The sequence below is a fragment of the Alistipes sp. genome, assembly GCF_048465635.1.
In the GTDB taxonomy this organism is placed as follows: Bacteria; Bacteroidota; Bacteroidia; order Bacteroidales; family Rikenellaceae; genus Alistipes.
Map to the genome: position 1 here is coordinate 287,192 of NZ_DBFWLF010000028.1, position 57,671 is coordinate 344,862.

Sequence of the window (57,671 nt, forward strand, 5' to 3'; positions counted from 1 at the left end):
GCCGAGTACAAGTCGGGCAACTGGGACGCCAACTACCAGCTCAAGCAACTCTCGTTCCGGCTTCCGGCGGAGCTGAGCGGACAGAAGTCGGTGGTTATCCGTCACCGCGTGGCGGCCAACATCCGCTCGAACGATGCGGCCAACATCACCACGGGAGGTACGAACCGAATCGGCTACTGGGCCGTCTCGGAGGTAAAATAGCAGTCCGGGGTCGGTGCGCGCTTTCCACGCGCCGCACCGACCCGATAGGAAAAGAACGATAAAAAAACAGCGACATGAAATTCAACCATATCCTCAAATTCCTGCTTTGGAGCCTGCTGGCCGCACCGCTGCTGCTCGCGGCCTGCTCGGACGATGAACCCGACCCCGTGTTCCAGAGCCAGAAACTCGTGCGCGACGTGCTCGTTCCCGAATACCTGGAAATGTACGCGGGACAGGAGTTCGAAATCCAGGGCAAAGGCTATCTTACGGGCGACGTGATCCGCTTCGCCGACGGGCAGTCGACGATCGACATGCCGGTCGCGGAGGCCGGCCCCGCCTATGCGCGCTTCACGGTCCCGGAAGCCATCCGGGAGGCGGCTTACACGCTGACGCTCCATCGCGGCGAAGCGTCGCAGCTGCTCGGACGGACCATCGTTAGGATCGTCCGCAACACGGACGTGCCGGACAAGGAGGGCATGAACATCAAAGGCATGGTCTACTGCGGAACGGAGGGCCTCGCCGGCGTATGGGTCTCCGACGGCATTGCCTTCACGCAGACCGACCAGAACGGCTGCTACTGGCTCCGAAGCGACAAATACCACGGTTACGTCTTCGTCTGCCTGCCGTCGGGCTACCAGCCCGAGGTGACCAAGGCGCAGCCCGCATTCTGGGCCTCGCTCTACAAGGACGCGTCTCACTGCGAGCAGCACGACTTCCGCCTGATGCGGATCGACAACGACCGGCACACGCTGGTGGTGCTGACCGACGTGCACCTGGCCAACCGCAACTCGCCGCTCGACTACAAGCAGTTCGCCGACGGGTTCATGAAGGACGCCGCGGCCTTCGCGGCCGCCAACGCCTCGTCCCCGATCTACGGGCTGAATCTGGGTGACCTGTCGTGGGACGGCTACTGGTACAAGCAGTCGTGGGCGCTGCCCGAGTGCAAGGACGCCCTCGCCGCGCTGCCCTTCCCGCTCTTCTCGACGATGGGCAACCACGACAACGACCCGCGCGTGGCGGGCGACTTCCCGGCCGAGGCTCCCTACAAGCAGCAGATGGGTCCCTCCTACTACTCGATGAACATCGGCAAGGTGCACTACATCCTGCTCGACGACAACGTTTATCTCAATCCCGCCGCCAACGAAGACGACCGTTCCTATGACAAGTACGTCGTTCCGAGCCAGCTCGACTGGCTCCGCGAGGACCTTTCGCACGTGGACAAGCAAACCCCGATCGTGGTGGGCATGCACTGCCCGGTCTACACGATCGGCAACCTGCTGGGCGGCTTCGTCCTCTACCGCGCCTTCTCGGACGGCGGTTCGTCGGCGGGCTCATCGGAGCTGGCGGCCTGCTTCAAGGGGTTCAAGGAGGTGCACCTCGTCAGCGGCCACACGCACATCAACCGCACCATGCCCCTCTCGGCCAACGGCGTGACGGGCGCGGACTACATGATCGAGCACAACATCGCGGCCGTCTGCGGCACGTGGTGGTGGACGGCGCAGTATGCCGGCAACAACATCTGCCGCGACGGCAGCCCCGACGGCTACAAGGTCTTCGAGATCGACGGCGGGAAGCTGACGTGGTATTACAAAGGGGTCGGGCTGGAGAAGAACCGCCAGTTCCGCACCTACGACATGAACGCCGTGAAGAAATATTGGGCTTCCGACGCACAGATCGCGGCGATGGGCGCCAAATACCCCGCCCGCCTGAAAGACTACGACAAGGTCGGCGAAAACGAGGTGCTCATCAACCTCTGGAGCTACGAACCCTTCGGCAAGGAGGGGTGGACGGTGACCGTCACCGAGAACGGCCGGGAACTGGAGACCCGCTCGGTCTGGCTGCGCGATCCGCTGCACACCGTCTCCTACGACGCGCCCCGCACGGCCAAGAGCGGAGCCTACACCGATTCGTTCGCCTCCGTCGAAAGCTCGCACATGCTGCTGGTGACGGCTTCGTCGCCCAACTCGACGCTCGAGATCTCGGTCACCGACAAGTTCGGCAACACCTCGACCGAGACCATGACCCGGCCCAAGCCCTTTTCGAACAAGGCCATCCAATAACCCCCAAGCGATAAACGATCATGAAAAAACATAATCTTTTCCGACTGCTGGCCGCCCTGGCCGCCTCGACGGCGCTCGCGTGGGGCAGCGCGTGCACGGACGATCCCGACACGACGCCCGAAGCACGGCTCGACGTGAGCACGACGAGCGTCAGCGTCACCAAGCGCGGCGTGGACCGCAACGGCAACGACGCCTACATCCGCATCAACTCCAACGTCTACTGGACGGCCTCCTACCCCGAGGACGACCGCACGTGGCTTACGCTGTCGGCCCTCGCGGGCGATCCCGGCACGACGACCCTCACGCTGAGCTTCACCGCCAACGAAGAGGCCGCCGAACGCCGTTCGACCATCCGTCTGGAGACCTACGACGGGACCTCGCGCGACATCGCCGTCATTCAGCGCGGCACGGGCGAGGTGATCGTACTGATGAACGACGGTTTCGGCGGGCAGTACAACGAGGGAACGCCCATCGAGCGCTACATCCCCTCCTCGACCGAAGGCATCGACGCCGAGCGCATCGCCTACGACGGCACGCAGGCGTTCATCAGCATGGAGAACCCGTCGTACGGCTACGAAGGCGCTTCGGGCGGCAACAACATCCTGCTCAGGGGCGCGGACGCCGCGCTGGTGGTCATGGGCGTGGACGCCGTGCGCGATCAGCGTTTCGATGTGAGCTTCGGCCTCTATGCCGCCGAGGCGTTCTCGACCGAAGACTTCGCGCTGGAGATCAGCCGCGACAACGAGAAGTGGGCCGACGTGCCGTACACCCTCTCGCAGGCCGCCGATCAGGCAGCGGTCCGCGCCGAGGTCGCAGGCTGGCAGATGGCGCTGGCGTCGTTCCGCATCCAGGAGCCCGTCGAGGAGTTCTTCATCCGTCTGCGGGCCGTCGCCGACCGCGATTTCCGCATCGACGACCTCTCGGTCGAGGAGGGAACGGACGCCGGACAGGAGATAGAATTTCCGGGCGACGATCCGGGTCCCGGCCCGCAGCCCGGCAAGGTCTATCTGGAAGAGAATTTCGACTGGATCACCGCCGAGTGGGGCGGCAGCGACTACTTCGACGGCAACAAGTCGACCACCGAAATGGCCGTCACCGGCAAACTCGCTCCGGAGTATCAGGCCATCTGGGACAGCCACGGCTTCACCTCCGTATCGGGCAAAGCCTACTGCCGCATCGGCTACATCAAGATCGGCACGACCTCCGTCGCGGGCGACATCGTGACGCCCAAACTGTCGGAAGTGCCCGCCGGAAGCGACCTGACGCTGACGTTCAAGGCCGTCTCCTACAACGCGACAGAGACCGACAATACGCTGCGCATCAATGTGCTGGGCGCAGGCGAGGCCGACGTGAAGATTCTCACGATCGACAACGCCAGCTACCCCGCCGGTGCTTCGACCCGGGAGGAGCGCGCCAACTGGCGCGAGTACACCGTCCAAATCACGGGAGCCAGCGCCGAAACCCAGATCCAGCTGCAGGCCGCCACGGCCGCCAAGTGCCGCTTCTTCTTCGATGACATCAAGATCGCGGGTACGGGCGAACCCGAGCAGCAGGTCGAGGGGCTGCCCGTCGTGTGGTCGTTCTCCCCGACCGCTCCCGACGAGGGGCTTGTCCGGGTCAACGAGAAGTTCGAACTGGAGGAGTACGTCTACTACTCCGACGACAAGGCCGCCCGCCTCGAACCGGTGCTGGCCGTTGCGGCGCAGAAACCCGGCACGTATAAATGGGTGGAGAAAATCTCCGACGCGCTGGGTTACAACAACCGCTTCCTGATGTACAGCTTCGCCCAGGACGACTACTGGCTCTTCACCGTTCCTGTGAAGCACTTCAAGGCCGGAACCGAGATCCAGCTGCAAACCGAGCTTTCGGCTTCGGCCGCCGGTCCGAAGTTCTACGCGATCGAATACTCCGCGGACAAGACGACTTGGACGGCGGTCAACACGCGCAGCGGCGAATTCGGCTCCACGAGCGGCTCCGTAGCTCCGCATACGATCGACTATACGTTCATGCTCCCCTACGCCGCGGCGGCCAACGAAGCCTGCGCCGTTTCGGAGACGTTCGCCGTCAATGCGGAGATCGAGGAGGGTGAGTTGTACATCCGGCTGCGGGTCTGCGACGCCCTGTCGAACAAACTCGACAAGAATATCATAGCCGGCAACGGCGGCACGAGCCGCGTCCGCCGCTCGGTCGACGCCGACGGCAACTACCTCTCGCCCGCCACGAGCATTTCGCTCGCCTCGGAGACCCCCGCCCCGACGCCGACCCTCACGCTGGGCGGCCTGACGGGCAACGCGCTCGCATTCGAGGCCGAGGAGACCGCGGCCAAAGAGTTCACCGTCGCTTCGACCGTGGCGGACTGGACGCTCGTCTCGGGGATCGATGCGTGGGCCGACGTGACCCCACGCAGCGGCAAAGCCGGAGAGACCGTCACGGTGACGGTTACACCTAAAGCGGCCAACACCGGAGCTGCGCGGAGCGGCAAACTGACCTTCACGGCGGGTTCCGCTGTGCGGTCGATCGACGTGGAGCAGGCGGCATTCGTCGCCGCGCTGGTGTTCGACGATCTGACGGGCGATGCGCTCGCCTTCCAGGCCAACTCCACCCTGCCCCAGTCCTTCACCGTCACGGCGAACGTGGCGTGGAACGCCTCGACCACGGCCGACTGGTTCGAATTCTCGCCGGCGACGGGTCTGGCGGGCAAGACGATCGTCACGGTGACGCCCAAGAGCGTTTACGAGGGCGATACGTCCCGTTCGGGCGAGATCGTCTTCACGGGCGACGGACTTGAGAACAAGCAGGTGACCGTCACGCAGAGCGCCGTCGAGGAGGAGCACGCCGCCGGTTACGTCTTTTTCAGCGACGACTTCGACTACCTGACCGCCGAATGGGACGACGCCTACCCCAAATACGGCTGGCCGAGCGACAAGCAGGGAACGACCAAGTACAACGAGTACGCCGTCCCCGACCAGTCGCAGTTCTACACGGGCAAAATGTGGACGACCGCAGACCCCGACAAGCGCATCTACGCCCGCTACGAAGGGCACGTCAAGCTCGGCAACGGCTCCAACACGGGTTCCATGACCACCCCAGCGATGGAGGAGATCACCGCCGGAGCCACGGCGCTGCTCAAGGTGTCGTTCTACGGAGCCTGCTACGCCACGGCAACGGGTAAGCTCAACGACCGGAAGAGCATCACGCTGACCGTCGAGGGCGGCGGCACGATCGACGGGGCGACCGAAAAGGTCGTCGCGCTGGACAACTACTTCTGCTGGAAGAAATACTGGGTCTATGTAGCCGGCGTAACGGCCCAGACCAAGATCCGGTTCGGTACGGTCGAAAAGGTCGCAGGCCGCGTCTACGTCGATAATGTCGTCGTGGAAAAGGCCGACGGGACGACGACCGAAGCGGGTTCGGAAGCCGTCGAAACGGTGGCCGAACTGGCGATGGACACCGCTCCGCTCGAAGTCGCGGCCGGCGGGAAGGCGGAACTGACCGTCCGCTCGAACGTGGCCTACACCATCGCCAGCGACAAAGCATGGCTTACCCCTTCGCCCGCATCGGTCAACGCCAAGGGCCTTCCGGCCGCAATCACGCTGACCGCCGCGGCCGATGCTCCGGCGGGTGAGAGCGCCGTAGTGCGCGTCACGGCTGGCGATCGGACCGGCGAGGTGACCGTGACGGCAGCGGCCGCACAATAGCGTCCTGCATTTCTGCTCAACTCCCCTCCGGCTTATTCGCCGGAGGGGAGTTTTTCATGCCGCGGTCGCATCCGTCGCCGAAATCTCTGCGGTTTATTTTCCGATTTGGAAATAAAGCGTTATATTTGCACCGAAAAGTTGGGCGATATAGACCGTTTGGTATGTATCGGCAACGAAAAAGACAAACAGAGGCGCATATCAAAGAGCAAAATGCTCTTCGTATGCCCTTTTTTGTATACAGCGCGACCGAAAAGGATAATCACATACCCAACTGTCGTAAACGGCCGCACGGTATTTTTTCGTAACTTTGCAAAAATCGGAATCGCAGGTCCTATCGTAGGAATGCGTGTGTGAGTGGATAATCGAGTTCAAACGAATGTACGCCTTGGCAGTTTATGCGGAGGCGACCCCGGAATATGCACCTGAACGAAGAGGCGGAAAACAGGGAGGAGTGGTTCGCGCTGCGGGTCACCTACAGCCGCGAGCTGAAGGTCAAGGCGCAGCTGGATGCGATCGGCATCGAAAGTTACGTGCCGATGCATTTCGAAACGAGAACCCGCAACGGGCAGCCGCGCAAAGTGTGGGCGCCGCTGATTCACAACCTGCTCTTCGTGCGCGCCTCGGCCCTCAGGCTGCGCTCGCTCAAAAGTACGACCGACCTGCCGATCCGCTACATCATGGATCGGGCGAGCGGCTCGCCGGCCGTGATTCCCGAGCGGCAGATGCGCGATTTCATGGCCGTGGTGGCGACCTGCGACGCGCACGTGGAGATCGTTCCGCCGCAGAGCATCGAACTGAGCCGCGGCGACCGGGTTCGGGTGACCGGCGGTCCGTTCGCCGGCATCGAAGGCCGTTACATCCGCCACAAGGGTCACAGCAAGGTAGCCGTCGCCGTCCGTGATATCGCCACCGCACTGACGGCCTACGTACCCGCGAAATTCATCGAAAAACTCGATCCGGACACGCCGATAACCGAAAAAGCGTAAAAGCACCGACGCAAAAAAAGTCGCCCATGGAATACTTCGACTATTTCAAACTGATCGTTCTTCCATTCTTCATCTCGCTGGCCTCGGTGTGGATCATCCATCCGCACATCGTCAAGGTCGCCAAGGTCAAGGGCATCGTGGACAATCCCAACGCCCGAAAGTTGCAGAAAGAACCCGTCCCCGTCCTGGGCGGCGTAGCGGTCTTTTTCGGCATCTTCATGAGCTTCTCGTTCGCCAACATGCTGGCCGAGTGCTCGGAGTTGTTCGTGCTGATGACCTCCATGCTGCTGATGCTCTACCTGGGTTCGATCGACGACATTCTCGATCTGCGGGCAGTCAGCCGGCTCATCGTGCAGATCGGAGCCGTGCTGGTGCTGATCTACATGGGCGGCGACTATGAGATCGACCACATGTACGGGCTGGCGGGGATCCAGGCCCTGCCGCAGTGGATCGCCGTACCGCTGACAGTGTTCGCCGCCGTGGGCATCATCAACGCGACGAACCTGATAGACGGCGTGGACGGTCTCTCGTCGGGATTCGGGGTGATGGCCAGCATCGTCTTCTCCGTCGCCTTCTTCTATACGGGCGACTACCCGATGGTGATCCTCTGCGCCGCGACGGTCGGCTCGCTGACGCTCTTTTTCCTGCACAACGTCTTCGGCAAAAAATCCAAAATGTTCATCGGCGACGGCGGCACGCTGATGCTGGGGATTATCCTGGCGGCCTACGTGATCCGCCTGATCTGCTCGGCGCAGCCGCTCGACGGGGCCGCGCTGCCCAACGAGCGCGCCTCGGTCATCCCCTTTACGCTGGCCGTGCTCTCCATCCCCGTTTTCGATACGCTGCGCGTGATGAGCACCCGCATCCTGTCGGGACATTCGCCGTTCCATCCGGACAAAACCCACCTGCACCACATGTTCATCGACCTGGGCTTCTCGCACGTCATCACCACCGTTTCGATCCTTACGCTAAATTCGCTGGTGATCGCCGTCTGGGCCGCGACCTGCTTCGCAGGGTGCTCGGCCAACACGCAGACGCTCGTGGTATTTGCAACCAGCATCGCCTGCACGTTCGGACTTTACCGGGCCATCCTCACGTTCAAACAGCGCTACCCCGAACGATATGCCCGGCTTTCGGAATTCATCCGCGTCAGACAGCCCCGCCGCGACGGCTGGTTCCTCACGGTGCAGAAGATCGTGGACAGTATATAACGCAGGCATTCATCCTATTGTTTCTTGCATTCCGGCTGGTCAATCGATTCAATATCAAATATCGGTCAATTAACTCATGGCTCGGGTTTTAGTCGTTGCTACTTCGCGTAAGACAAGAGGTGGTATCACATCTGTTATTAAGGCTTACGAAAATACGCCCATGTGGCACACGTTTCATTGCAGATGGATCCAAACTCATCGTGATGGTCCCGTTTTCCGTAAGCTTTTATACCTCACGACTGCCTATATCGAATTTTTGTGCGTAATCTGGTTTTATACTATCGTTCATGTACATTTGACGGCTGAAACATCGTTGAAGCGCAAAACTGGATTTATCACGATTGCCCGATTGCTAAGAAAAAAAGTCATTATCCATTTCCATCCGAGCGGCCCCCAGATACTCGATAATCCCACCAACATTATCGACCTTAAAAGTAAGTTTTCAAAAGCAGACTTGGTGCTGGTCCTGTCCCCCGAATGGGCTCGCTTGATAAAAGCGAAATTAACTATTTCGGATAATGTAAGGGTCCTGTACAATCCCTGTCCCACAGTCACACGCAGTGTTCTTCGTGAGAGTTATATTCTGTTTGCCGGTACGTTGATACCGCGAAAAGGTTATGCCGACCTGATACGTGCATTTGCCATGATCGCCAAAGATTTTCCGAACTGGAAAGTCAAATTTGCCGGTAATGGGGAAACAGACAAAGCCATCTGTCTGGCAAAGGAATGTGGCGTAGATCATCAGATCGATTTTTTGGGTTGGATTGAAGGCGATAAAAAAAAGGAAGCATTTCAGCATGCGTCGATATATTGTCTTGCCAGTGAGGGAGAAGGCTTCCCGATGGGTTTGCTCGATGCCTGGGCGTATGGAATACCTGCGGTTGTAACCCCGGTAGGCGGCATTCCCGACATCGTCAAAGACGGTGAAAATGGTTTGGTATTTCCCATTAACGATACAGAGGTTCTGGCTCAAAAATTAAAACAGCTGATCGAAGATTCCCGATTGCGAAATAACTTGGTTCGTGAGGCAGACCGATACGTGGACGAGGTTTTCAATATATCACACCTGAGCAAGAAGTTAAGCGATCTGTACCAATCCTTAATTGAACGTTCTTAATCGCATGATGTATGCTTAACATACTGGTCAATGCCTACGCTGTCAATCCGGAATGGGGCAGTGAACCCGGGATGGGCTGGAACTGGGTATCCAATTTGGCAAAGTATTGCAATCTGCACATCATCACAGAGGGCGAGTGGAGGGAGGAGATCGAATGCGCAGTATCGAAGCATCCCTACAAGGATCACCTTCATTTCCATTACAACACATTACCCGACAAGATCAGGAAAATGTGCTGGAATCAAGGCGACTGGCGTTTTTACTGGTACTATCGCAAATGGCAGAAACGCACTTTGGAGATTGCACGCCGAATCTGTAATGAACATAGGATCGATATCATCCATCAACTTAACATGGTCGGTTTTCGTGAGCCCGGCTATCTATGGAAGATCAAGGAAATTCCCTTCGTTTGGGGGCCTGTAGGCGGCATGGAGTTGATGCCTGTTGCTTATTTCAAAGATGCACCGAATAGATTGCGTCTATTCTCATTACTCAAGAATGCAGTGAATGATTGGCAACGCAAGCATTCGGGCCGCGTACGCAAAACAATCGAACACGCTTTGTGCGTGATTGCCGCAACGGACAAAGTAGCGGACTTTATTCGCAGCTACCACGGCAAAGAGGTCGTCATGATTAACGAAACGGGTTGCTACCGGGTTGAAAACGGCAAGGAAAAAAGTCAGGACCGTAAAACTTTCGATGTCTTATGGGTAGGCCGGTTTATTTACAGCAAGCAACTGCCTTTGGCAATAAAGGCTATTATCGCCACCAAAAACACCAATATCCGTCTTCACATTTGCGGCGAAGGGTCGATGGAGACAGTCGATGCATGTCGCACCCTACTATCCCGAGCCGGCTGCCTGGATCGCTGCGAATGGCATGGCCGCGTCAAGCACGACGATGTACTGGCTTTGATGCATCAGATGGATATTATGTTGTTTACTTCGATTATGGAGGCAACATCCACGGTCGTGTTGGAGGCCATGCAGGCCGCACTTCCCGTCGTGTCGTTCGATACCTGCGGGTTTGGTCCGATCGTATCGGAATTCGGAGGCATTACCATTCCGCTCACCACCCCTGAACGCTCGGTAAAAGATTTTGGTCGTATTTTGAATGATCTGGAACAACACCGTGAAAAACTGGAAGTTCTACGAACCCGAATCATCCAACAGCGCGACTCCCTGACCTGGGAGGCAAAAGCGGCCAAGGTGATGAATATTTACAATCGAATTGCGGATAAGGGAAAACGGCAATCCCACGCTTCAATCCGGTAGTCCGATCCGTGATATTTTATCCAGAATAAGAATTAATCCAGCAAAAGTTACTTAATTTGTCTTTTCGAACGATAAAAATTGAAATAAATACCCTATGTCAAAAGTCGCTTTAATTACCGGCATCACGGGTCAGGACGGATCGTTCCTGGCGGAATTGTTACTCGATAAAGGATACGAAGTCCACGGCACGATCCGACGCTCGTCGGTGGATTACCGCGAGCGGATCGCTCACCTGGAGGGGCAGCCCCGCTTCCACCTCCACTATGCGGACCTAGGCGATTCGATGAGCCTGCTGCAGGTCATCGGCAAGACCCGTCCCAACGAAATCTACAACCTTGCGGCGCAAAGCCACGTGCAGGTATCGTTCGACGCGCCCGAATTTACGGCCGATATCGACGCGACGGGCGTACTGCGCATTCTGGAGGCCGTGCGCCAATGCGGGCTGACCGACACCTGCCGCATCTACCAGGCTTCGACCTCGGAGTTGTACGGCAAGGTCGAGGAGGTTCCGCAAAGCGAAAAGACACCTTTTCATCCATACAGCCCCTACGCCGTGGCGAAGTTGTACGGTTACTGGATCGTCAAGGAGTACCGCGAGGCGTACAACATGTTCTGCTGCTCGGGCATCCTCTTCAACCACGAGTCGGAGCGCCGCGGCGAGACGTTCGTGACGCGCAAGATCACGCTCGCCGCCGCCCGCATCAAGCAGGGCAAGCAGGAGAAGCTCTATCTGGGCAACCTCTCCTCCCTGCGCGACTGGGGGTATGCCAAGGACTACGTGGAGTGCATGTGGCTGATTCTCCAGCACCCCGCGCCGAAGGATTTCGTCATCGCAACGGGCGAGCAGCACTCCGTGCGCGAATTCTGCCAGCTGGCGTTCCGCTATGCCGGCATCGAACTGGAGTTCGTCGGCGAGGGACCGGATGAAAAGGGAATCGACAAGGCGACAGGCCGGGTGCTGGTCGAGGTGTCGCCCGACTTCTACCGCCCGACCGACGTGGTGAACCTCTGGGGCGACCCCTCCAAGGCAAAGGCCGAGCTGGGCTGGAATCCGACCAAGACCTCGTTCGAGGAGCTGGTCCGGATCATGGTCGAGGCCGATATGGCGAAAGTGGCCGTCGAGGCGGCGGGCGATCATATCCGCACCAACCTGGCGGAGTATCTGGAAAAGGGAATCGTAAAATAGGCGCTTTCAGATGGACAAACAGGCAAAAATCTATGTGGCCGGCCACCGCGGGCTGGTCGGGTCGGCGATCTGGAACAACCTGCTCGCAAAAGGGTACACCAACCTGGTGGGCCGCACGCACAAAGAGTTGGACCTGATGGACGGCTGCGCCGTCAAACGCTTCTTCGACCAGGAGCGTCCCGACTACGTCATTCTCGCCGCCGCGCATGTCGGCGGCATTCTGGCCAACAACACCTACCGCGCCGACTTCATCTACGAGAATCTGCAAATCCAGCAGAACATCATCGGAGAAGCGTTCCGCCATCAGGTCAAGAAATTGCTGGCGCTGGGTTCGACCTGCATCTATCCGCGCGACTGCCCGCAGCCGATCAAGGAGGAATATCTCCTGACTGGCGAACTGGAGTACACCAACGAGCCTTACGCCCTCTCGAAAATCGTGGGGCTGAAGATGTGCGAAAGCTTCAATCTCCAGTACGGCACGAACTACATCGCGGTGATGCCCACGAACCTGTACGGTCCCAACGACAACTTCCACCTGGAAAATTCGCACGTCATGCCGGCCATGATCCGCAAGGTCTTCCTGGCACACTGCCTGCGAACGGGCGACTGGGCGTCGGTAAGGGCCGACATGACCCTGCGCCCCGTGGAGGGCGTCGACGGCACGGCTTCGGAGCAGCGGATCGAACAGACGCTCGCCCGCTACGGCATCGCGGCCGATGCGGTGACGCTGTGGGGCTCGGGCAAGCCGCTGCGCGAATTTCTCTGGTCGGAGGAGATGGCCGACGCGAGCGTCTATGTCATGGAACATGTCGACTTCGACGACCTGAAAGGCAAGGGCCGTGAGGTCCGCAACTGCCATATCAACATCGGCACGGGCGAAGAGATCTCGATCGGCGACCTGGCACGGCTGATCGTCCGCACGGTCGGCTACGAGGGCGAGCTGCGTTTCGACGCCTCGAAGCCGGACGGCACGCCCCGCAAGCTGTGCGACGTCACGAAGCTGCACCGGCTGGGATGGCATCACCGCATCGGCATCGAAGAGGGCGTCGGGAAGCTCTTCGACTGGTATCGCAACAACCTGAACGCATAACACGCTGCATAAAATGAAAGGAATCGTTTTGGCCGGAGGATCGGGCACTCGCCTCTACCCCATTACTAAGGGCGTCAGCAAGCAACTGCTGCCCATCTACGACAAACCGATGGTCTACTACCCCATCTCGGTGCTGATGCTGGCCGGCATCCGCGAAATACTCATCATCTCCACCCCTGCCGATCTGCCGGGTTTCCGCCGCCTGCTGGGCGACGGCTCCGACTACGGTGTGCGGTTCGAATACGCCGAACAGCCGTCGCCCGACGGACTGGCGCAGGCATTCCTGATCGGAGAGCGGTTCATCGGCGACGATGCGGTTTGCCTGGTACTGGGCGACAACATCTTCCACGGCGCGGGCCTGACCGGGATGCTCGAAGAGGCCGTGCGCAACGCCGAGCAGCAGGCCAAAGCGACCGTCTTCGGCTACTGGGTCGACGACCCGGAGCGTTACGGCGTCGCCGAGTTCGATGCGGAGGGCAACTGCCTCTCCATCGAGGAGAAGCCCGAGCACCCCAAGTCCAACTATGCGGTGGTCGGTCTCTACTTCTACCCCAACAAGGTGGTCGACGTGGCCAAGCGCATCGAGCCTTCGGCCCGCGGCGAACTGGAGATCACCACGGTCAATCAGCACTTCCTCAGGGACGGCGAACTGAAGGTCCAGACCCTCACGCGCGGTTTCGCGTGGCTCGACACCGGCACGCACGATTCGTTGGCCGAGGCTTCGATCTTCGTGGAGGTGATCGAGAAGCGGCAGGGATTGAAGATCGCCTGTCTGGAGGGCATCGCCTACCGCCGCGGATGGATCGACGCCGAAAAGCTGCGCGCGCTGGCCGCTCCGATGATCAAAAACCAGTACGGCAAATACCTGCTCAAAATCATCGACGAACCGAATCCATAAAAATAAACGCCTCCCTTTAGGGAGGGGCTATACTTTACCTTACCAAACCGATGAATGTAATCCACACAACGATCGAGGGGGTGGTCATTCTCGAACCCGACCTGTTCGGGGACGAGCGGGGCTACTTCTTCGAGAGCTTTTCGCAAAAACGGTTCGACGAACTGGTGCGGCCCGTGCGGTTCGTGCAGGACAACGAATCCAAATCGCGCTTCGGCGTGCTGCGGGGTCTCCACTTCCAGAAAGGAACCCATGCCCAGTCAAAGCTGGTGCGGGTCGTCTCGGGCCGCGTGCTCGACGTGGCGGTCGACATCCGCCGCGGATCGCCCACCTTCGGACAGTACGTCGCCGTGGAACTCACGGGCGATAATCACCGCCAGTTCTTCGTGCCGCGCGGTTTCGCGCACGGTTTCTCGGTGCTGAGCGAGGAGGCCGTCTTCCAGTACAAATGCGACAATTATTATGCGCCGGAGGCCGAAGGGGCCGTCGCCTGGAACGACCCTGCGATCGGCATCGACTGGCGGCTCGCTCCGAAAGACGTGCTCCTCTCCCCGAAAGACAGCGCGCATCCGCTGCTGAGCGAAGCGCCGGAACTGTTCGACTATAATACGGATTACTATGCTTAACATACTCGTTACGGGAGCCAACGGCCAGCTGGGCAACGAAATGCGGCTGCGCAGCGCGACCTCGCGGCACAACTGGCTCTTCACCGACGTGGCCGAACTGGACATCACCGACCCGCAGGCCGTAAACCGCTGCGTGGCGGCAAACCGGATCGACGTGATCGTCAACTGCGCGGCCTACACCAATGTGGACAGGGCCGAGGAGGACGAGGCCGCCGCCGATAGGATCAACCATTTGGCCCCCTCCCACCTGGCCGCCGCGGCCCGGACGGCCGGGGCCACGCTGATCCACGTCTCCACGGACTACGTTTTCCCGGGCGACGCCCACCGCCCCTACGACGAGCAGCAACCGACCGCTCCGCTCGGGGCGTACGGCCGCACGAAGCTCGCCGGGGAGCGCGCCGTCGAGCAGTCGGGGTGCAGCAGCCTGATTTTCCGCACGGCCTGGCTCTACTCCCCGTTCGGCAACAACTTCGTCAAGACGATGCTGCGGCTGACCGCCGAGCGCGACACGCTCAACGTCGTCTTCGATCAGGTCGGTACGCCCACCTACGCCGGCGATCTGGCCGAGGCGATCTGCAACATCGTCGAAACGGAGCGTTACAAGGGCCGCGAGGGCATCTATCACTTCTCGAACGAGGGGGTCTGCTCGTGGTACGACTTCGCCGTGGAGATCGCCCGGTTGGCAGGGCATACGGGCTGCGACATCCGTCCCTGCCACTCGTCGGAGTTCCCCTCGAAAACGCAGCGTCCGGCCTACTCGGTGCTGGACAAGACCAAGGTCAAGGAGGCCTTCGGCCTGCGCATCCCCCACTGGCGGGAATCGCTTGCAAACTGCATCGCAAAACTTCAATAACATGAAACGAAACATTCTGATCACCGGAGGCGCCGGATTCATCGGATCGCACGTCGTGCGGCTCTTCGTCACCAAATACCCCGATTACCGCATCGTCAACCTGGACAAGCTGACCTACGCGGGCAACCTGGCCAATCTGGCCGACATCGAAAAAAGTCCCAACTACACCTTCGTTCGGGCCGACATCTGCGATTTCGACGCCATGTGCGACATCTTCCGGAAGTACGCTATCGACGGGGTGATCCACCTGGCCGCTGAAAGCCATGTCGACCGCTCGATCCGCGACCCGTTCACCTTCGCGCGGACCAACGTGTTGGGAACGCTGTCGCTGTTGCAGGCGGCCCGGCAGTATTGGGACGGCGACTGGGCGGGCAAACTCTTCTACCACATCTCCACCGACGAGGTGTACGGCGCGCTGGAGATGGGCGGCGGATTCTTCACGGAGGAGACCAAATACAACCCCCACTCGCCCTATTCGGCCTCGAAAGCGTCGTCCGACCACTTCGTGCGGGCTTTCCACGACACCTACGGCATGCCAACGCTGGTCACGAACTGCTCGAACAACTACGGGCCTTACCAGTTCCCCGAAAAGCTGATTCCGCTCTTTATCAATAACATCCGCCACCGAAAGCCGCTGCCCGTCTACGGCAAGGGCGAGAACGTCCGCGACTGGCTCTACGTAGAGGACCACGCGCGGGCCATAGACGTGATCTTCCACAAGGGGAAGATCGCCGACACCTATAATATCGGGGGCTTCAACGAGTGGCGGAACATCGACCTCATACGGGTCATCATCCGGACCGTCGACCGCCTGCTGGGCAACCCGGAGGGGACGTCCGAAGAGCTGATTACCTACGTCACCGACCGCGCAGGACACGACCTGCGCTACGCCATCGACTCGAACAAACTCAAGAGCGAACTGGGCTGGGAACCCTCGCTCCAGTTCGAGGAGGGGATCGAAAAGACCGTGCGCTGGTATCTCGACAACCAAGCGTGGATGGACAACATCACCTCCGGCGAGTACGAGAAGTACTACGAGGAGATGTACAGCGGGCGATAGTCCTCCCTAATGCATGGCAGAAGAGAAGAAACGTATCCTCTGGATCTACGAAAAACCGCTCCGTAAAGAAGACGGCGGCACGGAACGACTCTCCGCGACGATCATGGAAGGTCTTCGCTCCCGCGGGTATGAGTGCATGGGATTCCTGGTGCTAAAGAGGCTGAACGATGAAATCACCTATCTCAACGAACGGGTAGACGATCTGTATTCGTTTCTTAAAGTGCATCGGATCGACATAGTAATCAACCAGATGGGGTACGCAGAGTGGCTGCTGAAAAAATTTTATGCAGCGGGCGGCGAACGTTGGCGTCTGGAAGGGGGCCGGGTTATCACCTGTCTGCATTTCGATCCGCATTTTCCAACGATACACCGCTATGCGCTCAGCCGTCACGACGGAATGAGGCAGACAATCCGAAAACTCTTTCGGTTGGCGCTGCTCCCCTACCTCCGATACCGGGAACGAAAAAACTACGCTGACCTGTTCCGTTATCTCTACCAGGCTTCCGATCGGTTCGGGCTGCTCTCCGCCACGCACTATCCCTTTTTCAAGAAACTGACGCGATTGGAGAGCTACGACCGATTGTTTTCGATATTCAACCCGCTTACGTTTGACGAAATATCCGATCCGTCGATTATCCGGCAAAAGGATAAAATCGTTCTGGTTGTCGCACGACTTTCCGAGTACCACAAACGAATCTCCCTTATCCTGGAAACTTGGAAACGAATCCACCGAGAGTCTGTGTTGAATGGATGGACCCTCGCGATCGTGGGCGACGGTCCCGATGCCGCGGACTACAAACGATACGTCGCGGAAAACAGACTGGACGATGTTACGTTTTACGGACAGTGCGACCCGGAACCATTCTACACGAAAGCGGCTCTTTTTCTCCTGACCTCCCCGGCCGAAGGGTGGGGCCTGACCCTGACCGAATCGTTGCAACGAGGGGTAGTTCCTATTGTGATGGAAAGTTCACCGGTATTCCGGGAAATCCTCAGCGACAAAGAGACCGGTTACCTGGTTAAAAACGGCGATACAAAGGAATTCGGTCGAAAGATCGTCACGCTGGCGGGGAACTGTCGATTGCGGGAGCGGATGGCAGAAGCATGTCTGCACCGGGCCACCCGCTTCACACTCGACCGGGCACTGGATGAATGGGAGGCCGAACTCAACCGAGAAACTGATGGAAGAAAGCAATAAACGCATCGCCAAAAATACGGCGTATCTCTATATCCGAATGCTTGCATCGATGCTCGTGAGTCTCTATACCACGAGGGTTGTTTTGCAAGCATTGGGCGTCTCCGATTATGGCATTTACAACGTGGTAGGCGGCTTCGTTGCCATGTTCGGATTCTTCAATAGTGTTCTGCAATCCGGGACAAGACGTTTCATTACGCTGCATCTTGGCAAAGGGGATCTCAAACTGCTGCGGGAAACATTCACCACCTCGATGTACACGCATACGGTCATTTCGATCGTTGTACTGATTCTGGCGGAAACGATCGGACTGTGGTTCCTCAACTACAAACTGGTGATTCCGGTCGACCGGCTCGCAGCCGCCAATATCGTCTATCAGTTTTCGATTGCTTCGACGGTGCTGACTATCATGCAGACACCCTACATCGCTGTCGTCACGGCCCATGAGAAATTCGACATTTACGCCTATATGTCGATTTTCGACGTAGTGATGAAACTCGTGATCGTCTTCCTGCTGATCTACCTGCCTGGCGATAAGTTGGTTCTCTACGCAGCCCTTACGATGGGTATCAATCTGGCGGGTATCCTTATCTACCGAATCTATTGCCACCGAAAATATTCAGAATGCGTCTTTTCGCTCAAGCGCAACAAGGGCGTATTCCGATCCATGCTCCACTTCTCGGCATGGACCGCACTGGGCCATCTGTCATCCATCCTGAGCAACCACGGACAAAACATCGTGCTGAACCTGTTTTTCGGCACGCTGCTCAACGCAGCGAGGGGATTGTCAGATACAATTACCTGGCTGGTCAAACAATTTATTTTCAGTTTCATGACTGCCGCAAATCCACAGTTGGTGAAGTTTCATGGAGCAGGCAACCGGGAAGGATTCACCAACCTGATATTCAACATTTCACAATATACCCTTTTCCTGTTCAGCGTAATAGCCATCCCGGTATTTCTGGAGATCGATTTCGTGCTGAGAATCTGGCTGGAAACCGTTCCGCAGTACACAGCGCTCTTTATCAAAGCCGTGCTGCTCATCAGTCTGATCTCGTTTTCCAACAATATGATCGATCAGGGGATCGTCGCAATCGGGCGCGTGAAGGAATCGTGCATCTACGTAACGCCGATCTATCTGACGGTGCTCCCTCTGTCGTATCTGTTGTTCAGACTGGGGTTACATCCGGCGTCATGTTACGCTGCTACTGCTCTGGCGTCATTGCTGGGCTTCTTCGCCAACCTTTACCTGCTTTCCAAGCACAACGCATTCCCTGCAATGAAGTACCTGCGAAATATTTTCTTGAAGAATACGCTACTTTCATTGGTGGCGTTCATTCCGCCCTTTGTTGTTCAGCGCTTCATGGAAGAGTCTTGGCTCCGTTTATTCATCGTTTGCGGCCTTTCATTGCTTTCTACGATCGCGATCATGTACAACTTCTCGCTTTCGCAAAGTGCCAAAACGCTGGTTAAAAACAAACTCAAATCGATCCTGGCCCGATGAACACATATCGTGAGCATGGTGTTAGTAAACTGGCAACTAAAACCGTCAATCTCATACGAGAGATTCTCGGCGATCCGATCATTGTTAACGCCTTTGTGTACCAGCATTTTGGACGGGTCGTGCACCGAAACTGGGGGGATGACATCAACTATTTTTTCCTTCGCACCATAACGGGCCGGAAGATCGTCGTCTACGACTATTCGAGCTTAGCGCACCGGCTGCACAAAGTTAATTACATGGCGATCGGTTCATCTCTGACGCTGCTTTGCAACGACAGGACGGTAGTTTGGGGAGCGGGGGTTATCGATCCCCGACAGGAATTGCCAGCCAAGCCGTTGCGCGTCGAAGCCGTACGTGGTCCTCTCACCCGGCAATACCTGCTCGACCGAAGAATCGATTGTCCTGAAGTTTACGGAGACCCCGCCTTGCTGCTTCCGAGCTACTATCGGCCTAAAACCGTGAAACGTTACAAACTTGGCGTCATCCCCCACTATGCAGATTATGGCAGTCCGCTGTTGGAACGGCTGAAAAACGATCCGGAAGTACTTGTGATCCGCACGGAACAGTACGACCACTGGCACGATTTTCCGGATCAGATCTGTTCCTGCGAAGCGATCGCTTCATCCTCCCTGCACGGACTGATCGTGGCGGAGGCATATGGGATTCCCAACTTGTGGATCGAAGTGTCAGACGCTATATTGGGGGGACACTTCAAATATCATGATTTTTTCCTTTCAATCGGCCGCGACCGAAATATTCCGTATAAAATTTCAGGCAAGCCACAAAAAGAGGAACTGCTGATCGAATTGCAACGATGGCAAGCGGGGAGTATCGATACGCGGCAACTCAAGGAACATTGCCCGTTCCGCCTCTTAAAATCGGAATAATCATGCCCGGAAACCCTGTCATAACTGTCATCATGGCCATCTACAACAAGGCCCCATACCTCGACGCGAGCATCCCCAGCGTACTCGATCAGACTTTCGGTGACTTCGAACTATTGCTCATAGATGACGGAAGTACGGACGATTCCCCCTCTCTATGCGACGGATACGCGCGGAAGGACTGCCGCATCCGCGTTATCCATCAGAAGAACGCAGGGGTCAGCGCGGCTCGACAGCGTGGGATCGAAGAGGCTGCCGGCCGGTACAGCATCCATATCGACCCGGACGACCGGATCGATAATGGCTACTTCGAAGCGATCTATCGCAAAGCCATCGAGACTGACGCCGATATGGTAATTTCCGACTTTTTGGTTGATACCGACTCGGGCGTAACTTACCGTGATCAGAAGCCGCGGAGCACCGAACGGGAACAGGTACTCGAGGACCTGTTTTCCTCGTTACACGGAAGCGTCTGCAACAAACTGATCCGGCAGGCATGTTACGAACGCTACGGAGTAAGGTTTCCAGAGAAACTCAACTATTGCGAGGATTTCCTGGTATGTGTCGCTTTACTCCTTCATCCTGTCCGGGTCGCCCATCTCAACCAGGCATTCTATCATTATAATTGCCTTACTGAGAATGATTCGCTGACCAAGGGGTTCACAAAATTCCACTTCGCATCGAGTCTGCGCGTGGTAGTGGAGTTGCAAAAGTTGCTATCCACAACCGAACACGGCCATGAGCTGCTAAATTCCTATAAAGTGCGCGTGAAATTCCTGGCATTTGAAAACCAACTCCTGAGCGCAAAGGAGTTCGCCGGCCTCTTTCCCGAAGCGACACCGTATGCGGGCCGTATCCGAACTTCGAGGATCAATCGAATGCTATTCACTGCAGCCTGCCACGGATTCTATTTCCCGTGCGTTTGGTTGCTGCATGCGAAAAACCGCCTACGGAAGAATAATCTAAGATAATCCCATGGAACATCGCATAGTATTCCTACTCCCTTATTTCGGGAAATGGCCGGAGTGGATCGATCTGTTCTTTCATTCCTGCTCGCATACCCGTTTCATCGACTTCTACCTGTTTACGGACTGCCCCTTGCCCCATAAACAGTACGATAATATTTTTTTCCACACAATCTCCTTTCCGGATTATTGCCAACTGGTTTCTCAACGACTGGGCATTCGTTTCGAGCATGAGAAGCCTTATAAACTATGCGATCTGAAACCTTTTTACGGGATTATCCACGAAGATATCGCAGCGCGATACGATTATTGGGCGTTCGGCGACTGCGACCTGGTATTCGGGGATATGAGTCCGGTGAAACGGCTGCTCGACAAGAGATACGCTTTGATCACTACGCATTCATTCCGGATCGCCGGACACTTCACCTGCATCAAACGCGACTCCCGCTACCACAAGCTCTGTTTCAACATCCGCGACTGGCGCAAAAAACTGGAACATACACGCAATTACAGCTTGGACGAGCTGGATTGGAGCGAAAGAATCTATCCCGAGCTCAAAGCAATTAAACTCTTTCATAAAGTGGTAAGGCGTGTTTACCGAAAGGGCTATCTGCACTTTCTGAATCGTATAAATCCGCTGTTTTGCAATTCACTGACCCGGAGGCATTTTTTCGAGTACGATACCACTCCGGAACCGACAGACTACACCCGACAGTGGCGGTACGATCCGGCACTGGGAAAAGTGTACGATCCAGCCGGGAAGAGCCTTATCTATTTACATTTTCTTTTTTTCAAAAAAACACCTTACCTTGCCACGGAAAATTATTGGAGACCCGGATTCTACCAAATTCCGAGCGGCACTGATTTCGATGCGTTAAGGGGATGGGCGGTAGTGTTCGACAACCAAACAGTTAAACTGGAGAAAAAATGATACATCCAATCGATATTACGCGGAACCTGATCGACTTGTACCGCCGGACGAACCGTTCGCTCGCATGCAGCAAGCCGTACCATACAAAACTTTATAACTGGCCAGCTCATATCTACGACCAGGACTTGTGGCTCTCCCGCTTTATCGAGCTGAGCGAAGTGCTGAAGAAAAAACCGAAAGCCAAAATCGGACTCTATAGCGTTTTCGGTCCGAGGTGGATCATCGACTATACGAAAGCCGATATCAAACTTTTTCTGTCACGGGAAAACCTGCATCGGATCAATTGGAGGCATTACGCGGATCAATGCATCGGATACCCCGGCATCGATCTGACAATCGGGTTCGACTATCCGGAAAACCAATCGGGGACAGTTCATCCGAACTATATCCGTGTCCCGCTTTGGATCATGTGGGTTTTCTCCCCGGACGATAATTTCCGAACGGTCCGCCAGAAAATCGCCGCCATTGAAGCGCCGGAAAACAAATCCTTCGACGACCGTAAATTCTGTTCGTTTCTCTCCAGCCATTTCGATATCGGACGGGACAAGATCGTCGAACAAATATCCTCAATCGAACGAATCGACTGCGACGGGAAACTGTTTCACAACAACGACGATCTGAAAACGCTTTACAACGACGATAAACTGGAATACCTCCGTCATTATCGCTTCAACCTATGTCCGGAAAATTCGAATTATGCGGGATACTGTACGGAGAAAATATTCGAAGCGATTAGTTCAGGCTGCATCCCCATTTACAACGGGTCAGACAATCGGCCCGAACCAGACGTGCTCAACCCGGAAGCAATCTGTTTTTTCGACTTCGAAAATGCCAACGAGCGCACACTATCACTGGTTGCCGATCTGAATTCGAATAGAAACCAATATCTCGAATTTGCGAACCAACCCCGCTTCGTCCCGGGCGCTGAAGAGATTATCTGGGGATATTTCGAGTTGTTAAGAGCGCGGACGGACGAACTGCTCAAAAATATCTGATATTCCTATGGCTGAAATCACGATTCCACAGGTGATCCACTACTGCTGGTTCGGAGGAAAACCTCTGCCGCGCAACGCAGAAAAGTGCATCGCCTCTTGGCGGAAATACTATCCGGATTTCGAAATACGGCGGTGGGACGAAAGCAATTTCGACGTGAATATCATCCCGTTCACTGCCGAAGCATATAGCGCGAAGAAATTTGCCTATGTAAGCGACTACGCCAGGCTTCGGATTCTCTATCGCCTTGGAGGTTACTACTTCGACACCGACGTAGAAGCAGTGAAAAGATTGCCTGATGCAATTCGGGAAGAGCCTTTCATGGGAATCGAAAAATCCACCCTGCCCAACCACCGTTTCAAGGTCAATCCCGGATTGGGCTTCTCCTCCAGACCGGGCAGCCCCCTGCTCGCGGAGATCATGGGCCATTACGAAAACATGCACTATCTAACCCCAGCGGGGATCAACCAGATCACCATCGTTCCGATCACGACCGCCGTGCTGGAAAAATACGGTTTCGACGGAACGAACCGGTTGCAGGATGCAGGCGATTTCCGCATTTATCCCTACGATTACTTTTGTCCGATCGAATATCCGTTGGGGAAGATCGAGATAACACCCAACACCTGCACGATCCACCACTACACCGAATCGTGGATGTCCCCTACGGACAAGTTGCGGATGCGTCTTTATGCATGGTTAGACACCCCCATGGGGAGCAAATTCAAAACAGTCATTAAATCCATCACCCGATGAAAATCCTGGTATTCGACAACGAAAAAATCTACCGGCTTTATCATCAGGGGGCTGTCCCTTCACACTGGTTGTACGGAGTGGCTGAATTCGAACAGGCAGGCCATACGATCGTCAACCATGAACGTAACGGAAACGCGATAACGCGTCTGCTGGACGACGTGCGCGCCGTCAGGAAACATAAACCGGACGCGATCTTCTTTCCGTTCTTTAACATCCGCTGCCATCCGTTGCTACTCCTTTTAGCCGCGTTGCGCATTGTCCGTAAACCCGTATACGGGGTTGTCCACCGCACCCCGCCCAAGTCTCAGGTCACCCGACTGCTTCTGCGTGGAATCACGCAGGCGTTTTTCCTTTCGCCCCGCAACAGGCAACAGTCCGTAGCGTTGGGCCTCCTGCCTGACCGCAAGACCCAGGATGCGTCATGGGGTCCCGATCTGGCTTTTTACGATCGGCACATCCGGAAGCGGGAGCAAAAAGGATATTTCATCGCAACCGGCAAGGAAAATCGTGATTACGATCTGTTAATTAACGTCTTCGCTTCTCGCACAGAACCGTTACTGATCCATACTTGTCACGCCCATGCAGGCAACCATTATGACTATCTTGAAGGTGCGGCAGCGGACCATGCCAACATCCGGACGATCATCAGCGAGAACTCCGGAGCGAACTTCCTCACCATGCTCCACGAAATGGCTGATGCCAAAGCTCTTTTGTGTCCGTTACAAATGGCTAAAATCCGTTATTGCGTTGGATTGTCTACGATTGCGGATGCCATGGCCCTCGGGCTGCCCGTCGTTCTGACGGAGAATCCCTATCACCCGATCGACGTGAACCGCGAAGGGATCGGTTTCGCCGTGAAGACTTCCGAAGAGTGGTCCCGGGCAATCGACAAACTTTCCGACAATCAGACGGCAGAAGATATCGGGCGTCGGAGCCGGAAGCTGGCGGAAGAGAGGTACAACATCGACCTGTTCGCCCGGCAAATCATGAATTGTTTTGAAAAATGAGACAAGTCGCAGATCCGAAGATATCGGTTGTCATTCCGGTCTACAAGGTCGAAGCGTATCTGATGCAATGCGTCGAATCGGTGTTGAGTCAGACGCTCGATGGGATCGAAATCATCCTGGTGGACGATGAATCGCCGGACGCGTGTCCGCGCATGTGCGATGCGCTGGCCGAACGCCATGCAAACGTTCACGTCATACACAAGAAAAACGGAGGGCTTGGATTCGCGCGCAACACTGGAATCGACGCTGCCAGAGGTGAATACATTGCCTTTGTGGACAGCGATGATTACATCGATCCCGAGACATACCGTTCATTGTTCGATCCTTCAGCCGACGCCGTTTATTTCGCCTACGACCGTTTCGATGGTCAACGTATCGTGGGGTCTAACAGCGAATTGGGGTCCAAAACCATCGAAGGGCGGCGCAGCATCGACAATTTTATGTTCGACATGATCGCCAATCCGCCCCGCATTCGGGCAGACCAATGCATACCGGTATCCTCCTGTTGCGCACTGTACCGAATGTCGATCATCCGGGAATATGGATTGCGATTCCGAAGCGAACGGGAGATCATCAGCGAAGACCTCTTCTTCAATATCGAATTTCTGATACATGCTAACCGGATCAGGACGACACGATACACCTACTATCACTATCGGATCAATGCGGATTCACTAACCCAGCGCGTCCGTCTCGACAGGATCGACCGCAACCTTTACCTGTTCGAAGAGTTGAAAAAGCTGCTTGCCTCCTACGGAGCAGATCCTAATACGGCATTGCAACGCGCTACGCGGCTGACGATCGGCTATTGCCGCGCAGCAATTCGACAGGTTTGTAAATCCTGTCTGGATTATTCGGAAAAGATTGCATGGCTTCGCAATATTTCTCGTAAGGCAGAGTGGAAAGGTATGGCAGCTTCCTATCCCTGGCAGCAAATGCCGTTCGTACACCGGATTCATTTCCAGCTGCTCGTACACCGGAAAATACACTTACTCTATCTTTTGTCCAGATTATGATCATCAGCCTAATAGCATACGGTTTTATCACGCTTCTGATGGTCCTTTTAGGCCGGAATCTGGCTATCCGGGAGCGTATTACACTTAACACGGGCGGGAAAGTGCGGTTCCTCAATGCTGAAATGGTGCTTATTCTATTGCTCTTCAGCGTCTTTTCCGGAATCCGGTATGGTGTTGGCACGGATTACTTCTCCTACCTATTTCATTACAACCGGTATGCTGAGAGCGGAATACAGCCCGGTTGGTTCGGAAACGGCGAATATTTGTTCGAATACTTGACCTCCTTTTTCGCAACAATCAATCTACCCGCTTCATTTTTCTTCGGAACGATCGCATTCATTCAGATCATCTGCGTTTACTACCTGCTACGCAAGCACCAGTACCTATATATCTTCATCCCTTTCATCCTATTCTGGAACCATTTTTATCTCGATTGGATGAATGGCATACGACAATGCATCGCCGTTTGTATCTTTACGGCTTCGATCGGATATGCCATCGAAAGAAAATACCTGAAATACGCCATCGCAATCGGTGTCTGTACGCTCTTTCATAAATCGGCGTTGCCGCTGCTGGCAGTCATTTTGCTACCAGACAGGGATTTGTTCAAAAACCGTCTTATCACAACGGGGATCGTATTGGCAGCGTTAGCGATTGGACAAACCTCGTTCATCGGCGATTATTTCGACCAAATCCTCGGGACGGCTCAGTTGTTCGGGTACGAACGATACGAATACCGCTTGACGGAGATCACGGCAGGAAATGTCGAAGCGCTCGCTTTCGGTCCGCGAAATATTGCCTTTCTCCTCAATTACCTCATGATCATATATTTTTCGGTTGAAATGAAAAAATTTCACCGAAACGATAAACTTTTCACATGGAGTTACAACCTTACCATCATCAACGCCATCCTGTTCTTTCTTTCGATGAACATTAGCCATATCTTCATCCGGCTGGCAATGTATTTCGAGAATTTCAACCTCATCACAAGCGCTTTCCTGCTGCATTATCTTTGGTATAGCTATCGGCATACACCCCGCAAAAGCTACTACCTAACTATGTTCTCACTCTTCGCATTCATCAACATGATTTACCTGGTCGTTGCGACGTATTTCGCTCCGCATCAACTCTCCTACGACGTCCTTTTCAACCATTGACCCATGCTTGAAATCCAGTCCATTTTACTTACTGAACCAAACCAGATCGTCGCTACGGTCCACATCGACGGTAAAGAGGAAACGATCCAGACGGAGATCGATGCCGCCATGCAGCCTTACGCCTGCTGTGACCGATGCGATGCCTATGTGATGGGATTCCTCTATACCGCCATGCAACTTGGCTGGGACATACACTCGCAAATCCCTATCTCGGAAGACCTTTACTACAACCTGGAGTACCACTTCATCGACGCCATGCACGAAGCGGACAAGCGTTTGCACCGCATCCGGCTCGAAATGCCCATCGCCAAAGAACGTCCTGAAGGCGCCACGGCCGACATCGTCGCAACGGGAATATCCTGCGGGATCGATTCACTCTTCACCGTGGCCACCCATACGGATACGAAGCTGCCGAACTACAACCTGACCCACTTGGCGTTCTTCGACGTCGGGGCGTCGTATCACGGCGAGGGAACGGCACGGTCGCTGTTCGAAGGACGGTTCGAAAATGCCCGCAAATTTGCAGAGACATACGGCTACGGGTTTATTTTCGTCCGGTCGAACATCCATCGGATCATCAATAAATACATACCTTATTCGCACGTCTGCAACAATACATATATGATGCTTTTCTGCATTCTCTCCCTGCAGAACGCTTTTCGGAAATACTATTACTCCTCGGGATACTCTTACAATGAATTCCGGTTGTACGATCCCAAAGAACTCGACAGTGAACACTACGATCTGTTGCTGCTGGGCGTGGCATCGGTCAACGGGGTGCGATTCTACTCGACCGGAGCATCGTTCACCCGCATGGAAAAAACCCGCGTCATCAATTCCTATGAACGGGCTTACGACTTTCTGAACGTCTGTGTAGCAGAGCCTGTGAACGATAATAAGTGTTTCAAATGCGTTCGGACACTGCTTTCGCTGGATGCATGGGGGGGGGTGGAGCGCTTCCGCAAAGCGTTCGATGTGGATTTTTATAAAAGGAACAGGCCCTTGTACCTGCGTCGCATGTGGATCGACGGCGTACTCAAACGCAACTCCTTTTACCGGGAGATTCTGCCCTATTTCTCCGACGAACTTACGCTGCTCTTCAAGGTTAGATGCGTGCTCTCAATCTTCACCAATAGCTTCAAACGTATCCTACATCTGCCCGTACACGAACTATGACCTTTACAAGAAGACAGCCCCTCGCCCCCGATACGTACGATCTGCTGAAAACGTTCGCCATCCTATTGGTCGTATTGGGACATGTGACGATCATCTATTCGCCGCTGAGCAGTTTCCCCCAGACGGACGGGAACAAGTGGATCAACCTCTTTACCGATGGCATCTACGCATTCCATATGCCGCTGTTCTTTTTCATCAGCGGCTGCATTTATGTACTCGGACGGCAACGGCAAAAATACGCCACCTGGCCGGAACTCCTTGGAAAGAAGTTCCGGCGACTGATGGTTCCCTACTTTCTGGTTGGCATCTTCCTGCTCATTCCTACGCTCATGCTGCTGGAGATAACTTCGCTCTCTTTCGCTCAGTCTGTGGGGCATTTATTGTATGGGCATCAAGTCAAACACTTGTGGTTCCTGATCGCTCTGTTTATTCAGTTCCTTTTCATCCGGGCGGCTGAACCGCTCTTGGTCAAGATCCCGGCTTTGGTCGGCATCTTGACCAGCATCGCGCTGGCAATTCTGCTACCTTTGAGCAAACTCGATTTCTTTCAGCTTCCGATGGCGATCCGCTATCTGCCATACTTCCTGCTGGGTTATTATGCGCAAAGAGAGGCATGGACCCAGATTCGACTGAGGGGGGGGGAGATCGCATCGACGATCGCAGTCGCAGCAGCGATCTTCCTGCTAAGACCTCGCCTTCATCTGCCCATATCGATCTATCTGTTGCTGGATTATCTGCTGGCTTTCCTGTGTATTTGCCTTGCGCTGCAAATCGTCTCCCGCATGAGGATGGACACCAAAAAATATTGGTATAGGACGGTGGCACAGAGCAGTTTCGGAATCTATCTGCTTCACCCGATGATTATTTATTCGCTCTTTTTCCTCAAAGCGGACCGTTCAATCCATCCTGCGATCATGATACCAGCCGTCTTCATCATCGCATTGATCGTATCGATCCTCGGGACCCGCTGTTTGCGGAAACTGAATCTGCCCATAGTATTGGGAGAAACACAAAAAAAGATAGTCGTTCTTTCGGCAAATGAGTAAGAAAAACGCGGTACTACTCATCGCAACCGTAAGAAAATACCAGGGTGATGTTTCTGCATAGGAAGCTGTATGCAGCATGTTGTGAAAGGGACAAAAGAAATTCGAATTTGGCCGCGGAATTGACTTGCAATGGACGGCAGACTGTCGAAACGCATTTCTCCCTGTAAAAAGTAGCGCAAAGTAGGGCCGAAATTTACGAAAATACTCTGTTAGCGCACACTTGATAATAGCCCCTGATACGCTAATATGCGAATCGGACGATCATACGATACAAACTGCATGGAAACCTTCTTCAACATCCGTTACGAATTTGACCGCGAAAAGGTCCGGGAGCGCATCGACCGGACCGTCGCCGAGGGCGGCAAAGGGTACGTCTGCGTCTCGGACGGCGTGATTCTCTCGCTCGTCCAGCAGGACGAGGAGTATCGGCAGGTGATCGACGGCGCGTTGTTCTCGATCTGCGACAGCGGCTGGGTTCCCATGTATGTCCGCTGGATCTACGGGCTGGACCGCAGGCAGTATTGCGGCAGCCAGATTTTCGAGGACCTGATCCGCGCCCGGCGTTACCGCATGCTCTTTCTCGGGACCAGCGAGCGGGTGCTCGGACCGCTGAAAGAGAATTTGCAGCGGATCGACCCGCGCATCGCCGAAATGCCGTTCGTCGAACTTCCGTTCTGCACGGTCGAGGAGTTCGACTACCCGGCCATCGGCAGAATGGTCGATGACTATGCGCCGGACATCATCTGGGTCGCGCTCGGTGCGCCCAAACAGGAGCGCTTCATGCACCGGCTGCTGCCCCATATCGACCGGGGCGTGATGATCGCCGTCGGGGCCGCGTTCAACTTCTTCAGCGGGCTGGAGATCCGGCGCGCACCGCGCTGGATGGTGCGCTGCAAGCTGGAATTCGTCCACCGCATCTTCAGCGAGCCGAAGAAGCAGCTGCGCCGCTGCCGCAACATCCTCGTCACGCTGCCGCCCATGCTCTACCGGGAGGTAAAAGCCAAGAAAAAAACATGCGCGCGTTCGTCCCGGACCTGAACGAGTTCTATTTCGGACTGCTCCGCAGCGGCCTGCATCCCCTGAGACCGTTCGTGCCGCAGGGACCGATCGACGCGGAGGGCTGGCAGACGGTCTGCCGTCTGGCTGCCCGGCAGGGAACGACGGGCATCGTGCTGGACGGGATCGGGACGCTTCCCGAAGCACTGCGTCCCGGACGCGAGATGCGTATCCGCTGGGCCGTGCAGGCCGACGCGATCGCCAAAAGACACCGCAAACAGGTGGAAGTGGCCCGGCAGGCGGCGCGGCTGCTGGCCAGCCACGGCATCCGGATGCTCGTGCTCAAAGGCATCGGACTGAGTGCGCACTACCCCGTCCCGGAGCACCGCGAATGCGGCGACGTGGACCTCTACCTGTTCGGCGCGCAGGCCGCGGGCGATCGGTTGCTGTGCGCCGCAGGCGCACGGCTGATCGACGAAGTGCCCAAGCATACGGGGCTGGTCTGGCACGGCGTGCACTTGGAAAACCACCGGAATTTTCTCAATGTCAGCCGTAACCGGGAAGAACGCGAGCTGGATGCGCTGCTGTCGGAGATTCTGCAACGGGAAGACGCCGTCCCCTCGGCGGACGGGTTTTTCACCCCTTCCGCCACCTTCAACGCCATTTACCTCGTTCGGCATGCGGCGCTGCATTTTCTCAAGGAGGGCATCTCCGCCCGCCACCTCTGCGACTGGAGCTGTTTTCTCGAACGGGAAGGCTCCCGGATCGACCGCGACCTGCTGGCCGCAACGCTGAAGCGCTACCGGATGGAACGATTCGAACGCCTGCTGACCGGGGCGGCGATCCGCTGCTGCGGGCTGCCGGAGGCGATGCCCGACCTCGATCCACGCATTCTGGACCGCTTCATCGGCGAGGTGCTCGTCTACCGGCCGGCTCCGAAGGACGAAAGCCACGCCGCCCGCTTCTGGCGCAAGCTCCGCACACCCGGTGCGAACTGCTGGCGTTTCCGGCTGCTGGAACAGTCGCTCGCAGCCTATTACCGCGATACGCTGCTCGCCCAGCGGCGCGAACGGTTTACCCTGTTCCGCTGACCGGACCGCTACCCTTTCCGGCTGATCTCGGCCACGATCGCTCCGACGAACTCCACGAGTTCCGCCGGGGCGATTTTCAGTTGCAGGCCGCGCACGCCGGCGCTGACGTAGACGAACGGATGGTCGCTGACGGTGGCGTGGAAGTAGGTCGGAAAGCGCTTCTTCATCCCGATCGGCGAACAGCCGCCCCGGATATACCCCGTCACGGGCAGCAACTCCTTCATCGGAATCAAGTCGACCTTCTTGTTGCCCGACACGCGCGCCGCGGCCTTGAGATCGACCTCGTGGTCGCCTGGGACGACGCAGACGAAATACCCCGTTGGTCGCCCTTGAGCACGAGCGTCTTGAAGACGCACGCGACGGGTTCGCCGAGCTGGGCGGCCACGTCGGCCGCCGAAAGGTGCTCCTCGTCGACCCGGAAAGGGATCAGTTCGTAGGCGATGCCCGCCCGGTCGAGCAGCCGCGCCGCATTGGTTTTATCTATCTTTGCATGAGCCATATCTGTCTGAATTTCCGTTTTTCAGTCCAATTCGTACAAAGGTAAGGCATTTCGGACAACTTGCCGTTTTTTTGGTTAAATTTGATGTCCTGAAATGAACCCTTGCAAAACCATACTCCTACTGCTCACCCTGCTCGGGTGCGTGGAAGCCGCGGGGCAGAGCACCCGTGTGCGCGGCCGCGTCACCGACGCCGCCAACGGGAATCCGCTCTCGTTCGTCAGCGTGGTCTTCCCCGGAACCACGACCGGCATCACCACCGACGAGGAGGGTATCTACACGCTCGAAACGCGCGACACCTCGTCGCTGGTCGCCGCCTCGATGGTCGGCTACGCCACGCTGACCAAGCCCGTCAAGCGCAACACCTTCAACCAGGTGGATTTCGCGTTGCAATCTGTCGAATTCAACATCGGCGACGTGGTGATCACCCCCGGCGCGAACCCGGCGCACCCGATCCTCGACGGCATCCTGCGCAACAAGCCCCGCAACAACCCCGCGGAATACGAGCGTTACCGCTGCGCCACCTACACCAAGATGGAGCTGGACCTGACCAACATCAAGCCGCAGTTCCGCAGTAAACGGCTCCAGCGCAACTTCGGGTTCATCTTCAATTACGTCGACACCTCGGCGCTGACCGGACAGGCCTACCTGCCGGCGATGATCTCCGAGACTTCGGCCGACTACTACCACAGCCGCCGCCCGGACCTTTCGCGCGAGGTGATCCGCGCCAGCCGCGTATCGGGGGTCGACGACACCTTCTCGATCGCCCAGTTCACGGGCAACCTCCAGAACGAGATCAACTTCTACGAAAACTTCATCGACCTGTTCAACGTCCGCTTCGCCAGCCCGCTCGCCGACGCGGGACGGTCGTTCTACGACTACTTTCTCGTCGACAGTCTGACGGTCGAGGGGCGCAAGACCTACAAAATCCGCTTCCACCCCAAGCGGCTGACTACGCCCGTGCTCGACGGCGAGATCAACGTCGACTCGGCCTCCTATGCCCTGCAATCGGCCTCGGCGCGCATGCCCAAAGGGGTTAATGTCAACTGGATCAAGCACCTGCGCATCGAAAACGAGAATTGTATGGTCAACGACACCTGCTGGTTCCGCAGCCGCGACCGCATCTCGGCCGAGTTCTCGATCGTCGTGCGCGACTCCTCGAAGCTCACCTCGTTCATCGGCACGCGCGAGGTCGCCTACTCCGACGTGCGCATCGGCGAACCGATACCCGACGAAATCCTGCACATGGACAACGACGTGGTGGTGGGCAGCGAGCAGATCACGCGCAAGGAGGAGACCTATTGGGAGGGGGTGCGCCCCTACCGGCTCAGCGACCGTGAGAAGGACATCTACGCGATGGTCGACTCCGTGCAGCAGGTTCCCCTCTACCGGAACATCTACACGCTCATCAACACGATTATCGGCGGCTACTGGAACACGAAATACATCGGCATCGGTCCCTACTACAAGATGGCGAGCTTCAACAAGCTCGAAGGGTTCCGCATGCAGGCGGGAGCGCGCACGACGACGGCCGTGAGCCGCCGCATACGCCTCTCGGGCTACGTGGCCTACGGTACGCGCGACGAGGACGTGAAGGGCGGCGGAAGCGTCGAGCTGGCGTTCAGCCGGCGGCTGTCGCGCAAGCTGACCCTTTCGGGCAGCCACGACGTGATCCAGCTGGGCGCGGGTCAGAACGCCCTCACCGAGAACAACATCCTCAGTTCGATCTTCTCGCGCGGCGGCCGTCAGCGCATGTCGATGGTCAACCGGGCCGACGCCTTCTACGAACACGAGTGGTCGCACGGCATCAGCAACCTCATCGGCATGCGGCTGCAACGCGTCTACGGCAACGAATACGTGCCGCTCGTCCGGCCCGGCGGGGAGGTGCTGAACTCGCTCTCCAGCTCCGAGGTGCACGTGGGCATGCGCATCTCCCACCACGAGAAAATCTACCGCACGGCTTTCGACAAGCGCTACCTGGGTTCGAAATACCCGGTGCTGACGCTCGAACTGACCGCAGGACTGCGCGGCCTGATGCGCAACGACTACGAATATTACCGGCTGGAGGGCGGCCTGCACTACAAGCCCAAATTGCCGCCGATCGGTTATTCGGACATCACGCTCCAGGGCGGCCGGATTTTCGGCAAGGTCCCCTACCTGCTGCTCAAACTGCACGAAGGCAACGGAACCTATTTCTACGACCCCTACGCCTTTTCGTGCATGAACTTCTACGAGTTCGCCTCCGACACGTGGGCGGCGATCTTCTTCGAACACCACTTCAACGGCTGGCTGCTGGGGCGTATTCCGCTCATGAAGCGGCTCAAATGGCGCGAGGTGCTGGTCTGCAAGGCAGTATGGGGCACGCTTTCCGACCGCAACAACGGCAGTCTGCCCAACACCGAGGCCGAACTGCTCTTCCCCGAGGGCATGTCCTCGGTCGAGAAGCCCTACGTGGAGATGGGCTTCGGGGTGGAGAACATCTTCCGACTGCTGCGCGTCGACTGCATCTGGCGGCTCACGCACCGCAAATCCGTTCCGGGGCAGGACGTGCAGAATTTCGCCGTCAACCTGAGCCTGCGGCTCAAGTTCTAAGGGGATTTCTTGTGCGGTGATTTTCCATCAGCCGGGAAAAACGGGTTGCAGCCTGCCTGAGATGTTTGCGGCTTTTGGAGTTATGCGGAAGTCCTAATGATTTGCGGCTTGGAGCCGCGCGGGCCGCAGCCTCCGGCGGCGGAGGCCCGCTCAATCGCGTCCCTCCGCAGGCTGCAGCCCGAGCATATACGCTTATCTCTGCCCTTTTCTTGCACACTTTGCCGAAATACCCCTCCCCGCTTAGATAGGCGGCGCATCGGCAAAATTCAAGCCTGCAGCTTGCAGCACCCCGAGCGATAACACGGCAAATATCCTTATACGTTTGTTTCTGCACTTGGCTTGCATTATCTTTGCGTCCGAATCCGGCGGCTCGTCGCTGCCACGACCCTATGAACGATGATTAAAGCAGCGCTCTTCGACATGGACGGCACGCTGGTGGACAACACTCCGGCCCACCTCCGCGCTTTCGAAATATTCTGTGCCCGCTACGGCGTAATGGACTGGCAGCAAAAGCTGGCCAACGCCTACGGCATGGGCAACGACGACATCATGCGGCTGATCCTGCCCGAAGCCGTCATCCGCCGGAAAGGGCTACAAGCCCTCTCCGAGGAGAAAGAGGCTATCTACCGGGAGCTGTACGCACCCGAAATCCATCCGGTGAAGGGGCTGATCGGCCTGCTCGAACGCCTCCGCGCCGCGGGCATCCGCTGCGCCGTCGGCTCGTCGGGCTGCAAGGCCAACGTCGATTTCGTGCTGGAAAAGTGCGGTCTGAAACCCTACTTCGAAGCCCGGATCAGCGGCGACCGGGTGACGCGCTGCAAACCGGACCCGGAGATCTACCTCACGGCCGCCGCCGCGCTGGGCGTCCGGCCCGCGGAGTGCGTCGTCTTCGAAGACGCCAAAGCGGGCATCGAATCGGCCCGCCGGGCAGGCGCGGGCCGCATCGTGGCGCTGGCGACGACCCTCGACCGCGCAACGCTCGAAACCGAGACGGACGCCGATCCGGTCGTGGACGATTTCGACGGCATCGGCGACCTCGGCTCGCTTCTTCGCTGAGTTCCCGGACGATTTTATGCACCGGAAAGGACACCGACACGAATAAATTCCTATTTTTGCGCTCGCAAAAACGCAAAAGATCATGTTCCGGGGAATCGCTACCGTCGCTCTGCTCATTGTTTCGAACGCTTTCATGACGCTCGCCTGGTACGGGCATATCGCTTTCAAGTCGCGGCTGGAGCGCTTCGGCCTTATGGCCATCGTCCTGTTGAGCTGGGGCATCGCGCTGTTCGAATACTGCTTCCAGGTTCCGGCGAACCGCCTGGGAAGCGCCGAGTTCGGAGGTCCGTTCTCCATCTGGGAACTGAAGGTCATCCAGGAGGTCGTGTCGCTCTCGGTCTTCACGCTCTTCGCGCTGGTCTTCATGCGCTCCGACACGCTGCGCTGGAACCACCTCGCCGGATTCGCCTGTCTGATTCTGGCCGTCTGGTTCATCTTCCGCAAATAGTTCCCCGACACATCTGTCACCTCCGCCTGCCGAAATCCGACAGGCGGTTTTTTCACGGGCAGCGCTTTACCCCGATTACGGAATTTCGCCGAAGATTTACCCCGAATACGGATTCGGTGCGGACAGCCGCATCCGCTTCCGGAAAAATGGTTAAATTTGTCGAAAGAAGCAGCAACACCATGGAAGAGATTCTCAAAATCGACACCGTCGAGCAGTACAACCGCCTCTACGGATTCGAGACGCGCCATCCGCTGGTGGGTTTCGTCCAGTTCGATTCGGACGAAAGCCAAAGAACCTACCGCATGACCACGGGGTTCTACGCGGTTTTTCTCAAAGAGACCAAAGGCTGCACGATCGACTACGGTAAAACGCGCTACGACTTCGACGACCAGACGGTCGTCAGCATCGCACCGGGCCAGACCGTCGGTTTCAACGTGGTCGAAGGCACACCGGCCCGGGGCCGGGGCGTGCTGTTCCACCCCGATTTCATCCGGGGAACCTCGCTGGGGCAGAAGATCCGGCACTACTCGTTCTTCTCCTACGAGTCGAACGAGGCGCTGCACCTCTCGGAGGAGGAGCGGCGGATCGTCGCCGACTGCATGTCGAACATCCGTTCGGAGTTGCAGCACCCCATCGACAGACACACCAAAGGGCTTGTCTGCACCAATATCGAGCTGCTGCTGGATTATTGCATGCGCTTCTACGAGCGGCAGTTCATCACACGGCAGGACCTGAACATCGACACGCTCGCCCGCTTCGAAAAGTTGCTGGACAACTACCTTGCGGACGGTCTGGCCGCCGAGCAGGGCATCCCGTCGGTGAAGTATTTCGCGGACAAGATCTGCCTGTCGCCCAACTACTTCGGCGATCTGGTCAAGAAGCAGACCGGAAAATCGGCCAAGGAGTATATCCAGCTCAAGATGCTCGATGCGGCCAAAGAGCACCTGCACGACCCGCTGAAGTCGATCTCGGAGGTCGCCTACGCGCTGGGGTTCCAATACCCGCAGCACTTCGTGCGCTTCTTCAAACGCTATGCGGGAGTGACCCCGAGCCAGTACCGAAAGAGTAACTGAACCACCCTACCCTATGAATAAGATGCTTGCCTTACTTTGCGCCGGTCTGCTGGCAGCGACCGTTCCGGCCGACGCCCAAAACGACACCGCCATGAACCGAACGGATCACAAAACGCTGGTCGTCTATTTCTCGGCGACCGGAACCACCCGGGCCGCCGCCGAACGGCTCGCCGGAGTGATGCAGGCAGACCTCTTCGAGATCGTCCCGCAACAGCCTTACACCGCCGCCGACCTCGACTGGCGCAACAAGTCGAGCCGCAGCAGCGTCGAGATGAACGACCGCACGTCCCGGCCGGCCATCGCGCGGCGCTGCGCTGGCATGGAGCAGTACGACGTGGTGTTCATCGGCTTCCCGATCTGGTGGGACGCGGCTCCGACCATCGTCAATACCTTCATCGAAAGCCACGACCTTGCGGGGAAGCGACTTCTCCCGTTCGCCACGTCCGGCAGCAGTTCGATCCGAAACAGCGCCAGCGATCTGAAAAAGAGCTACCCCGCCCTGAAGTGGGAAGCGGGCAGATTGCTCAACGGCGCTTCACAGCGCGACCTGGAGGCGTGGAGAGAGGAAACCGGTCTCTGAACCGCCCCGAAGATCGCGTCGGACCCGATCCACTGAAACAGATTAACCGCCCGCATCGATGAAAAATCTTTCGCTAACAATCGCTTTGTTTGTTCTTTTCATCCCCGCACCCGCTATGTCGAAAACACCCCTGAAAATCAAGCAGACCGCCGGACGCGACCAGCTCGGCGAGTTCGCCCCCGAATTCGCCCGGCTCAACGACGACGTCCTGTTCGGCGAGGTCTGGAGCCGCAACGACCGCCTTTCGCTGCGCGACCGTTCGCTGGTCACCCTCGTCACCCTGATGGCGCAGGGGCTGACCGACTCCTCGTTCAAGTACCACCTGATGACAGCCCGCAAGAACGGCATCACCCGCGGGGAGATCGCCGAGATTCTGACCCATGCCGCTTTCTACGCCGGATGGCCGAAGGCGTGGGCGGCATTCCGCATGGCGAAGGAGGTCTGGGCGGACGAGACGGCCGCCGCGGATGCCAAAGCCGCTTTCGAACGCGAAATGATCTTCCCGATCGGAGCGCCGAACGACGCTTACGCGCACTACTTCATCGGTCAAAGCTACCTTGCCCGGGTATCCGCGGAGCAGGTAAAAATCTTCAACGTCAGCTTCGAGCCGGGGTGTCGCAACAACTGGCATATCCACCGCGCGACGAAGGGCGGCGGACAGACGTTGGTCTGCGTGGCCGGGCGCGGCTGGTATCAGGAGTGGGGCAAACCCGCACGCGAGCTGCATGCGGGCGACGTGGTGAACATCCCCGCCGGGGTGAAGCACTGGCACGGAGCCGCCGCCGACAGCTGGTTCGCCCACCTGGCCGTCGAGATCGAGGGCGAAAACACCTCGAACGAGTGGCTCGAAGCGGTCGACGACGCACAGTACGACAGCCTGCCGTAGCGGGTTCTTGGGAAAGTGCCGGCGAGGGAGAGGGAGGCTCTTTCCCGCCGGCATCGCTTTTGTCTTTGCACATCCCGGTCAATGGGCGGACGGCAAGTCGCGCTCCGCACGATAACGGCCGACGGCGCGAAAACAAGCGGACGACCGTAAAAGGATTTTCACAAATCGACGGTTCTTTCTATCTTTGCCGCACGAAATGCAACAGCATGCGCACGAACGCACTCCTGCCCTTTCACTTCCGTCCGGACCGCCATCCGGTCTTCGGCCCGGTCCCCCGTCCGGCCGGCCGGACAGGCAAGGGGCATTGGCCCGTTCGCAGCACCCTGAACCGCCGCTCAAAACGATGAAATCAGCCTCCCCGTCCCTGACAGCCGGGACCGTCTATCCGATCCTGCTGGCCATCAGCCTCTCCCATCTGCTCAACGACATGATGCAGTCGGTCATTCCGGCCGTCTATCCGCTCCTCAAGGAGAAGTTCGGATTCACCTTCGCGCAGATCGGCGTCATCACGCTGGTCTTCCAGCTCACCTCCTCCATCCTGCAGCCGTTCGTCGGGCGTTATGCCGACCGCCGGCCGAGACCCTACTCGCTGGCCGTCGGGATGTGCTTCACACTGGTCGGGCTGCTCTCGCTCGCCTTCGCACCGGGGTTTGGCACGATTCTCTTCGCCGTGGGAATGATCGGCTGGGGTTCATCGGTCTTCCACCCCGAATCGTCGCGCGTGGCGCAGCTCGCCTCGGGCGGGCAGAAGGGTCTCGCGCAGTCGATCTTCCAGGTCGGCGGAAACGCCGGAGCGGCGCTGGGACCTCTGCTGGCGGCCCTGATCGTCATTCCGTTCGGTCAGGTCTCCATCGGCTGCTTCGCGCTGACGGCGCTGCTGGCCATCTTTCTGCTCGTAAGGATCGGCAACTGGTTCCGGCGGCAGCTCGTCGTCGCTACGGACCGTGCTTCGGCCGCCGCGGCAACTCCGCTTCCCGGCCTTTCCCGGCGGAAAGTCCGCAAGGCGCTCCTTATTCTGACCCTTCTGGTCTTTTCGAAGTATTTCTACATCGCCTGCATGACCAACTACTTCACCTTCTTCCTGATGGAGAAGTTCTCCGTCACGGTCTCGGGCGCGCAGTACTGCCTTTTCGCATTCCTCGCGGCTTCGGCGGCCGGAACCCTGATCGGCGGTCCGATCGGCGACCGCTACGGCCGCAAGTACGTCATCTGGGGATCGATTCTGGGCGCAGCCCCGTTCACCCTGCTGCTTCCCTATGTCTCGCTGCCGTGGACCATCGTGCTCGCAGTGATCATCGGGCTGGTCATTTCGTCGGCCTTCTCGGCCATCGTGGTCTTCGCCACCGATTTGATGCCCGGCAAGGTCGGCATGATCGCAGGGGTATTCTTCGGGCTGATGTTCGGGCTGGGCGGCATCGGCTCGGCATTCTTCGGCTGGCTGGCCGATCGGACCAGCATCGAATTCATTTTCCGCATCAGCACGCTGCTCCCCCTGCTGGGCGTCGTGGCCGGATTCCTGCCGAACATAGCGACAAAACGCATGGGCTGAAACAGTCCATGCGTCTTGGTCGGTCGGGATCACATCCGGTGATAAACCTCGTCGAAAGGCACTCTGAACCGCTCGCCCCAGATTCCTTTCTCACCATCCCGGATTCCGCAGGGAATCGCCATATTGATCTCCGCGCCGTGCGGCAGTTTGAGCGCCTTTCTCAGCCGGCGGCTGTCCAGCCCCTCCAGCGGGCAGGTGTCGTACCCCTCGTTGGCCATCGCAATCATAAAGGTCTGTGCGGCGAGCGCGCACGATTTGTGGGCCACCACCCGCATATCGTTTTCGGAGACTTCGAGCATCATCGGACGGAAGATACTGATTATGTTGGCCAACAGCTTGCGGAACAGTCCCAGCAATCCGAAAAAACGGGCATAGACGAACGGCATCAGATATCCGTAATACAACTCCCGGTCCTTGATGCGTTTCTCCTGCCGCTCCCGGGGGCTGTTGCGACGGATGTTCCCCCGCTCGAATTCGAGCACGGCCCGCGCGTGCTTCCGGTAGCGGTCCCGCCGCACGACGAAAACGACGATCTGCGACGCCGTGGAAGCCGCTTTCTGACCGAGGCAGGCTTCGGAAACCTTCGCCAGCAGTTCGGGCTGCGTGATCTGATAGAACTCCCACAACTGCATGTCGGAGCTGTTGGGAGCCAGGGTCGCCAGCTCCAGGCAATGCCTCACCCGCTCGGGATCGATCGGTTTCTGCCGGTCGAACAGCCGCACGGAGCGGCGAAAATTCAGGACTTCATCCAGATTCATCGTACGTCCGCTATTTTTTCCAGCCGTCGCATCACAACCCGGGCCAACCGTCCGGAGCTGAACGGGTCCTGACCGGTAATCAGGTTCCCGTCGACGACCACTTTCGGAAACAGCGGGATCAGGGCTTTTTCGTAACAGGCCCCCCGAGCTTTCAAGGCCGCTTCCAGATTGAAAGGGACCGCCTTTTTCCGGTGGGCGAGGCTCTCCTCGAACCAGCTAAACCCCGTAAGCCGCTTGCATCTGATGAGATAACGACCATCGGCGAGCTTCACATCGAGCAGTCCGCAGACGCCGTGACAGATGGCAGCCACCAGCCGCCCGCTTTCGTACTGGGTCTGAATCATGCGCTGCAAAACCGCGTTGTCCGGAAAGTCGTACATGGCTCCGTGGCCCCCGGCCAGATAGATACAGTCGAACCGCTCCCCGGAAACCTCCTCCAGACTTAGCGCGCCGTCGAGCATCTCCCGGAATCCGGGCGTTTGCCAATAGGCCCTTGAGAGCCTGTCCAACACGAGCGGTTTCAAACTCTCGGGATCGACGGGCGTAGCACCCCCGCGCGGGTTGGCGATCGTCACCCGATGCCCGCATTGTTTGGCACGATGGAAAATATGAGTGAATTCACTGAGCCACAATCCGGTCGGAAGTTTTCCATCGGCAAAGGCATCTACTCCGGTAACTACGAGCAAAATCTTGGCAGGACGCATAAGCAGCAATTTTTGACACGCTCGCTTCAAAACAAGGGCCAAAGTGCCGCGTACCGGGATTCCGCTCAACGATTCATTGGCGTTTCCCGGTCCTTCCGCCATATCTGGTAAGAATTCACGAAGTTCTGCCAGACGATGTACGCCGTCGGAGCGATCGAGGAGATCGGATCGAGGAACGACTGCGCCATCCAGACGGCCAGCACCGTATTCTTCTGCCCGAGCGACTGACCGCCGGCCGCCGGATCGCCGTAGCGGCGACCCACGGCGCGGCCGACCTTGAACTGGACCAGGCAGATCGCCAGCGCCGCGAAGGCGAGCCACAATTCGGTCGCGGCCGATGCGTCGCGCAGGTCGATGATGAAAGCCGTCGTGCGGCCGATGATGACCAGCAGCGACAAGAGCCACATATAGAACGAAATTTGGCTGTGATCGCCGATCCAGCGCGCAGCTTTGGGGGCCAGGAAGCGGCAGCATTGCGCTGCGGCGAACGGCATGATAAGCAGCGGGGCGATGCGGGCGAGTATCTCGGCAAAGGTGCAGACCCCGTTTCCGGTGAAGGTCAGCACCACGGGAGCCAGCAGGGCGATCACCATATTGCAAAGCAGGCTGTAGGTGGCCATCGTTGCCACGTCGGCCCCCAACATGCCGCCGATGACCACCGCGGCCATCGCCACGGGAGCCAGCACGCAGATCATCGCCCCCTGCGCCACGATGCCGCTCAGCGGCAGCAGCAGGCAGAAAATGCCGACACTCACCACCACCTGAAACAACAGCAGCCAGAAGTGCATCATCGAGGGCTTCATCTGCTTGGGTTTCACGCGGCAGAAGGTGACGAAGAGCATCAGGAAGATCAGCGTCGGGGTGATCATCTGCCCCGTCCACGCCTCCAGCGCAGAGATCGGGCGGCAGAGCAGCGCCCCCACAACCATGGCCGACGGCATGGCGATGGTCTTCACGTTGCGGTGCAGATATTCAAGAACTTGCATAACGGATCGGTTTCATTCAACAAGTGGGGAGCGCCCGAAGGACGCTCCCGCATTGGGGTTCGGGCAAGTCCAGCCTTACGACAGGAGCTTCTTCACGCAGGCGGAGATCTCCCTGCCGTCCGCGCGGCCCGCGAGGCGCTTCGAGGCGATGCCCATCACCCGGCCCATCTCCTTCATGGAGGAGGCTCCGACCTCGGCGATCACGGCCTTCACCTCGGCTTCGAGTTCGTCCGCCGTCAACGGCTTCGGCAGGAACTCCTGGAAGACGGCCACCTGCGCCAGCTCTTCGTCGGCCAGGTCCTGCCGGTTCTGCGCCGTGAAGATCGCCGCGGAGTCCGTGCCCTGCTTCGAGAGTTTGGCGATGATCTTCAGCACGTCGGCATCGGGCAGTTCGGCGATCTCCGGTCCGGCGGTTTTGGCTTCGATGATGTACTTCTTGGCATTGCGCAGCGCGCCCAGGCGCACCGTATCCTTGGCCTTCATGGCCTCCATGATCCCTTTCGAAATCTGCTGTTCCAACGACATAGTTTATCGAATTTTAGAGTTTATTACTTCACTTATTGCGCGAGCAGGAATCCCAGCACGTCGCGCATCAGGCGATCCCGCTCTCCGTCGTCCGTGACGGCCTCGAACGGAAAGCCTGCTACAAAGGTTCGCCCCTTAGCGTCGCACGCCACGGCCGCCGTGCGGCCTCCGTCGACATAGCGCATCACGGCAAAGGCTCCCGGCGCAGGCCGGAGCGCATCGGCCCGTTCGACCCGGTAGCGGTCGCGGTCGTAAGCGGTGTTGAAGCGGTATTCGCCGCGTGCGATACCCGCATGCGAAGCGACCACCCGCACCCGGCCCCGCAGCGCCGCCACGTTGCCGTCCGCCGTGCAGCGAAGCACCTCGCGGGCGAAGGCGCGCCCCTCTTCGGGCAGCGTATCGTCCCACAGATCCGTCATCACGTAGCTCCCCGAGGCGAAGAGTGCGCCCCCGTCGGCCAGGTAACGCCGCAGCCGGTTTTGCAGCTCGGGCGAAAACGTGGCGAACGCCGGCCCGTTCACGCCGCGGCCGAGCGTCGTCGTGCGCTGCTTGCCGAGGATCAGATCGACCGCCGGATACGCCTCCAGCGCCGTCGTGCCGCGCTCCACGGCTTTGAGCGAAGCCGAGCAAAACGAGTAACCCGCCGCCGCCACGGAACGCCCGTGCAGGAACGGATAGTCGAACGTGTTGCCGCCGATGACATCCGTCTCATAATCGCTGCGGCACGCGCCCAGCGCCAGGCTGTCCACCGTGCAGCGGCTCTGCGCAAGGTCGAACACGTGCTGCGCGCCGATGAACGAAATATCCTGCCGGTCGGCAACCCCGCCGTCGAGTTCGGTGCGGAACCCCGCCAGCGAATCGCTGCGCATGCTCGGCGGAGCGCTGATCCTATCGAACCCGTTGACGATCAGCACCCGCCCCTTCTCTTCGGGCATCCGGCAGACGGCGAGCGTCTCGCTCGGGAAGCTCTCGCCCCCTTCGTTCACAGCCGTCACCCGGTAGGAGTAGATCCGCCCCGGCTCCGCATCGGTCAGCAAACGGGGTTCGTCGACGTAACGTCCCGCATCGAAGCCGCCGTCGTCTGCGCGCGTGTAGACCACATAGCCCGTCGGCGCGGCCGTCGTTTCCAGCGAATCCATGACGGGACTCCACCTGAGTTTGACCCGGTCATCGTCCGTAAATTCAGCCGCGAAAGCCTCTACCGGAAGCGGCTGCACTACGTAAGGTAATCCGTATTGCGAACTGACGTACCGCAGGATACCCTTGTAAACCGCACGGCTGACCAGGAACTTGAAACGCGGATCGCTGCCGTAGCGCATGTCGGCGAAATTCTGGTGCGAGAGCAGCTCCAACAGCATGGTGGGCGCGCCCGGGACGCGGGCTTCGTAGTAGGAGCGGTTCCACAGGCCGCGGCGGCTCCAAGAAGGTTCAAATGTGCGGCGTATGTCGCTCACGATCTGTGTCATCACGATGTCGGTCAGGTCGCGCGACCGATAGCGGTCGGCCCCGCCGGCGAAGTGCCCGTCGTTGTCGCGCGTGAAGAAGATCCCCAGCGTGCCGACGATGCCGTCGCCCTCCCGGACGCCCGCGTCGGAGTGGAACGCCAGCGCCAGATCGACCGGGATGCGCAGCCCCGCGGAGTCGGGCAGCCGCTCCGAACCGCCCATCAGGGCGTTGACCCAGTGGGCGCGCGACATAAAGTCGTCCTTGTAATCGTCCCGCCCCGCTTTGGGGGTGTAGACCGCTTCGTCGAACCCGGCCCACTGGAGCCAGTAGCGGGCGCCCTCGCAGAAGCGGGGATAGCCGCTCGTCTCCTCTGCGTACTCCACACCCGGCCTGCGGAGCGAATCGCGCACCGAGCGGGCGACGTTGCCGTAGCCCCCGCCGATCTTCACCGCATCGGCCGAAACCGTCCGGCCGGCCTTGCGGGAGCGGTTCGTGAGCGACACTACCTCCTGCTCGCCCGCCTCGAAGGGAAAACGGCCGAGGTAGATCCACGTTCCGCCGCCCATCGTCTGGTTGACGGCGTAACTGCTCCCGCCCCCGAGGTGATGAACCGTATAGTGTGCATCGTCAGCGCTTTGCGCCGTCGTTTCATAACTTACGTAAACGGCATATTCGCCCCGCTCGGGAATCACCGCCCGCCAGACGGCACGCGACAGCGGTCCGTCGGTCACCGTCCGGGCCTGCCGGGTCGTCCCATCCCGGAACGGATTCTCCCCCGTGCGGTAGACCTCCTGGAGGTGGGCGAACCCCACGCCGCCCGGCTGCCAGGCGCCCTCCTCGCGGTATTGTTCCGGCGCATCGTTGTCCGCCAGCACCTCGTGCAGCTGCACGTCGCGCTCGCGCGGCAGCAGCACGCAGGCCCCGGCACGCTCCAGCATCGGGACCAGGTAGGGCAATACGTAGCTCTGCGTGTAGAGGTCCTCGCACGTCTGCCACAGCTTCGAACGCTGCCAGCGCCAGCGGTTTTCCGCCTGATCGAAGTAGCGTCCATGGCTCTGCCAAAGGGCGATATGCCGCCCCGCAAGCCCCTGCGTAGGGTTCACCGCCGTCGAAAGCGGGGTCACCAGCGGCCGTTCCGCCCGGTTGACGAAGGGTATCGGCCGATCCTTCTTCCGGACCGGACGCGTCCGATAAGCCATCGGAATCAGCTCGCGGATTTCGCGGCGGTCGGTATAAAGCTCGATGCGGGCTTTGGCAAATTCGCGCGGCAGAATAACTCGCACCGAATCGTAAATAGCCTGCGTATTCTCCTCGCGGAAAGGATAATAGGACATGCCGATCGACGTGAAGACCCTTACCCGGCTCCGCGACGCCTTGACCGCATCGACCCGCACGCTGCCGCCCGCCACCTCGCGGCCGACCACGCGCGTGAGCATCTGCCCGATCTCCCGACGGGTTCCCGCACCGATCTCGGCCGCAGTCACCGCGCCGCCGTAGAGCAGCAACAGCATAGTAACCAATACCCTATTTTTCATTCCGTTCGAGCACTAACAACATTCCCGCCACGGTGAACGCGGCGTTGTAAATCAGTAATTCGAAGCCGATCTGGTAGCCCCATGCCGCCCGTACGGCGTATTGCAGCGCGGCGCTCAGCAGCGGCGCGGCGACGGCCACCAGCGGAATCCAGCGGTCGCGGACCCGCCGCCGGGTGCAGATGCCGAAGAGGAACAGTCCGAGAATCGGCCCGTAGGTATAGCTTGCCACCTTGTATACCAGGTTGATTACGCTGTCGTCGGCCAGGTAGCCGAACGCGAGGATCACCCCGGCCATGCCGGCGGCCATCGCAACGTGCACCGCCCGGCGGATGCGCGTCAGTCCCCGCTCGTCGCAGCGCCGCGTGGCGGAGAGGATGTCGACCGTAAACGAGGTCGTCAAGGCCGTCAGGGCCGATCCGGCAGCCGAATAGGTGCTTGAGATAAGCCCTATAATAAAAAGAATGCCAACCGAAAGCGGCAGTCCTCCGTTGACGGCGACCAGCGAAAAGACCTGATCGCTCTTGGCTGGGGCGGCCAGCCCGGCACGCTCCATATAGAGGTAGAGCAGCACGCCCAACACCAGAAACAGAAAGATGACGACGATCTGACTGGCAGCCGTCAGCAGGATATTCTTCTGCGAATCGCGCGGCGTGGGGCAGCTCAGGTTGCGCTGCATCATATCCTGATCCAGTCCGGTCATGGCCACGAGCAGCACGATGCCCGCAAAGAACATCTTCCAGAAGTAGCGGTCCGAAGCGGGATCGTCGAAGAAGAAGATCCGCGACAGGGGCGATGCGGCGACCTCCCGCACGGTGTCCGTCAGCGTCAGGTTCAGGCCGCGCATCACGAAGAGGATCGTCAGCACGAGGCTCAGCAACAGGCAGACGGTTTTGAGCGTATCGGTCCAGATCAGCGACTTGACCCCGCCCTGCTGCGTATAGAGCCACACGAGGGCCATCGTGACCACGGCGTTGAGCCACAGCGGCAGCCCGAAGTGGTCGAAGACCAGCAGCTGCATCACGGCGCAGACGACGTAGACGCGCAGCGCCGCGCCCAGCATCTTCGAGACGAAGAAGAACCAGGCCCCAGTCCGATGGGCGGCCACGCCGAAACGGTCGTCGAGGTATTCGTAGAGCGATACCACGCGCAGGCGGTAGAACGTGGGAATCAGCACGAAAGCCACCGCCAGCTGTCCCACCGTGAAACCCAGCACCATCTGCATGTAGGAGAAGGCATCCACGGCCACCGAGCCGGGCACGGAGATGAACGTCACCCCCGACATGGCGGCCCCGATCATGGCGAAAGCGGCCATGTACCACGGCGTGCGGCGGTTACCGGTGAAGAACCCGGCGTTGTCGGCCCGGCGGCCCGATGCCCACGCGACGGCGAACAGGACGGCTATGTAGCCCAAAACGGTGGCTATGACGGCTGCGGGTGACATTTCGGCAAAGGATTCAGGAGACAAAGATAGCAAAAAAGATCACACTCCGGGGGTCCGGCAGCGGTTTTTCTGCGGCCCTTCAGGAGGCGAAGACGGCAGCTCCCGACGGCTACAAACCCACCTCCCTGGCAGGCAGGGGCGTAGCCGCCCAGACGGGTCCCAAAGAGTTCGCCAACGGGTTGCGCCCCTTGGACGGATCGGTCCGTCCGCCGCTAAAAGGACCTGCCCGGCCGCTGCGGGCATTGATTTTGTATTTCCTCTTCGAAAAGCGGAATCATGAAAAAATTCTGGGCATACTTTCTACCCACCCTCCTCTGCTTCGTTTTGGGTGGTATCGCCGCCGTGCTGCAAACCGGCGCGCTGGCCGAGTGGTATCCTTTTCTGATCAAACCTGCGCTGACGCCTCCCAACGCGGCATTCCCCATCGCCTGGTCGATCATCTACCTCTGCATGGGCATCTCCGCCGGGCTGATTCTCACCTCGCGTGCCAGAAGCCGCCGCAAGGTCATGACGTGCTGGTACGTGCAGCTGGGTTTCAACTTTTTGTGGAGCATCCTCTTCTTCACCTTCCGCAGCCCGCTGCTGGGGATGATCGACATCGTAGTGCTCGATGCGCTGGTGATCTGCTACATCGTCCGCAGCGCGCGGGTGCGCATCGCCGCGGCGTGGCTCTTCGTGCCGTACCTCTGCTGGATTCTCTTCGCCACCTACCTCAATGCCTACATCCTCATCTTCAACGGAACGGGCATTTGACCGATGGCAGCTCCATGCAAAGAAAAAGGGTTCCGAACTGTTTCGGAACCCTTTTCGTAGCGGGAGAGAGACTTGAACTCTCGACCTCATGATTATGAATCATGCGCTCTAACCAGCTGAGCTATCCCGCCATTGCTGAAAGCGATTGCAAAGGTAACCAAATTTTCCGTTCGTCCAAAATCTTTCCGAAAAATTTCGCACAAAAATTCAGCCGCCCGAGCCCGTGGCATTGATTTTGAGCCGGCTACGGAAAAATCGTCCGCTCATGCCTCTTTCCGAACACTCCCGCTACACGCTGGGCAACACGCTGGGTGTCCTCAAAGTGATCGCCGGCATCGTCCTGCTCTTCGCCATCTCCTGGGAGATCATCGCCGGCGACCACGTGCACCTCTCGCGCACCTACCTCACGATCCAGCTGATCGTCTGCATTGTCTTCCTCTGCGACTTCTTCGTCCGCTGGGCCGCCGACCCGCGCCCGGGGCGCTTCTTCTGGCGCAACCTGGCGTTCCTCCTGATCTCGATCCCCTGGCTGAACATCCTCGACTGGAGCGGCGTAAGGATGACCCACGACTGGGGTATTCTCGTCGGACTGATCCCCATGCTGCGGGCGTTCCTGGCGATGGTGATCGTCGTCAGGTGGCTGGTCAGCGGCAACAAGATGAACCGCATCTTCTGGGCCTATATCTTCACCGTGGTTGTCTTTACCTATATTTCGGCGCTGGTGTTCTACGACTACGAGGTGACGGTCAACGACAAGCTCCACGGCTTCGGAAACGCGGTCTGGTGGGCCTGGATGAATGTCACGACCGTCGGTGCGGAGATCTTCGCCGTGACGGCTGTAGGCAAGGTGGTCACCATCCTGCTCCCCTCGCTGGGCATGATGTTCTTCCCCATCTTCACGACCTACATTCTCCAGGAGTACGCACCCCCGAAGCCGGAAAAGGAGCATAAATAAACGGGACCGTCCCGAAAGGCGGCCCCGCTTTAAACCGACGCGCACAACCGTTACTTCCGCTCCTTGAGCAGGTCGCGGATTTCGGTGAGCAGCTGCTCCTCCTTCGACAGCACGGGCGCGGCCGGCGCGGGAGCCTCCTCTTTCTTTTTCATCAGCCGGTTCATCAGCTTGACCATCAGAAAGACACAAAGCGCCAGAATGGTGAAGTCGACGCATTGCTGGATGAAAGCGCCGTAGTTCCAGTAGATCGGCTCGGCAGCGGCCTGCGCGGCCTCGCCGCCGCCCGTCACCAGCCCCTCGACCGAGTGGACGGCTCCCGAGGTCACGTCGCGCACTTTCGAAATGTCGAGCCGCAGCTGCGAGAAGTCGGTGTTCCCGATCAGCGCCCCGATGGGCGGCATCAGGATGTCGTTGACCAGCGAGGAGACGATCTTGCCGAAAGCGCCGCCGATGATTACGCCGACGGCCATGTCCATCACGTTGCCCTTGAGGGCGAACTCCTTGAATTCCTTGAAAAAAGCCATACTGTGCAGGGTTTGATTTTACGCCCGCAAAAGTACCGATTTTTTACGGAACCACCAAGAAAAAAAGCGGCCGGCTGCAATAGCCGGCCGCTTTTATCCAACGCGTTATGCGCGATCAGGCGATTTCGAGCAGCGGAGCGTCCGTTGCCACGTTGTCGCCCGACTGCACCAGAATCTGCTTCACCTCGCCGGTGTAGTCCGACGTGACGGAGTTCTCCATCTTCATCGCCTCGAGCACCACGACCTCCTGTCCGGCCTTGACCTTGTCGCCGACCTTCACCTTGATGTCGATGATGCGGCCCGGCAGCGGAGCGATCACGGCATTGCCCGTGATGGCGGTCGTCGTCTTCTGCTCGGTCTGCACGGGTTCGGCCTTCTTTTCGGCGGGTTTCTGCGCCTGGTAAGCCTTCACCTTCTCGTCGGTGAGGAACTTCTTGGCCACGAGCGGGAACAGCTCGAGCAGCAGAACCTCCTTCTCGTTGGCGGCCAGCTTCACGCCTCCGGCTTCCGGCAGTTCGGGGTTGGGCTGCATCTGGTATTTCGACGTGTCGTAAGGCGTCTCCTCGCGGATGCCGCAGATCTTGAAGCGGAACTCGGGATCGATCTTCACGGGAGTCTTGCCGTACTCGCCCTTCACCAGATTGACGAACTGGGCGCTCTTGTTGGTGTACATGGGGCGGCCGGCCTTTTCATCGAGGGCGCAGTTGACGGCCTGAGCGCCGACGATCTGCGAGGTGGGCGTTACCAGCGGCGGCAGACCGGCGGCCAGACGCACCGTCGGGATCAGCTCCATGGCGCGCGGCAGAATGTCCTCGGCCTTGAGCTGTTGCAGCTGGGCGACCATGTTCGAATACATGCCACCCGGAATCTCGGCCTTGCGGACCAGTTCGTTCGGTGCAGGGAAGCCGAAGTAAGCCTCGATCTTGCGGCAGGCGTCGATGGTGGCCTGCTCGTCGTCGTTCTGCGCCGCCTTGATGGCTGCGTCGAACAGCGCGTCGATCTCGGCGGGCAGCGTGTCGGTCAGCGGGTTGAAAGGCTTGGGTTCGGGTTTCTCCGTGTTGAAGACCGAGCGGTTGAGCTCCTTGCGGATCTCGCGCAGCTGGGTGTTGATCTTGGCCACAGCCTCCATGTTGACGCCCGTGTCGATGCCCAGCTTCTTGCAGAATACGTGGATCAGCTCGATGGCCGGAGCGCCCGTGCCCTCAGCGAAGTACCAGCAGTTGGTGTCCACGATGTCCGCGCCGGCGATGATGGCCGAGAGGACCGAAGCCAGACCGTAGCCCGGTGTGCAGTGGGTGTGGAAATCGACGGGAATCGACAGGTTCTTCTTCAGCAGGCGCACGAGCGTTGCCACGCGGCGCGGCGGGATCAGACCCGACATGTCCTTGATGGTAATCATGTCGGCCCCCAGGGCAGCCATCTGCCGGGCCTTGTCGAGGAAGTATTCGTCCGTGAAGACCGGCTGCGGCTTCTTCTTGCCCGTCAGACGGGCGAAGAATCCGGGTTCGGGATATTTCGGGTCCACCGTGTAGCATACGGCGCAGTCGGCGATACCGCCGTACTGCTTGACGTACTTCACGGTCGACTTGACGTTGTCCACGTCGTTGAGCGCATCGAAGATACGCATGATGCCCAGGCCGCTCTGGATGGCGTTGCGCGAGAAACCGTCGATGATCTCGTCCGTGTAGGGCGCATAGCCGAACAGGTTGCGTCCGCGCGAGAGGGCCGTGAGTTTCGAAACGCTGCCGACAGCCTTGTGAATCGTTTCGAGACGGGTCCAGGGATTCTCGTTCAGGTAACGCATCACCGAGTCGGGCACGGCTCCTCCCCACACCTCCATCGCGTAGAAGTTCGCGTCCTTGTAATAGGGCAGGCAGCGGTCGATCTGCGCCTGGTTCATTCGGGTTGCGAACGACGACTGCTGGCCGTCGCGCAACGTCAGGTCTCTGATTTTGAGATTTCTGGCCATTGTTTTATGAAATTAAGGGTTCTTGTCGATTCGGGTTATTGTTATTGGAATAACAAAGATAATAAACAATTTGTAATTTGAAACGATTCGTGCGAATTTTTCGTGAAAAATACGGTTTTCGCTTACTTTCCGTAGATTTCGTGCGGTTTTTCGGCCCGAAATCGGGCGGAGTGCCGGAATTTCTATTCGACGGGGCGGCGTTTGCGGCGGACCCGTTTGCGTTTGGAGGGCGCTTTCGGAAAGGAGGCATCGGGCGCAGGCGCTTCGGCATTTCCGGCCGCATCGGTTGTGACGCGGGACGAAGACGCCGCCTGCGGCATCGTCACCCCCGGCGCAGCCGCATTCGCATCCCCCGCAGCGGCGCACCCCGCACCTCCGTCCGGAGAGTCGGTCGGACAGTCGATATATTTGCGTTTGAAGATGTCCACGCAGAAAGCGAACATGGCCAGCATCAGCGGTCCGAAGATCACGCCCATGAAGCCGAAGAGCGACAGACCGATCACCACACCGAAGATGGTGATGAGCGGATGGGTGTCGGCCATCTTCTTCTGCGTGACGAAGCGCATGACGTTATCCACCTGCGTGATGACCAGCGACCCGAACAGCAGCAGCCCGATCCCCGGTCCGAACCGGCCTTCGAGGATCATGACCCCCGCGATGGGAACCCAGATAAGCGCCGTGCCGACGATGGGGATAACCGTGGCGAAACAGGTCAGCACACCCCAGAACAGCGGAACCGACACTCCGAAGACCAGATAGCCCAGGTAGGCCACGAACCCCTGTGCCACGGCCAGCAGCGGGATGATGATGGCGTTCGAGCGCACGATCATGTGTATTTCGCGCATGACGCTGATCGACAGCGAGCGGTTGAACGGCAGGATGTCCTGTCCGTACGCCTCCATGCGGCGGCCGCCGATGAGCATGAAGTAGAGGACGAACAGCAGGACGATGATGTTGACGATGAAGCTCATGATCCCCTTGAGCACCCACTGTCCCAGCTTGGGCAGGTAGCCCAGCAGCGACGAGACGTTGACGTCCTTCCAGAGGTTGTAACCGGTCCGCTCCCGGATCAGGTCGGCGACGTGCTTGCCCGCATCGAGCAGCGACTGCGGATCGAGCGTGAGGTCCTGAATCTTGTCGACCAGCAGCCAGACGATCAGCGAAATCGGAACCAGAAAGCAGAGGATGGCCTCGACCAGAAGCACGGATGCGGCCAGGCTCCTCCGCCAGCGGCGCTCCTCGGTCAGGTAGTTCATCTGGCTTCGCAGCAGTACGTAGATCGTCACCGCACCCAGAAGACCGCCCAGAAAGGGGATCAGTTCGACGAAGATCGTGATCCCCAGCCCGAGAATGAGCACGAAAAGCGAGTAACGCCAGTATTGTTCGCGGATGGTTCGCATACCTTCCGCCGCCGAGCAAGGAGCGTGCCGCGGGGTCGAAAACGATGCCCGGCCGGTGTTGAAAACTTGTTGAATAAAAACCGGTTCAACATTGCGTCGGAAATATATTTGGTTTATATTTGCATTATGAAATCCGCAGTCGGCGTTTTGGCAGTTATGGTCTTCGAGACCGGGCAAGCGAAGCGAAAGGAACGAACCGCGCGCCGTACGACCGTATCTCCTACCCTCGAGGGGCATTCCATACCGGAATGTCCCTCGCCGCTTTATTACGATCCGGTGAAATCCCTGCGACACCGCACCCGGAACGAGAAAACCGTCGTAAATTGGCAGCATAAAACTATTCACCAAAATAATTGCGTATGAAGAAACTTTTCCTTTTCACCCTGTCGCTCTTCGCCGTCTGGGCCGTCGAGGCACAGGTAACCACTTCGAGCATCCACGGAACCGTGGTCGACGAGAACGACTCCCCGATCATCGGCGCTACGGTCGTGGCCACGCACACCCCGACCGGCACGCGCTACGCCATCGCCACCAACCGCAGCGGTCTGTTCAACATCGGCGGCATGCGCGTGGGCGGTCCCTACACCATCGAGATCAGCTACGTCGGCTGCAACGACGAGAAGTTCGGCGACGTCTACCTCACGATCGGCGAGGACGCACAGTTCGATGCCAAGCTGCGCGAGGCATCGACAGCCATCGGCGAAGTGGTCGTGATGGGCGCGGCCAATCCCGTCTTCAACTCCAACCGCACCGGAGCGCAGGAGGTCATCACCCGCACGATGATGGACAAGCTCCCGACGCTGGACCGCTCGCTCGACGAGTTCGTCAAGCTGACCCCCATGTCGAGCAACAAGAACTTCGCCGGCACATCCTATCGCTTCAACAACGTGACGGTCGACGGCGCGTCGTTCAACAACTCGTTCGGCCTCTCCTCGTCGCTGGGCGCGGCGGGCATCGAGCCGATCTCGCTCGAATCGATCGAGCAGGTGCAGGTGATGATCGCCCCGTTCGACGTGCGCAACGGCGGCTTTACGGGGGGGGGTATCAACTCGGTCACCAAGTCGGGAACCAACGACTTCGCAGGGTCGGCCTACTTCTACCACAAAGGCCCGTCGCTGCGCGGCTGGCGGCAGAAACACCTGGTCGAGACGGTCAATGAGGCGACCACCAACCAGTACGGTTTCAGCCTGGGCGGCCCGCTGGTGAAGAACAAGCTCTTCTTCTTCGTCAACGCCGAGTTCGACCGCATCAAGGACCCGGTGACCTACACGACGAAGAACTCGCGCGTCAGCGCCGAAGACCTTGACCAGCTCAAAGGCTTCCTCATGGATAAATTCGGTTACAACCCCGGCATCTACGACGTAACGGACAAACCCACCGAAGCCAACCGTCTGACGGTCCGCTTCGACTGGAACATCAACCAGAAGAATTCGCTGAGCCTCAAATATTACTTCCTCGATTCGTTCTCGACCAGTTCGCCGTCGACGTCGGGCGCGCCCTCCAACGGCCGCGGACCCAACCAGTTCGCCATCCCCTTCTCCTCGCAGTACTACCGTTCCAACAGCGGCTTCCATATCGTCATGGCCGACCTGAACACCACGGTCAACGACCGCATGTCCAATACGCTGAAAGTGGGATACTCGCGGCTGCGCGACTTCCGCGACATGGACGGCGGCTTCTTCCCGCATGTGGACATCCTCAACGGTGCAGACGAGGCATACACCTCGTTCGGTACGGAGGCCAACTCTTACGGCAACAAACTCGACACGGACATTTTCCAGATTCAGGACAACTTCACGATCAACGCGGGCAAACACCAGATCGTCGTGGGCACGCAGTCCGACTACCGTTCGTTCGTAAACGGTTACGCCTACGGATTCGCAGGCGTATGGCGTTACAACAAGCTCGATGACTTCTATACGGACGTCAACAACTACTTCCAATGGAAAGCCGACGGAAGCGATCCCTCCAAACGGCCCACGTCCACTTCGATCGAACGATCGTTCACGCAGAAATATGCGATGAACGGCGGGTTCCCCGAAGCAGAGGTCAAGGTGCTCCAACTGGGTTTCTACCTACAGGACCGCTGGTCGATCCGCGACAATTTCAAACTCACGTACGGCCTGCGGGTCGATGCACCGATCTTCCTGAACGACCTCGACCGCAATCCGACCGTCGAAGGCCTTGTCTTCCAGAACGGCCAGACCGGCATCGACATGTCGAAGCTCCCGAAGACCAAACCCATGTTCTCGCCCCGCATCGGCTTCAACTGGGACGTGCTCCCCAGCCACAAACTCCAGTTGCGCGGCGGTACGGGGCTGTTCACGGGTACGCCTCCCTACGTGTGGATCAGCAACCAGGCCGGCAACAACGGACTTATGTTCGGTAATTTGAAATACGGCCGGCCGTTCGACGGAGAGGTCAACTACCAGCCGTCGCCCGAAGAGGTAAAGTCCTCGAAGATGGACCTGGCATTTACCGAAAAAGGCTTCAAGTACCCGCAGTTGTGGAAGACCAATCTGGCCGTCGACTTCAAGTTCGGCAACGGCTGGATTCTCACCGGCGAACTTCTCTACAACAAGGACGTGAACGCCATCTACCACGCCAATATCGGTCTGAACGATATCGTGGCCTACGTCAACGACGGCGACGGCCATACGCGGCCGTACTACACTTCCGCCAGCGGCAGCCGATACATTACGGATAAGACTGAGAACGTCATCGAGATGCGCAACACGAGCAAGGGTTACTCGATCTACGGGACCGTTCAGCTCCAGAAGCAGTTCCTCGAAGGTCCGCTGCGCGGTCTCTACCTGAACGCCTCCTACACGGCGGGCAAGTCGATGAGCGTCACCGACGGTTCGTCGTCGGTAGCCTCCTCGGCCTGGAAATACCGTCCGGCTATCAATCCCAACGATCCCGAGCTGAGCTACTCGGCCGGTTCGTTCGACGGCCGTCTGCTCCTTTCGGCCACCTATACGGCCAACTGGAGCAAGAACGCCGCCACCAACTTCGGCATCATCTACGAAATGTACCGTCCGTGGCGTTACAGCTTCACCTACAAGGGCGACGTGAACGGCGACGGTCAGGATATGAACGACCTGATCTACATTCCGCGCGATGCGAGCGAAATCAAGCTCGAACCGGGCAGCTACCGCGACGAAGCCGCAGCGTGGACGGCTCTGAACGACTTTATCGAGCAGGACGACTACCTCTCCAAGCACCGCGGCGAATATGCCGAGCGCAACGGCAGCGTACTGCCGTTCGAGCACCAACTCGATCTGAGCATTTCGCACGACATCAAGCTCTGGTGCTGCAAGGGCCGCAAGTGCAACACGCTGCGTTTCAGCTTCGACATTTCGAACTTCCTCAACCTGCTGAACAAGCATTGGGGCGTGAAGAGCGAAACGCAGTTGGGCTATCAGAGTTCGCCGCAGTTCCAGTTTCTCCGCATGAAGGAGAAGCCCTCGGCCGCAAACAACTACACCCCGAGCTTCGAGTTCCAGAAAGACCTGACCGAGACCTACAAGGACCTGCGCAGCGAGCGTTCGCGCTGGGCGATCATGTTCGGGGTTAAGTATATGTTCAACTAAGGAATCTATCTTGCAAGGCAGAGGCCGCCCCGTACGGGACGGCCTCTTTTGTCGCCGACAGGGCTTACAACAGCCGTCGGCGGAGCGCTTCGCAGGTCGCCTCGGGATCGTGGTAGTCGAACAGCTGTCCGCGGATGCCCAGCGCCTCGGCCGCTGCGATGTTGGCGGGCCGGTCGTCGACGAAGAGGGTTTCGACGGGATCGAGCTTGTAGCGTTCCAAAAGGATGCGGTAGATGCGCGGTTCGGGTTTGACGGTCTGCTCCTCGCACGAGATCACCTCGCCGTCAAAAAGGCCGTAAACGGGGAAGCGGCGTAGGAAAGCGATATATTCACGCGACATGTTCGACAATACGTAAAGTTTGTATCCGGCCGCTTTCAGCTCGCCGATCAGCCGCTCGGTGGGCGCGACGGTCTCTTGCAGGACGATCGACAGGCGCAGGTACTCCTCGCACTTTTCGCGCGAGCAGCCGTTGATGCGGCAAAGCGTGTCGGTCACCTCGTCGAGCGTCGATGCGCCGCGGTCGTACTCCTCCCAAAAGCGAGGCATCTGCTCCGAACGCACGAACGAAAAGAAGTCGACGAAATCGGGTGTACAGCGGCTCTTGTCGCGGGCGAACAGCACGCCGCCCAGATCGAAAACGATATTTTTCATGGGTGCAAAGATAGCGCAAGCCGAGAGCAATGCCAAATTTATTTGAGCATGGCCGAGGCGCAGCCTATCTAAGCCGCAGGCAAAGTAGCGCAAGCCAAGGGCAAAACCAAACACAGTTTGAGCATTGCCGAGGCGCAGCCTGTCTAAGCGGGAGTTTATCTCCCGCAAAGCGATAAACTCCCCGCAGAAACAAACGCGTCGTCCGCCCCTTTCCCCCCCGAAAGACGCCCCGCAATCCGATTGGTTCGGATTTTGCACACCTCCCGGCGAATAAAAACGCTCATCATGAATCACGGTATCAGCATTCTCTTCCGCGGCATACCCCTGGCTATGGCCGCCTTCTGCTTCGCCTACGGCGCCTACATCTTCGGCGCCGGCGACGACCCCTCCCGTCTCACGGCAGGACCCATCGTATTCTTCCTCGGCTCGATCTGCGTAGCCCTCTACTGCACCGCCGCAACGATCATCCGACAGATTATCGGCACGTACAGCGCCGCGGCCAAATACCTCTTCCCGGCGTTGGGCTACACGTTCGCGCTGGTGACGATCATCTGCGGCATCGTACTGATCACCTCCAACTGGCCCGGGGCGCTGGTGACGGGCCACGTGGTGTGCGGACTGGGCCTGATCACCACGTGCGTCTCCACCGCTGCCACCTCCTCCACGCGCTTCACGCTGATTCCGAAGAACTCGGCCGACGAGCACTTCTCGATCAACCCCGAGGGATTCACCCCGGCGCAGGTCGGCACGCTGATGCTGGTCGTCTCCGCGACGG

General features: G+C 58.4%; 48 protein-coding genes, 1 tRNA gene and 1 pseudogene (2 of these 50 running past the window's edge). 38 read left to right on the top strand and 12 right to left on the bottom strand.

Features of this window, described 5'->3' with window-relative positions:
- The 27 genes from ACMO9O_RS10880 to ACMO9O_RS11010 form a co-directional block, all read left to right on the top strand.
- Nucleotides 1-201, top strand: partial view of a DUF5689 domain-containing protein gene (locus ACMO9O_RS10880; RefSeq protein ID WP_418983890.1) — the 3' end only. 1,995 nt of this gene lie to the left of the window's left edge; only the last 201 of its 2,196 coding nucleotides appear in the window; its start codon lies off the left edge, out of view; its stop codon occupies nucleotides 199-201.
- A gap of 74 nt (nucleotides 202-275) precedes the next feature.
- On the top strand, nucleotides 276-2,261 hold the full coding sequence (locus tag ACMO9O_RS10885) for a calcineurin-like phosphoesterase C-terminal domain-containing protein (RefSeq protein ID WP_418983891.1): 1,986 nt from the start codon (nucleotides 276-278) through the stop codon (nucleotides 2,259-2,261).
- A 20-nt stretch (nucleotides 2,262-2,281) separates the two neighbouring features.
- Entirely contained in the window at nucleotides 2,282-5,959 is a 3,678-nt protein-coding gene (locus ACMO9O_RS10890; protein WP_418983892.1) for a BACON domain-containing protein, read from the top strand.
- Nucleotides 5,960-6,375: 416 nt separating this feature from the next.
- Nucleotides 6,376-6,945: a UpxY family transcription antiterminator gene (locus ACMO9O_RS10895; protein WP_418983893.1), complete on the top strand. Its 570-nt coding sequence runs from the start codon at nucleotides 6,376-6,378 to the stop codon at nucleotides 6,943-6,945.
- A 26-nt stretch (nucleotides 6,946-6,971) separates the two neighbouring features.
- Complete coding sequence (locus ACMO9O_RS10900) at nucleotides 6,972-8,156, top strand: glycosyltransferase family 4 protein (RefSeq protein ID WP_418983894.1); 1,185 nt, start codon at nucleotides 6,972-6,974, stop codon at nucleotides 8,154-8,156.
- A 160-nt stretch (nucleotides 8,157-8,316) separates the two neighbouring features.
- Nucleotides 8,317-9,273, top strand: a complete 957-nt coding sequence (locus ACMO9O_RS10905; RefSeq protein ID WP_418983895.1) for a glycosyltransferase family 4 protein — start codon at nucleotides 8,317-8,319, stop codon at nucleotides 9,271-9,273.
- A gap of 11 nt (nucleotides 9,274-9,284) precedes the next feature.
- Entirely contained in the window at nucleotides 9,285-10,547 is a 1,263-nt protein-coding gene (locus ACMO9O_RS10910; protein ID WP_418983896.1) for a glycosyltransferase family 4 protein, read from the top strand.
- A gap of 94 nt (nucleotides 10,548-10,641) precedes the next feature.
- Nucleotides 10,642-11,733, top strand: coding sequence for a GDP-mannose 4,6-dehydratase (gene gmd / locus ACMO9O_RS10915; RefSeq protein ID WP_418983897.1), 1,092 nt, complete (start codon nucleotides 10,642-10,644; stop codon nucleotides 11,731-11,733).
- 10 nt (nucleotides 11,734-11,743) lie between these two features.
- Nucleotides 11,744-12,823 (top strand): GDP-L-fucose synthase family protein, encoded by a 1,080-nt coding sequence (locus ACMO9O_RS10920; RefSeq protein ID WP_418983898.1) that lies wholly within the window; start codon nucleotides 11,744-11,746, stop codon nucleotides 12,821-12,823.
- 13 nt (nucleotides 12,824-12,836) lie between these two features.
- Nucleotides 12,837-13,721: a glucose-1-phosphate thymidylyltransferase RfbA gene (gene rfbA, locus ACMO9O_RS10925; RefSeq protein ID WP_418983899.1), complete on the top strand. Its 885-nt coding sequence runs from the start codon at nucleotides 12,837-12,839 to the stop codon at nucleotides 13,719-13,721.
- A gap of 50 nt (nucleotides 13,722-13,771) precedes the next feature.
- The gene (gene rfbC / locus ACMO9O_RS10930; RefSeq protein ID WP_418983900.1) at nucleotides 13,772-14,344 is read left to right on the top strand and encodes a dTDP-4-dehydrorhamnose 3,5-epimerase; all 573 of its coding nucleotides are present in this window, start codon (nucleotides 13,772-13,774) and stop codon (nucleotides 14,342-14,344) included.
- On the top strand, nucleotides 14,337-15,197 hold the full coding sequence (gene rfbD, locus ACMO9O_RS10935) for a dTDP-4-dehydrorhamnose reductase (RefSeq protein WP_418983901.1): 861 nt from the start codon (nucleotides 14,337-14,339) through the stop codon (nucleotides 15,195-15,197). Before rfbC ends, rfbD begins: the two co-directional genes overlap by 8 nt.
- 1 nt (nucleotide 15,198) lies before the next feature.
- Complete coding sequence (rfbB, locus tag ACMO9O_RS10940; RefSeq protein WP_418983902.1) at nucleotides 15,199-16,257, top strand: dTDP-glucose 4,6-dehydratase; 1,059 nt, start codon at nucleotides 15,199-15,201, stop codon at nucleotides 16,255-16,257.
- A 13-nt stretch (nucleotides 16,258-16,270) separates the two neighbouring features.
- On the top strand, nucleotides 16,271-17,455 hold the full coding sequence (locus tag ACMO9O_RS10945; RefSeq protein ID WP_418983903.1) for a glycosyltransferase: 1,185 nt from the start codon (nucleotides 16,271-16,273) through the stop codon (nucleotides 17,453-17,455).
- A complete protein-coding gene (locus ACMO9O_RS10950; RefSeq protein ID WP_418983904.1) occupies nucleotides 17,439-18,956 on the top strand; it encodes an oligosaccharide flippase family protein in 1,518 nt (505 codons plus the stop codon). Before ACMO9O_RS10945 ends, ACMO9O_RS10950 begins: the two co-directional genes overlap by 17 nt.
- The gene (locus tag ACMO9O_RS10955; RefSeq protein ID WP_418983905.1) at nucleotides 18,953-19,843 is read left to right on the top strand and encodes a polysaccharide pyruvyl transferase family protein; all 891 of its coding nucleotides are present in this window, start codon (nucleotides 18,953-18,955) and stop codon (nucleotides 19,841-19,843) included. The genes ACMO9O_RS10950 and ACMO9O_RS10955 overlap by 4 nt, the downstream gene beginning before the upstream one ends.
- Nucleotides 19,844-19,875: 32 nt before the next feature.
- Nucleotides 19,876-20,811 (top strand): glycosyltransferase family 2 protein, encoded by a 936-nt coding sequence (locus ACMO9O_RS10960; protein WP_418983906.1) that lies wholly within the window; start codon nucleotides 19,876-19,878, stop codon nucleotides 20,809-20,811.
- Between the two features lie 4 nt (nucleotides 20,812-20,815).
- Complete coding sequence (locus ACMO9O_RS10965) at nucleotides 20,816-21,736, top strand: DUF6625 family protein (protein ID WP_418983907.1); 921 nt, start codon at nucleotides 20,816-20,818, stop codon at nucleotides 21,734-21,736.
- Complete coding sequence (locus ACMO9O_RS10970) at nucleotides 21,733-22,731, top strand: glycosyltransferase family 10 domain-containing protein (protein WP_418983908.1); 999 nt, start codon at nucleotides 21,733-21,735, stop codon at nucleotides 22,729-22,731. Before ACMO9O_RS10965 ends, ACMO9O_RS10970 begins: the two co-directional genes overlap by 4 nt.
- 7 nt (nucleotides 22,732-22,738) lie before the next feature.
- On the top strand, nucleotides 22,739-23,485 hold the full coding sequence (locus ACMO9O_RS10975; protein ID WP_418983909.1) for a glycosyltransferase family 32 protein: 747 nt from the start codon (nucleotides 22,739-22,741) through the stop codon (nucleotides 23,483-23,485).
- Nucleotides 23,482-24,492: a glycosyltransferase gene (locus tag ACMO9O_RS10980; RefSeq protein ID WP_418983910.1), complete on the top strand. Its 1,011-nt coding sequence runs from the start codon at nucleotides 23,482-23,484 to the stop codon at nucleotides 24,490-24,492. Before ACMO9O_RS10975 ends, ACMO9O_RS10980 begins: the two co-directional genes overlap by 4 nt.
- The gene (locus tag ACMO9O_RS10985) at nucleotides 24,489-25,508 is read left to right on the top strand and encodes a glycosyltransferase family 2 protein (RefSeq protein ID WP_418983911.1); all 1,020 of its coding nucleotides are present in this window, start codon (nucleotides 24,489-24,491) and stop codon (nucleotides 25,506-25,508) included. Before ACMO9O_RS10980 ends, ACMO9O_RS10985 begins: the two co-directional genes overlap by 4 nt.
- Complete coding sequence (locus tag ACMO9O_RS10990; protein WP_418983912.1) at nucleotides 25,505-26,665, top strand: EpsG family protein; 1,161 nt, start codon at nucleotides 25,505-25,507, stop codon at nucleotides 26,663-26,665. The genes ACMO9O_RS10985 and ACMO9O_RS10990 overlap by 4 nt, the downstream gene beginning before the upstream one ends.
- Nucleotides 26,666-26,668: 3 nt before the next feature.
- On the top strand, nucleotides 26,669-27,841 hold the full coding sequence (locus ACMO9O_RS10995) for a hypothetical protein (protein ID WP_418983913.1): 1,173 nt from the start codon (nucleotides 26,669-26,671) through the stop codon (nucleotides 27,839-27,841).
- Nucleotides 27,838-28,887 (top strand): acyltransferase family protein, encoded by a 1,050-nt coding sequence (locus tag ACMO9O_RS11000; protein ID WP_418983914.1) that lies wholly within the window; start codon nucleotides 27,838-27,840, stop codon nucleotides 28,885-28,887. The genes ACMO9O_RS10995 and ACMO9O_RS11000 overlap by 4 nt, the downstream gene beginning before the upstream one ends.
- Nucleotides 28,888-29,166: 279 nt before the next feature.
- Nucleotides 29,167-29,925, top strand: a complete 759-nt coding sequence (locus ACMO9O_RS11005; RefSeq protein WP_418983915.1) for a WecB/TagA/CpsF family glycosyltransferase — start codon at nucleotides 29,167-29,169, stop codon at nucleotides 29,923-29,925.
- Complete coding sequence (locus ACMO9O_RS11010) at nucleotides 29,901-30,974, top strand: nucleotidyltransferase family protein (protein ID WP_418983916.1); 1,074 nt, start codon at nucleotides 29,901-29,903, stop codon at nucleotides 30,972-30,974. Before ACMO9O_RS11005 ends, ACMO9O_RS11010 begins: the two co-directional genes overlap by 25 nt.
- Before the next feature lie 8 nt (nucleotides 30,975-30,982).
- Here the strand turns inward: ACMO9O_RS11010 and ybaK are convergent.
- Nucleotides 30,983-31,473 (bottom strand): annotated as a pseudogene (ybaK, locus tag ACMO9O_RS11015) (Cys-tRNA(Pro) deacylase).
- 94 nt (nucleotides 31,474-31,567) lie between these two features.
- On the opposite strand from ybaK, the gene ACMO9O_RS11020 reads away from it, so the two are divergent.
- From ACMO9O_RS11020 to ACMO9O_RS11050, 7 genes are all read left to right on the top strand, one after another.
- Nucleotides 31,568-34,063, top strand: a complete 2,496-nt coding sequence (locus ACMO9O_RS11020; protein ID WP_418983917.1) for a DUF5686 family protein — start codon at nucleotides 31,568-31,570, stop codon at nucleotides 34,061-34,063.
- Between the two features lie 396 nt (nucleotides 34,064-34,459).
- Nucleotides 34,460-35,119: an HAD family hydrolase gene (locus tag ACMO9O_RS11025; RefSeq protein WP_418983918.1), complete on the top strand. Its 660-nt coding sequence runs from the start codon at nucleotides 34,460-34,462 to the stop codon at nucleotides 35,117-35,119.
- 82 nt (nucleotides 35,120-35,201) lie between these two features.
- Complete coding sequence (locus tag ACMO9O_RS11030; protein WP_418983919.1) at nucleotides 35,202-35,567, top strand: DMT family protein; 366 nt, start codon at nucleotides 35,202-35,204, stop codon at nucleotides 35,565-35,567.
- 179 nt (nucleotides 35,568-35,746) lie between these two features.
- On the top strand, nucleotides 35,747-36,640 hold the full coding sequence (locus ACMO9O_RS11035; RefSeq protein ID WP_418983920.1) for a helix-turn-helix domain-containing protein: 894 nt from the start codon (nucleotides 35,747-35,749) through the stop codon (nucleotides 36,638-36,640).
- Nucleotides 36,641-36,653: 13 nt separating this feature from the next.
- Nucleotides 36,654-37,220: a flavodoxin gene (locus ACMO9O_RS11040; RefSeq protein ID WP_418983921.1), complete on the top strand. Its 567-nt coding sequence runs from the start codon at nucleotides 36,654-36,656 to the stop codon at nucleotides 37,218-37,220.
- Nucleotides 37,221-37,335: 115 nt separating this feature from the next.
- A complete protein-coding gene (locus ACMO9O_RS11045; RefSeq protein WP_418983922.1) occupies nucleotides 37,336-38,106 on the top strand; it encodes a carboxymuconolactone decarboxylase family protein in 771 nt (256 codons plus the stop codon).
- A gap of 343 nt (nucleotides 38,107-38,449) precedes the next feature.
- A complete protein-coding gene (locus ACMO9O_RS11050) occupies nucleotides 38,450-39,655 on the top strand; it encodes an MFS transporter (RefSeq protein ID WP_418983923.1) in 1,206 nt (401 codons plus the stop codon).
- Between the two features lie 29 nt (nucleotides 39,656-39,684).
- On the opposite strand, the gene ACMO9O_RS11055 is transcribed toward ACMO9O_RS11050, so the two are convergent.
- The 6 genes from ACMO9O_RS11055 to ACMO9O_RS11080 all read right to left on the bottom strand — a co-directional run bounded on the left by ACMO9O_RS11055 (nucleotide 39,685) and on the right by ACMO9O_RS11080 (nucleotide 47,050).
- Nucleotides 39,685-40,413: a nitroreductase family protein gene (locus ACMO9O_RS11055; RefSeq protein ID WP_418983924.1), complete on the bottom strand. Its 729-nt coding sequence runs from the start codon at nucleotides 40,411-40,413 to the stop codon at nucleotides 39,685-39,687.
- Entirely contained in the window at nucleotides 40,410-41,117 is a 708-nt protein-coding gene (locus ACMO9O_RS11060) for a type 1 glutamine amidotransferase domain-containing protein (protein WP_418983925.1), read from the bottom strand. The genes ACMO9O_RS11055 and ACMO9O_RS11060 overlap by 4 nt, the downstream gene beginning before the upstream one ends.
- 65 nt (nucleotides 41,118-41,182) lie before the next feature.
- Entirely contained in the window at nucleotides 41,183-42,103 is a 921-nt protein-coding gene (locus ACMO9O_RS11065) for a transporter (RefSeq protein WP_418983926.1), read from the bottom strand.
- Between the two features lie 75 nt (nucleotides 42,104-42,178).
- Nucleotides 42,179-42,628, bottom strand: coding sequence for a GatB/YqeY domain-containing protein (locus ACMO9O_RS11070; RefSeq protein ID WP_418983927.1), 450 nt, complete (start codon nucleotides 42,626-42,628; stop codon nucleotides 42,179-42,181).
- A 32-nt stretch (nucleotides 42,629-42,660) separates the two neighbouring features.
- Nucleotides 42,661-45,609: a fibronectin type III domain-containing protein gene (locus ACMO9O_RS11075; RefSeq protein ID WP_418983928.1), complete on the bottom strand. Its 2,949-nt coding sequence runs from the start codon at nucleotides 45,607-45,609 to the stop codon at nucleotides 42,661-42,663.
- Nucleotides 45,599-47,050 (bottom strand): sodium:solute symporter, encoded by a 1,452-nt coding sequence (locus ACMO9O_RS11080; RefSeq protein WP_418983929.1) that lies wholly within the window; start codon nucleotides 47,048-47,050, stop codon nucleotides 45,599-45,601. Before ACMO9O_RS11080 ends, ACMO9O_RS11075 begins: the two co-directional genes overlap by 11 nt.
- A 276-nt stretch (nucleotides 47,051-47,326) precedes the next feature.
- Between ACMO9O_RS11080 and ACMO9O_RS11085 the strand changes: the two genes are divergently transcribed.
- Nucleotides 47,327-47,803 carry a TspO/MBR family protein gene (locus ACMO9O_RS11085; RefSeq protein ID WP_418983930.1) on the top strand — a complete coding sequence of 159 codons (477 nt, stop codon included), beginning with the start codon at nucleotides 47,327-47,329 and terminating at the stop codon, nucleotides 47,801-47,803.
- 57 nt (nucleotides 47,804-47,860) lie between these two features.
- Here the strand turns inward: ACMO9O_RS11085 and ACMO9O_RS11090 are convergent.
- Nucleotides 47,861-47,934 (bottom strand) — tRNA-Met (locus ACMO9O_RS11090).
- A gap of 134 nt (nucleotides 47,935-48,068) precedes the next feature.
- On the opposite strand from ACMO9O_RS11090, the gene ACMO9O_RS11095 reads away from it, so the two are divergent.
- The gene (locus ACMO9O_RS11095) at nucleotides 48,069-48,758 is read left to right on the top strand and encodes an ion channel (protein WP_418983931.1); all 690 of its coding nucleotides are present in this window, start codon (nucleotides 48,069-48,071) and stop codon (nucleotides 48,756-48,758) included.
- 50 nt (nucleotides 48,759-48,808) lie between these two features.
- On the opposite strand, the gene mscL is transcribed toward ACMO9O_RS11095, so the two are convergent.
- The 3 genes from mscL to ACMO9O_RS11110 form a co-directional block, all read right to left on the bottom strand.
- Nucleotides 48,809-49,282 (bottom strand): large-conductance mechanosensitive channel protein MscL, encoded by a 474-nt coding sequence (gene mscL, locus ACMO9O_RS11100; RefSeq protein WP_418983932.1) that lies wholly within the window; start codon nucleotides 49,280-49,282, stop codon nucleotides 48,809-48,811.
- A gap of 115 nt (nucleotides 49,283-49,397) precedes the next feature.
- Nucleotides 49,398-51,251, bottom strand: a complete 1,854-nt coding sequence (locus tag ACMO9O_RS11105; protein ID WP_418983933.1) for a biotin/lipoyl-containing protein — start codon at nucleotides 51,249-51,251, stop codon at nucleotides 49,398-49,400.
- Nucleotides 51,252-51,433: 182 nt separating this feature from the next.
- On the bottom strand, nucleotides 51,434-52,651 hold the full coding sequence (locus ACMO9O_RS11110) for an AI-2E family transporter (protein WP_418983934.1): 1,218 nt from the start codon (nucleotides 52,649-52,651) through the stop codon (nucleotides 51,434-51,436).
- Between the two features lie 359 nt (nucleotides 52,652-53,010).
- Here ACMO9O_RS11110 and ACMO9O_RS11115 point away from each other — a divergent pair, with 359 nt between their 5' ends.
- Nucleotides 53,011-56,244, top strand: coding sequence for a TonB-dependent receptor (locus ACMO9O_RS11115; RefSeq protein ID WP_418983935.1), 3,234 nt, complete (start codon nucleotides 53,011-53,013; stop codon nucleotides 56,242-56,244).
- 64 nt (nucleotides 56,245-56,308) lie between these two features.
- Here ACMO9O_RS11115 and ACMO9O_RS11120 read toward each other — a convergent pair whose 3' ends face one another.
- On the bottom strand, nucleotides 56,309-56,896 hold the full coding sequence (locus ACMO9O_RS11120; protein WP_418983936.1) for an HAD family hydrolase: 588 nt from the start codon (nucleotides 56,894-56,896) through the stop codon (nucleotides 56,309-56,311).
- Between the two features lie 285 nt (nucleotides 56,897-57,181).
- On the opposite strand from ACMO9O_RS11120, the gene ACMO9O_RS11125 reads away from it, so the two are divergent.
- Nucleotides 57,182-57,671: the beginning of a DUF2776 family protein gene (locus ACMO9O_RS11125; RefSeq protein ID WP_418983937.1), read on the top strand. It continues 554 nt past the right edge of the window; only the first 490 of its 1,044 coding nucleotides appear in the window; the start codon lies at nucleotides 57,182-57,184; its stop codon lies off the right edge, out of view.

What these genes read in the sequence shown, in the direction of transcription:
- ACMO9O_RS10885 (WP_418983891.1), top strand. Translation starts at nt 276, where the DNA reads ATGAAATTCAACCATATCCTCAAATTCCTGCTTTGGAGCCTGCTGGCC.
- ACMO9O_RS10890 (WP_418983892.1), top strand. Translation starts at nt 2,282, where the DNA reads ATGAAAAAACATAATCTTTTCCGACTGCTGGCCGCCCTGGCCGCCTCG.
- ACMO9O_RS10895 (WP_418983893.1), top strand. Translation starts at nt 6,376, where the DNA reads ATGCACCTGAACGAAGAGGCGGAAAACAGGGAGGAGTGGTTCGCGCTG.
- ACMO9O_RS10900 (WP_418983894.1), top strand. Translation starts at nt 6,972, where the DNA reads ATGGAATACTTCGACTATTTCAAACTGATCGTTCTTCCATTCTTCATC.
- ACMO9O_RS10905 (WP_418983895.1), top strand. Translation starts at nt 8,317, where the DNA reads ATGTGGCACACGTTTCATTGCAGATGGATCCAAACTCATCGTGATGGT.
- ACMO9O_RS10910 (WP_418983896.1), top strand. Translation starts at nt 9,285, where the DNA reads ATGCTTAACATACTGGTCAATGCCTACGCTGTCAATCCGGAATGGGGC.
- gmd (WP_418983897.1), top strand. Translation starts at nt 10,642, where the DNA reads ATGTCAAAAGTCGCTTTAATTACCGGCATCACGGGTCAGGACGGATCG.
- ACMO9O_RS10920 (WP_418983898.1), top strand. Translation starts at nt 11,744, where the DNA reads ATGGACAAACAGGCAAAAATCTATGTGGCCGGCCACCGCGGGCTGGTC.
- rfbA (WP_418983899.1), top strand. Translation starts at nt 12,837, where the DNA reads ATGAAAGGAATCGTTTTGGCCGGAGGATCGGGCACTCGCCTCTACCCC.
- rfbC (WP_418983900.1), top strand. Translation starts at nt 13,772, where the DNA reads ATGAATGTAATCCACACAACGATCGAGGGGGTGGTCATTCTCGAACCC.
- rfbD (WP_418983901.1), top strand. Translation starts at nt 14,337, where the DNA reads ATGCTTAACATACTCGTTACGGGAGCCAACGGCCAGCTGGGCAACGAA.
- rfbB (WP_418983902.1), top strand. Translation starts at nt 15,199, where the DNA reads ATGAAACGAAACATTCTGATCACCGGAGGCGCCGGATTCATCGGATCG.
- ACMO9O_RS10945 (WP_418983903.1), top strand. Translation starts at nt 16,271, where the DNA reads ATGGCAGAAGAGAAGAAACGTATCCTCTGGATCTACGAAAAACCGCTC.
- ACMO9O_RS10950 (WP_418983904.1), top strand. Translation starts at nt 17,439, where the DNA reads ATGGAAGAAAGCAATAAACGCATCGCCAAAAATACGGCGTATCTCTAT.
- ACMO9O_RS10955 (WP_418983905.1), top strand. Translation starts at nt 18,953, where the DNA reads ATGAACACATATCGTGAGCATGGTGTTAGTAAACTGGCAACTAAAACC.
- ACMO9O_RS10960 (WP_418983906.1), top strand. Translation starts at nt 19,876, where the DNA reads ATGGCCATCTACAACAAGGCCCCATACCTCGACGCGAGCATCCCCAGC.
- ACMO9O_RS10965 (WP_418983907.1), top strand. Translation starts at nt 20,816, where the DNA reads ATGGAACATCGCATAGTATTCCTACTCCCTTATTTCGGGAAATGGCCG.
- ACMO9O_RS10970 (WP_418983908.1), top strand. Translation starts at nt 21,733, where the DNA reads ATGATACATCCAATCGATATTACGCGGAACCTGATCGACTTGTACCGC.
- ACMO9O_RS10975 (WP_418983909.1), top strand. Translation starts at nt 22,739, where the DNA reads ATGGCTGAAATCACGATTCCACAGGTGATCCACTACTGCTGGTTCGGA.
- ACMO9O_RS10980 (WP_418983910.1), top strand. Translation starts at nt 23,482, where the DNA reads ATGAAAATCCTGGTATTCGACAACGAAAAAATCTACCGGCTTTATCAT.
- ACMO9O_RS10985 (WP_418983911.1), top strand. Translation starts at nt 24,489, where the DNA reads ATGAGACAAGTCGCAGATCCGAAGATATCGGTTGTCATTCCGGTCTAC.
- ACMO9O_RS10990 (WP_418983912.1), top strand. Translation starts at nt 25,505, where the DNA reads ATGATCATCAGCCTAATAGCATACGGTTTTATCACGCTTCTGATGGTC.
- ACMO9O_RS10995 (WP_418983913.1), top strand. Translation starts at nt 26,669, where the DNA reads ATGCTTGAAATCCAGTCCATTTTACTTACTGAACCAAACCAGATCGTC.
- ACMO9O_RS11000 (WP_418983914.1), top strand. Translation starts at nt 27,838, where the DNA reads ATGACCTTTACAAGAAGACAGCCCCTCGCCCCCGATACGTACGATCTG.
- ACMO9O_RS11005 (WP_418983915.1), top strand. Translation starts at nt 29,167, where the DNA reads ATGGAAACCTTCTTCAACATCCGTTACGAATTTGACCGCGAAAAGGTC.
- ACMO9O_RS11010 (WP_418983916.1), top strand. Translation starts at nt 29,901, where the DNA reads ATGCGCGCGTTCGTCCCGGACCTGAACGAGTTCTATTTCGGACTGCTC.
- ACMO9O_RS11020 (WP_418983917.1), top strand. Translation starts at nt 31,568, where the DNA reads ATGAACCCTTGCAAAACCATACTCCTACTGCTCACCCTGCTCGGGTGC.
- ACMO9O_RS11025 (WP_418983918.1), top strand. Translation starts at nt 34,460, where the DNA reads ATGATTAAAGCAGCGCTCTTCGACATGGACGGCACGCTGGTGGACAAC.
- ACMO9O_RS11030 (WP_418983919.1), top strand. Translation starts at nt 35,202, where the DNA reads ATGTTCCGGGGAATCGCTACCGTCGCTCTGCTCATTGTTTCGAACGCT.
- ACMO9O_RS11035 (WP_418983920.1), top strand. Translation starts at nt 35,747, where the DNA reads ATGGAAGAGATTCTCAAAATCGACACCGTCGAGCAGTACAACCGCCTC.
- ACMO9O_RS11040 (WP_418983921.1), top strand. Translation starts at nt 36,654, where the DNA reads ATGAATAAGATGCTTGCCTTACTTTGCGCCGGTCTGCTGGCAGCGACC.
- ACMO9O_RS11045 (WP_418983922.1), top strand. Translation starts at nt 37,336, where the DNA reads ATGTCGAAAACACCCCTGAAAATCAAGCAGACCGCCGGACGCGACCAG.
- ACMO9O_RS11050 (WP_418983923.1), top strand. Translation starts at nt 38,450, where the DNA reads ATGAAATCAGCCTCCCCGTCCCTGACAGCCGGGACCGTCTATCCGATC.
- ACMO9O_RS11055 (WP_418983924.1), bottom strand. Translation starts at nt 40,413, where the DNA reads ATGAATCTGGATGAAGTCCTGAATTTTCGCCGCTCCGTGCGGCTGTTC.
- ACMO9O_RS11060 (WP_418983925.1), bottom strand. Translation starts at nt 41,117, where the DNA reads ATGCGTCCTGCCAAGATTTTGCTCGTAGTTACCGGAGTAGATGCCTTT.
- ACMO9O_RS11065 (WP_418983926.1), bottom strand. Translation starts at nt 42,103, where the DNA reads ATGCAAGTTCTTGAATATCTGCACCGCAACGTGAAGACCATCGCCATG.
- ACMO9O_RS11070 (WP_418983927.1), bottom strand. Translation starts at nt 42,628, where the DNA reads ATGTCGTTGGAACAGCAGATTTCGAAAGGGATCATGGAGGCCATGAAG.
- ACMO9O_RS11075 (WP_418983928.1), bottom strand. Translation starts at nt 45,609, where the DNA reads ATGAAAAATAGGGTATTGGTTACTATGCTGTTGCTGCTCTACGGCGGC.
- ACMO9O_RS11080 (WP_418983929.1), bottom strand. Translation starts at nt 47,050, where the DNA reads ATGTCACCCGCAGCCGTCATAGCCACCGTTTTGGGCTACATAGCCGTC.
- ACMO9O_RS11085 (WP_418983930.1), top strand. Translation starts at nt 47,327, where the DNA reads ATGAAAAAATTCTGGGCATACTTTCTACCCACCCTCCTCTGCTTCGTT.
- ACMO9O_RS11095 (WP_418983931.1), top strand. Translation starts at nt 48,069, where the DNA reads ATGCCTCTTTCCGAACACTCCCGCTACACGCTGGGCAACACGCTGGGT.
- mscL (WP_418983932.1), bottom strand. Translation starts at nt 49,282, where the DNA reads ATGGCTTTTTTCAAGGAATTCAAGGAGTTCGCCCTCAAGGGCAACGTG.
- ACMO9O_RS11105 (WP_418983933.1), bottom strand. Translation starts at nt 51,251, where the DNA reads ATGGCCAGAAATCTCAAAATCAGAGACCTGACGTTGCGCGACGGCCAG.
- ACMO9O_RS11110 (WP_418983934.1), bottom strand. Translation starts at nt 52,651, where the DNA reads ATGCGAACCATCCGCGAACAATACTGGCGTTACTCGCTTTTCGTGCTC.
- ACMO9O_RS11115 (WP_418983935.1), top strand. Translation starts at nt 53,011, where the DNA reads ATGAAGAAACTTTTCCTTTTCACCCTGTCGCTCTTCGCCGTCTGGGCC.
- ACMO9O_RS11120 (WP_418983936.1), bottom strand. Translation starts at nt 56,896, where the DNA reads ATGAAAAATATCGTTTTCGATCTGGGCGGCGTGCTGTTCGCCCGCGAC.